At 65.8% G+C, this 57671-nt stretch carries 46 protein-coding genes and 4 pseudogenes; 28 read left to right on the top strand and 22 right to left on the bottom strand.

All coding sequences use genetic code 11. From position 1 onward, the window contains the following. Window positions 1-162 precede the first annotated feature (162 nt). Together ACFPN9_RS07075 and ACFPN9_RS07080 are read left to right on the top strand one after the other, a co-directional pair. Window positions 163-2847: a methyl-accepting chemotaxis protein gene (locus ACFPN9_RS07075; protein WP_377816071.1), complete on the top strand. Its 2685-nt coding sequence runs from the start codon at window positions 163-165 to the stop codon at window positions 2845-2847. A gap of 266 nt (window positions 2848-3113) precedes the next feature. Further along, window positions 3114-3428 (top strand): hypothetical protein, encoded by a 315-nt coding sequence (locus ACFPN9_RS07080; RefSeq protein WP_377816073.1) that lies wholly within the window; start codon window positions 3114-3116, stop codon window positions 3426-3428. Between the two features lie 216 nt (window positions 3429-3644). Here the strand turns inward: ACFPN9_RS07080 and ACFPN9_RS07085 are convergent, their stop codons facing one another. After that, window positions 3645-3884 (bottom strand): hypothetical protein, encoded by a 240-nt coding sequence (locus ACFPN9_RS07085; protein ID WP_377816075.1) that lies wholly within the window; start codon window positions 3882-3884, stop codon window positions 3645-3647. A gap of 392 nt (window positions 3885-4276) precedes the next feature. Between ACFPN9_RS07085 and ACFPN9_RS07090 the strand changes: the two are divergent. From ACFPN9_RS07090 to ACFPN9_RS07100, 3 genes and pseudogenes are all read left to right on the top strand, one after another. Then, a pseudogene (locus tag ACFPN9_RS07090) lies at window positions 4277-5141 on the top strand (tyrosine-type recombinase/integrase). A 15-nt stretch (window positions 5142-5156) separates the two neighbouring features. Continuing rightward, a pseudogene (locus ACFPN9_RS07095) lies at window positions 5157-5829 on the top strand (IS91 family transposase); the annotation flags it as partial. Between the two features lie 217 nt (window positions 5830-6046). After that, window positions 6047-6280, top strand: coding sequence for a DUF6894 family protein (locus ACFPN9_RS07100; protein ID WP_377816077.1), 234 nt, complete (start codon window positions 6047-6049; stop codon window positions 6278-6280). Between the two features lie 4 nt (window positions 6281-6284). On the opposite strand, the gene ACFPN9_RS07105 is transcribed toward ACFPN9_RS07100, so the two are convergent. From ACFPN9_RS07105 to ACFPN9_RS07120, 4 genes are all read right to left on the bottom strand, one after another. After that, window positions 6285-6530 (bottom strand): helix-turn-helix domain-containing protein, encoded by a 246-nt coding sequence (locus ACFPN9_RS07105; protein WP_377816150.1) that lies wholly within the window; start codon window positions 6528-6530, stop codon window positions 6285-6287. Continuing rightward, window positions 6476-7066, bottom strand: a complete 591-nt coding sequence (locus tag ACFPN9_RS07110; protein WP_377816079.1) for a Crp/Fnr family transcriptional regulator — start codon at window positions 7064-7066, stop codon at window positions 6476-6478. Before ACFPN9_RS07110 ends, ACFPN9_RS07105 begins: the two co-directional genes overlap by 55 nt. Before the next feature lie 62 nt (window positions 7067-7128). Further along, a complete protein-coding gene (locus tag ACFPN9_RS07115) occupies window positions 7129-7641 on the bottom strand; it encodes a YciE/YciF ferroxidase family protein (RefSeq protein WP_377816081.1) in 513 nt (170 codons plus the stop codon). A gap of 223 nt (window positions 7642-7864) precedes the next feature. Beyond that, a complete protein-coding gene (locus tag ACFPN9_RS07120) occupies window positions 7865-8179 on the bottom strand; it encodes a hypothetical protein (RefSeq protein WP_377816083.1) in 315 nt (104 codons plus the stop codon). A gap of 350 nt (window positions 8180-8529) precedes the next feature. Here ACFPN9_RS07120 and ACFPN9_RS07125 point away from each other — a divergent pair, with 350 nt between their 5' ends. After that, on the top strand, window positions 8530-8883 hold the full coding sequence (locus ACFPN9_RS07125) for a hypothetical protein (protein WP_377816085.1): 354 nt from the start codon (window positions 8530-8532) through the stop codon (window positions 8881-8883). Here the strand turns inward: ACFPN9_RS07125 and ACFPN9_RS07130 are convergent. Further along, a complete protein-coding gene (locus ACFPN9_RS07130; protein ID WP_377816087.1) occupies window positions 8876-9253 on the bottom strand; it encodes a response regulator in 378 nt (125 codons plus the stop codon). The genes ACFPN9_RS07125 and ACFPN9_RS07130 overlap by 8 nt on opposite strands. 709 nt (window positions 9254-9962) lie before the next feature. Between ACFPN9_RS07130 and ACFPN9_RS07135 the strand changes: the two genes are divergently transcribed. Beyond that, window positions 9963-12440 carry a methyl-accepting chemotaxis protein gene (locus ACFPN9_RS07135; RefSeq protein WP_377816089.1) on the top strand — a complete coding sequence of 826 codons (2478 nt, stop codon included), beginning with the start codon at window positions 9963-9965 and terminating at the stop codon, window positions 12438-12440. A gap of 460 nt (window positions 12441-12900) precedes the next feature. Here ACFPN9_RS07135 and chrA read toward each other — a convergent pair whose 3' ends face one another. The 3 genes from chrA to ACFPN9_RS07150 form a co-directional block, all read right to left on the bottom strand. Continuing rightward, window positions 12901-14301, bottom strand: coding sequence for a chromate efflux transporter (chrA, locus tag ACFPN9_RS07140; RefSeq protein ID WP_377816091.1), 1401 nt, complete (start codon window positions 14299-14301; stop codon window positions 12901-12903). Window positions 14302-14313: 12 nt separating this feature from the next. Further along, the gene (locus ACFPN9_RS07145; protein WP_377816093.1) at window positions 14314-15129 is read right to left on the bottom strand and encodes a chromate resistance protein ChrB domain-containing protein; all 816 of its coding nucleotides are present in this window, start codon (window positions 15127-15129) and stop codon (window positions 14314-14316) included. A gap of 298 nt (window positions 15130-15427) precedes the next feature. After that, the gene (locus ACFPN9_RS07150) at window positions 15428-17617 is read right to left on the bottom strand and encodes a methyl-accepting chemotaxis protein (protein ID WP_377816095.1); all 2190 of its coding nucleotides are present in this window, start codon (window positions 17615-17617) and stop codon (window positions 15428-15430) included. A gap of 490 nt (window positions 17618-18107) precedes the next feature. On the opposite strand from ACFPN9_RS07150, the gene ACFPN9_RS07155 reads away from it, so the two are divergent. Both ACFPN9_RS07155 and moaA read left to right on the top strand, forming a co-directional pair. After that, on the top strand, window positions 18108-19358 hold the full coding sequence (locus ACFPN9_RS07155; RefSeq protein WP_377816097.1) for a molybdopterin molybdotransferase MoeA: 1251 nt from the start codon (window positions 18108-18110) through the stop codon (window positions 19356-19358). Window positions 19359-19371: 13 nt separating this feature from the next. Then, window positions 19372-20400, top strand: coding sequence for a GTP 3',8-cyclase MoaA (moaA, locus tag ACFPN9_RS07160; protein WP_377816100.1), 1029 nt, complete (start codon window positions 19372-19374; stop codon window positions 20398-20400). Window positions 20401-20429: 29 nt separating this feature from the next. Here moaA and ACFPN9_RS07165 read toward each other — a convergent pair whose 3' ends face one another. Then, window positions 20430-21188 carry a cyclic nucleotide-binding domain-containing protein gene (locus tag ACFPN9_RS07165; RefSeq protein ID WP_377816102.1) on the bottom strand — a complete coding sequence of 253 codons (759 nt, stop codon included), beginning with the start codon at window positions 21186-21188 and terminating at the stop codon, window positions 20430-20432. 174 nt (window positions 21189-21362) lie between these two features. On the opposite strand from ACFPN9_RS07165, the gene ACFPN9_RS07170 reads away from it, so the two are divergent. From ACFPN9_RS07170 to ACFPN9_RS07240, 15 genes and pseudogenes are all read left to right on the top strand, one after another. After that, window positions 21363-24125, top strand: coding sequence for a nitrate/nitrite transporter (locus ACFPN9_RS07170; protein ID WP_377816104.1), 2763 nt, complete (start codon window positions 21363-21365; stop codon window positions 24123-24125). Between the two features lie 40 nt (window positions 24126-24165). Beyond that, the gene (locus ACFPN9_RS07175) at window positions 24166-27918 is read left to right on the top strand and encodes a nitrate reductase subunit alpha (protein WP_377816106.1); all 3753 of its coding nucleotides are present in this window, start codon (window positions 24166-24168) and stop codon (window positions 27916-27918) included. A gap of 14 nt (window positions 27919-27932) precedes the next feature. After that, entirely contained in the window at window positions 27933-29459 is a 1527-nt protein-coding gene (gene narH, locus ACFPN9_RS07180; RefSeq protein ID WP_377816109.1) for a nitrate reductase subunit beta, read from the top strand. Window position 29460: 1 nt separating this feature from the next. Beyond that, window positions 29461-30222 (top strand): nitrate reductase molybdenum cofactor assembly chaperone, encoded by a 762-nt coding sequence (gene narJ / locus ACFPN9_RS07185; protein ID WP_267520173.1) that lies wholly within the window; start codon window positions 29461-29463, stop codon window positions 30220-30222. 5 nt (window positions 30223-30227) lie between these two features. Then, window positions 30228-30959, top strand: a complete 732-nt coding sequence (gene narI, locus ACFPN9_RS07190) for a respiratory nitrate reductase subunit gamma (protein WP_377816112.1) — start codon at window positions 30228-30230, stop codon at window positions 30957-30959. Between the two features lie 4 nt (window positions 30960-30963). Continuing rightward, entirely contained in the window at window positions 30964-31812 is an 849-nt protein-coding gene (locus ACFPN9_RS07195) for a peptidylprolyl isomerase (RefSeq protein ID WP_377816114.1), read from the top strand. 9 nt (window positions 31813-31821) lie between these two features. Next, window positions 31822-32166, top strand: a complete 345-nt coding sequence (locus tag ACFPN9_RS07200) for a hypothetical protein (protein ID WP_377816117.1) — start codon at window positions 31822-31824, stop codon at window positions 32164-32166. Then, window positions 32153-32719 carry a hemerythrin domain-containing protein gene (locus ACFPN9_RS07205; RefSeq protein WP_377816121.1) on the top strand — a complete coding sequence of 189 codons (567 nt, stop codon included), beginning with the start codon at window positions 32153-32155 and terminating at the stop codon, window positions 32717-32719. Before ACFPN9_RS07200 ends, ACFPN9_RS07205 begins: the two co-directional genes overlap by 14 nt. Beyond that, window positions 32719-33300: pseudogene (locus tag ACFPN9_RS07210) on the top strand (carbonic anhydrase); the annotation flags it as partial. The gene ACFPN9_RS07205 and the pseudogene ACFPN9_RS07210, both read left to right, overlap by 1 nt. Before the next feature lie 211 nt (window positions 33301-33511). Further along, window positions 33512-34099 carry a DUF2478 domain-containing protein gene (locus tag ACFPN9_RS07215; protein WP_377816123.1) on the top strand — a complete coding sequence of 196 codons (588 nt, stop codon included), beginning with the start codon at window positions 33512-33514 and terminating at the stop codon, window positions 34097-34099. Window positions 34100-34228: 129 nt separating this feature from the next. Continuing rightward, on the top strand, window positions 34229-35398 hold the full coding sequence (locus ACFPN9_RS07220; RefSeq protein WP_377816125.1) for an efflux RND transporter periplasmic adaptor subunit: 1170 nt from the start codon (window positions 34229-34231) through the stop codon (window positions 35396-35398). Then, window positions 35395-36531, top strand: coding sequence for an ABC transporter permease (locus tag ACFPN9_RS07225; RefSeq protein WP_377816127.1), 1137 nt, complete (start codon window positions 35395-35397; stop codon window positions 36529-36531). The genes ACFPN9_RS07220 and ACFPN9_RS07225 overlap by 4 nt, the downstream gene beginning before the upstream one ends. 1 nt (window position 36532) lies before the next feature. Next, window positions 36533-37261, top strand: coding sequence for an ABC transporter ATP-binding protein (locus ACFPN9_RS07230; protein WP_067989040.1), 729 nt, complete (start codon window positions 36533-36535; stop codon window positions 37259-37261). A 310-nt stretch (window positions 37262-37571) separates the two neighbouring features. After that, window positions 37572-38117, top strand: a complete 546-nt coding sequence (locus ACFPN9_RS07235; protein WP_377816129.1) for a class I SAM-dependent methyltransferase — start codon at window positions 37572-37574, stop codon at window positions 38115-38117. Further along, window positions 38114-38845: pseudogene (locus ACFPN9_RS07240) on the top strand (nucleoside phosphorylase); the annotation flags it as partial. The gene ACFPN9_RS07235 and the pseudogene ACFPN9_RS07240, both read left to right, overlap by 4 nt. Before the next feature lie 152 nt (window positions 38846-38997). Here the strand turns inward: ACFPN9_RS07240 and ACFPN9_RS07245 are convergent. The 11 genes from ACFPN9_RS07245 to ACFPN9_RS07295 all read right to left on the bottom strand — a co-directional run bounded on the left by ACFPN9_RS07245 (window position 38998) and on the right by ACFPN9_RS07295 (window position 53968). Further along, complete coding sequence (locus tag ACFPN9_RS07245) at window positions 38998-39972, bottom strand: precorrin-2 dehydrogenase/sirohydrochlorin ferrochelatase family protein (protein WP_377816131.1); 975 nt, start codon at window positions 39970-39972, stop codon at window positions 38998-39000. Between the two features lie 102 nt (window positions 39973-40074). After that, on the bottom strand, window positions 40075-41661 hold the full coding sequence (locus ACFPN9_RS07250; RefSeq protein ID WP_377816133.1) for a sulfite reductase subunit alpha: 1587 nt from the start codon (window positions 41659-41661) through the stop codon (window positions 40075-40077). Then, a complete protein-coding gene (locus ACFPN9_RS07255; RefSeq protein WP_377816135.1) occupies window positions 41658-43451 on the bottom strand; it encodes a NirA family protein in 1794 nt (597 codons plus the stop codon). Before ACFPN9_RS07255 ends, ACFPN9_RS07250 begins: the two co-directional genes overlap by 4 nt. 162 nt (window positions 43452-43613) lie before the next feature. Further along, window positions 43614-44405, bottom strand: a complete 792-nt coding sequence (locus ACFPN9_RS07260) for an ABC transporter ATP-binding protein (protein WP_067989036.1) — start codon at window positions 44403-44405, stop codon at window positions 43614-43616. A 13-nt stretch (window positions 44406-44418) separates the two neighbouring features. After that, a complete protein-coding gene (gene ntrB, locus ACFPN9_RS07265; RefSeq protein ID WP_082732806.1) occupies window positions 44419-45327 on the bottom strand; it encodes a nitrate ABC transporter permease in 909 nt (302 codons plus the stop codon). A 34-nt stretch (window positions 45328-45361) separates the two neighbouring features. After that, window positions 45362-48034, bottom strand: a complete 2673-nt coding sequence (locus ACFPN9_RS07270; RefSeq protein WP_377816137.1) for a nitrate reductase — start codon at window positions 48032-48034, stop codon at window positions 45362-45364. A gap of 34 nt (window positions 48035-48068) precedes the next feature. Continuing rightward, window positions 48069-49283 carry an NAD(P)/FAD-dependent oxidoreductase gene (locus ACFPN9_RS07275; protein WP_377816139.1) on the bottom strand — a complete coding sequence of 405 codons (1215 nt, stop codon included), beginning with the start codon at window positions 49281-49283 and terminating at the stop codon, window positions 48069-48071. Window positions 49284-49287: 4 nt separating this feature from the next. Beyond that, window positions 49288-50607, bottom strand: a complete 1320-nt coding sequence (locus tag ACFPN9_RS07280) for a CmpA/NrtA family ABC transporter substrate-binding protein (RefSeq protein ID WP_067989034.1) — start codon at window positions 50605-50607, stop codon at window positions 49288-49290. A gap of 307 nt (window positions 50608-50914) precedes the next feature. Continuing rightward, on the bottom strand, window positions 50915-51964 hold the full coding sequence (locus ACFPN9_RS07285; RefSeq protein WP_067989033.1) for an ABC transporter substrate-binding protein: 1050 nt from the start codon (window positions 51962-51964) through the stop codon (window positions 50915-50917). After that, window positions 51961-52545, bottom strand: coding sequence for an ANTAR domain-containing response regulator (locus ACFPN9_RS07290; protein ID WP_067989032.1), 585 nt, complete (start codon window positions 52543-52545; stop codon window positions 51961-51963). Before ACFPN9_RS07290 ends, ACFPN9_RS07285 begins: the two co-directional genes overlap by 4 nt. 244 nt (window positions 52546-52789) lie before the next feature. Then, on the bottom strand, window positions 52790-53968 hold the full coding sequence (locus ACFPN9_RS07295) for an NnrS family protein (RefSeq protein ID WP_067989031.1): 1179 nt from the start codon (window positions 53966-53968) through the stop codon (window positions 52790-52792). A gap of 422 nt (window positions 53969-54390) precedes the next feature. On the opposite strand from ACFPN9_RS07295, the gene ACFPN9_RS07300 reads away from it, so the two are divergent. Further along, entirely contained in the window at window positions 54391-55089 is a 699-nt protein-coding gene (locus tag ACFPN9_RS07300) for a Crp/Fnr family transcriptional regulator (protein ID WP_377816143.1), read from the top strand. A gap of 4 nt (window positions 55090-55093) precedes the next feature. Here ACFPN9_RS07300 and ACFPN9_RS07305 read toward each other — a convergent pair whose 3' ends face one another. Beyond that, window positions 55094-55318 carry a DUF1858 domain-containing protein gene (locus tag ACFPN9_RS07305; RefSeq protein WP_377816145.1) on the bottom strand — a complete coding sequence of 75 codons (225 nt, stop codon included), beginning with the start codon at window positions 55316-55318 and terminating at the stop codon, window positions 55094-55096. 146 nt (window positions 55319-55464) lie between these two features. Between ACFPN9_RS07305 and ACFPN9_RS07310 the strand changes: the two genes are divergently transcribed. The 3 genes from ACFPN9_RS07310 (at window position 55465) to ACFPN9_RS07320 (ending at window position 57106) form a co-directional block, all read left to right on the top strand. After that, window positions 55465-56157 carry an NnrU family protein gene (locus ACFPN9_RS07310; protein ID WP_067989029.1) on the top strand — a complete coding sequence of 231 codons (693 nt, stop codon included), beginning with the start codon at window positions 55465-55467 and terminating at the stop codon, window positions 56155-56157. A gap of 18 nt (window positions 56158-56175) precedes the next feature. Then, window positions 56176-56553, top strand: coding sequence for a hypothetical protein (locus ACFPN9_RS07315; RefSeq protein ID WP_377816147.1), 378 nt, complete (start codon window positions 56176-56178; stop codon window positions 56551-56553). Between the two features lie 115 nt (window positions 56554-56668). Continuing rightward, window positions 56669-57106 carry a hypothetical protein gene (locus ACFPN9_RS07320; RefSeq protein WP_267520160.1) on the top strand — a complete coding sequence of 146 codons (438 nt, stop codon included), beginning with the start codon at window positions 56669-56671 and terminating at the stop codon, window positions 57104-57106. Window positions 57107-57671: the final 565 nt, after the last annotated feature.

Here is a 57671-nt window from a genome sequence, read left to right on the forward strand (position 1 = left end):
CCACCATCGCCTCCGCGACGGCCTTCCTCTACGCAGCCGCCGCCATGGTTCTTATCCGCCGCATCGCGCGAGCGTCATGAGTTCCGGGACGGACTCTTAGGTAGTATTTAATGTGTGCGTCGCACGATTCCAGCTGCCTATCCCGGCTGCGGAACCCCATCGATGAAAACGCTGGCTACCCGGATCGCGTCCCTCAGCGTGGGCGCGAAAATCGCCGCGATCATGGTCGTTTTGATGTTCCCCATCGGGCATTTTGCCTGGCTAATCGCACAGTCCGTTCAGAAGGATGTCGCCTTCTCATCGCTTGAGGTGGAGGGCGCCAAGGCGGTCAGGGACGTTTGGGCTGGATTGGCTGAAGCGGCCCGACCGGACAGCAGTCTCAACCCTACTGCTGTGGAAGCCGTGAAGCGGGCGGAGACCGTCTCGGGTCGGTTCTCTGCAACGGCAGCGGTAGAGGCGTTCCGGCAGGCGCTCGCCAATGCGCAAGACCGCGAGGCTGCCTTGGACCGCGGTCAGGTCGCCATCCAGAAGATCGCCGACGGTTCCAATCTGACTCTCGATCCCGAGGTCACGACCTACTACCTGATGGACGCTGCGACAGTCAGGCTTCCCGAGATCGTCGTGGCGCGGGCGCTGATGGAGCAGAGCTATCAGGCGTTCGTCGGTGTTGGCCGGGAGGTGTCGATGACCGAGTACGAGGCGTTCATTCAAGCCTCGACGCGCTTCGACATGGGACTTTCGGCTCTGCGCTCGTCAATCAAGTCAGCACAGGATAGTCGGCAGGACCTTGGCTCCAAACTGGGCGAGCAACTGGCAACCTTCAACGCTGCCGCAGACCGCCTGTCGTCGCTGACCACCACCCTTCGGAAGGTGATCGCCAGCAACCTTCCCAATCCGCTGAAGCCCGCCGAATTTGACGCCGCCGAGGCAGCTATCGCCGCAGGATCGGATGCTCTCTGGCAGGCCGTCGAGAGCAATCTCGTCAGCCTTCTCGATCAGCGCATCGAGGGTCTGAAATCAAAAGCATTCATCGAGTTTGCATTGGCGCTTCTCGGCGTGCTCGTGGCCATGGGCATCGCGCTGAGCTTCGTCAGGTCGATCCGCAATCCCATTGCGGACCTGATCAAAACGATGCGCCGGTTCCAGAAGAACGACTTCTCCGAGCCCGTTCCACATCTGAACCTCGCCAACGAGATCGGCGAGATCGCGCGCGCTCTGGATCGAGGCAAGCACGAGGCCGAGGCCAGCGCGCTCACGATCGCGGCGATGAACCAGTCGCCGACCATGCTGATGATCACCGATCCGAACGAGAACATCACCTTCCTCAGCGAGTCCTTGGTCGAGATGCTGATGAGAATGGAACCCGTTTTCCGTGCCGTGAAGGGCGACTTCGCTGTTGAGAAAATGGTCGGTCAGCATCTCGACTACTACCGCACCAACCCCAATCTCTCCAGGAAACTGCTGGTCGACAATGGCGATATCCGGAAGGTCCGCTACGACATTGGCGACGAGACCATCCTGGTCGACATGGCCTACATTCGCGCCGACGATGGCTCGACGATTGGCCACACGCTCGTCTGGCGCAACGTGACAGCCGAGCTCCTGGGTCAGGCCGAAGTCGCGGCCGTCGTTGGCGCCGCCCAGAACGGCGACTTCTCGGCGAGGCTTCCGCTCGACAATAAGGACGGGTTCGTTCGCGAAATCGCCGTCGGCCTCAACAACGTCTCGGCCCTGGTGGAGAAGGCCACGACAGAATTTGCGGAGGTCATGGACGCCGTTGCCGGAGCCGACCTGACCCATACGGTCCAAGGCGATTATCGTGGTGTGCTCGGGGCCCTCAAAAGCAGCATCAATGGGACCGTTCAGCGTCTGGCCGAGACTGTCCAGACCATACAGCTGACCTCTGCCGATGTCGGTCTGGCCGCCCGCGAGATCAACATGGGTGCGGATGATCTCTCCAAGCGCACCGAGGAGCAGGCCTCCTCGCTCGAGGAGACCGCCGCGACCACCGAAGAGCTCGCGGCCTCGGTGAAAGCCTCGGCCCAGGCCTCGCGCAATGCCGCGGCGATTGCCGACGAGGCGATGAAGGCGGCGCAGATCGGTGGCACCATTGCTGGCCAGGCTGTGGACGCCATGGCCCGCATCGAGGGCGCCTCGACCAAGATCTCCGACATCATCCGGGTGATCGACGACATCGCCTTCCAGACCAACCTGCTGGCGCTGAACGCGGCGGTGGAAGCGGCCCGCGCCGGCGATGACGGCAAGGGTTTTGCGGTTGTTGCCTCTGAGGTCCGCACGCTCGCCCAGCGTTCCAGCGAGGCGGCCAAGGACATCTCGGCGCTGATCTCGTCCTCGAACACGGAGGTCGGCGAGGGCGTGAAGCTGGTGCGTCAGGCGGGCGAGCAGCTCAGCCAGATCCTCACCGCCTCGAAGAAGGTCGCCGCCACCATCGCCGACATCTCGGCGGCTTCCGGCGAACAGGCCAACGGCATCGACGAGATGAGCCAGGCGGTCGCGCATCTCGACGAGATGACCCAGCAGAACGCGGCGCTGGCCGAGCAGAGCGCGGCCTCGGCCGGCTCGCTCTCCAACCGCATCGGACAGCTCAACGACCTCGTCGCGGCCTTTAAGACCGGGCACGATGGAGCTCCCTCCGGCCATGGCACGATGTCGGCTTCCGCCGAGCCCGCCCGCCTGCGTCAGCTCGCGGAAACGGCCTTCGCACGAGCCCCGGTCCGTACCGCGGCGCCGCGTCCTGCTCCGGCCAAAGCCGCCGCCCCCGCGCCGGCCCCAGCCAGGAAGGTCGCCAACAGCCGCGCCGGCGACTCAGGCTGGGCGGAATTTTAAAATCGCTGTGTGGCACCACGCACGCCGTTGCGGAACGTGATCGTTAGGACGTTATGCTCAACGCTTGGCTGCGACGATTATGCCCCATTGTCCTTTATGCCGACCATAGGCGCCTATGCTCTTGGGACGTCCAACGACGTTGGCTCGCCCGTCGAATGATCCTAATACCGGGCCGAGATTGCGATAGCTCAATGGCACAGAAGCGACATTCCGCTAGTCGGTCATAAATAGTGCGTCGTCAAATCGGATCAGTCGAGGAAATCTACGTGGATAAGGATACGATGATTAATCTGTGTCGGGACGCGCTGTGGCAAATCATCAACGAGCACAAGTCAAACGAAGCAAAAATGCGAGCCGATGTCATTCCACAAACCGCAGTCGCCTACTTTGCGTCAACACGAGTGGCTATGATCGCCATAGAAACCCTTCACGGTATAAATGCAATCAGCGGTGCGGATGCGACCCGCCTCATTAGCGAAACCGCGGCTGCAGTCACGACTGCGATGTCAATTGTCACAATAGACCAGATCGACCGGAAGGTTGGCTTTAGCGCTGAGAACTGCCGATCCGGTGGTTCGTAGGGCCGAGGTCTCGTCGGCTAAGATACACTGTACCGCGCACTTGCTGATAATGAGGCACTACCAAACAGCTAGCATACGCGTTGCGCCGATGGCACACTTAACTGCAGCCGTCGACCATGGCCACTTAAGCGAATGCTTTCGCGAAGCCCGGCACGGTTCACTTTGCCATCCAGCGTTAACCAGCGCGACGCTCAGTTCGCCATCGCAGCGCGCGTATCAGCTTGCGGTTTGACCGTCGCGCTTGAACTCAAAGATGGCCATTTTGGAAAGATCGCCGATCGATTTGTCCCGCTGGTCCATGAGGCGCGCTACAATGGCTGCCAAGCACTCCTTGGCAAAGCGCTCACCCATGGCTACGACCGCAGCGTCCCGGGCGAGCATTTCCCAAGCGCGGGCTTGGATAGCCTCCGCGACTAGAAGCTCGCGGGGATCAGTGAATGCATTGCGCAATGGCATGACGGCCTCCGAAAACAGTGGGCCTAATTACCTTACGGCAACCGCCGTCAGCAAGGCATTCGACACAGGTTTGATAGGACTTGCCACAGACGACAAAATCTCCTGCAGCTTTGCCGGCTCGGAGCTCCTACTCGTTCGGCCTTGTGTCAATGCTTTGCCCGTCTCTCTCCGCCGCCAGCATTCGGTCTCAGGCTTCGCTCATCAAGACAAAGAAGTCCGATCGGCCGGACTGCGCGAGAAATGGGCGACCGCGATTCCCGGCGAGATGAAGCGCCATGGCACTAAGCCACTCTCGCGGCAGGGCGCTGCGGCGTGGTCATCGCTGAGATTTCGCCTGTGAGGCGCTGCATCCGAGGATTTGGGGTCGTTTCCCCTGATCCTCGGAGGTATCCATGACCGACCCCGTCACCGTCACTCCGCTGCGCCAGCGGATGATCGAGGACATGACCATCCGCCGGTTTGGCGAGCACACGCAGCGCGACTATGTCCGGCAGGTGCGTGAGTTCACGGCCTTCCTTGGGTTGCCGCCGGACCGGGCCGAACCGGAAGATCTGCGGCGCTACCAGCTTCACCTGGCTTCGCTCGGCGCCAGCTATGCCCGGATGAACCTGGCCTGTACGGCCCTGCGGTTCTTCTTCCACGTCACGCTGGGCCGGACCGGCTTCGGTGACCGCATGGCGCGGATCCCGACGCCCGATCGCCTGCCGGTGGTTCTGGACACGCAGGAGGTGGCGCTGCTGCTGGCGCACGCGCGGAGCCTGAAGGACCGCGCCGCGCTGAGCATCGCCTATGGTTGCGGCCTGCGCGTCTCGGAGATCGCCAACCTCAAGGTCACCGACATCGACAGCGCCCGCATGCTGATCCGGGTCGAGCAGGGCAAGGGCCGCAAGGACCGCTATGTCATGCTCGCGCCCGACCTGCTCGACGTCCTGCGGCAGTGGTGGCGGGTGATGCGGCCACGTGGCTGGCTCTTCCCCGGCCAGCAGCCAGGCCAGCCGATCACGACGCGCCAGCTCAACCGGGCCTGCCATGCCGCAGCCGAGGCCGCCAGGCTCGATAAGCGGGGTCTCGATGCACACACTGCGGCACAGCTTCGCCACCCATCTGCTGGAGCGGAAGACCGATATCCGGGTGATCCAGGTCCTGCTCGGGCACAGGAAGCTCGACACCACCGCCGTCTACACCCGCGTCGCGCTGAAGACCCTGCGCGAGGTGACGAGCCCGCTCGCGCTGCTGGCGCCGCCGCCACCGCCATAAGGCGCCGCGTCGATCATGGCGCGGCCTTCGCTGGAGGTCGCGGACATCCTGAACCGGCATGGCGAGGCCTATCTCGCACGCCATCGGCTCAGCTGCGGCCAACTCAAGGTGATGGGTGCGATCCGGGCCTGCCGCACGGCTGCGCTCGGCGGCCATGTCATGGCCTGCGGCGACTGCGCTCACGCCACGATCGCCTACAACTCCTGCCGCAACCGGCACTGCCCACGCTGCCAGGGCGCAGCGGCGAAGGACTGGCTCGCGGATCGCCAGGCCGATCTCCTGCCCGTGCCCTACTATCATCTCGTCTTCACCCTGCCGGCGCCGATCGCGACTATGGCCTTCCAGAACAAGGCCGCCGTCTATGGTCTGCTGTTCAGGGCCGCGGCCGCGACGCTCGCCACCATCGCGAGCGATCCCCGGCATCTCGGCGCCCGCATCGGCTTCACCAGCGTCCTGCACACATGGGGATCGGCGATGACCCACCATCCCCATCTCCACATCATCGGGCCCGGCGGCGGCCTGTCGCCGGATGGCTCGCGCTGGATCGCGTGCAGGCCCGGCTTCTTTCTGCCCGTGCGCGTGCTCTCGCGGTTGTTCCGCAGGCTCTTCCTCGAAGGGCTCACAGCCCTGCACGCGGCGGGGCGGCTTACCTTCCATGGCAAACTCGCCGATCTGACGATCGCCGGCAGAAGCTCGGCGCGTCTGGTGCATCGTGAAGCCGGAGACGCCGTGATGATCGCCCTCGATCGTGCCGCCGCCCCGCCGAGGGGCCGATGAAGCGCATCGTCGTGACCCTGATGCCGGACGGCACGCCTTATGAGACGATTGAAATTTCCGGGGGCAGACAGGACCCGGGGGCAGGGGATCCTCGTTGAGACCTTCGGTGGCCTATAGAGACGCCCGCTATGCCCAAATTCTACTTCTCGGCGACCGAGGACGGCGACGACATCGAGCCGGACGAGGAAGCCCTAGAGTACGCGAGCTTGAAGCACGCCTGCCAGGCTGCCGAGGTGGCCCTGCGCGAGATGGCCTGGTATGCGACTGTTCCCAGGATCTGGATGTCCGTCATCGACGCGCGGCGGCGGCTTGTCTACCGCGTCCAGCATGATGTCGCGCAAGGAAGGATAAAGTCGCGCTGAAGGTCTAGTTCAGGGCTAGCCTAGGCCGGGCCGGAGGCTCGACTAGCCCCCTACTCGGCGTCATCCCGATCATCCGGAGCCGATCGACCGACAGGTGGCTCAGATCGAAGCGAGCGAACCGCCGTAAACGGTTCACGTCAGTGATCCGGACTTGGCCGCCATGGAATTCGAGTAGCCCCATCGGCTTCAATACGCTCAAGGTACGGTTCGTGTGGACGGGCGACAGGCCCAGCGCGTCGCCGACGACGATTTGCGTGACGGGGAACGTGAAGTCCCCGTCGACGGTACTCCGACTTGGTCGTGCCTAGCGTGCAGTATGCAGAACAGTCGCGCCATGCGCCCCTGTGCGTTTTGCCGCCCCATGCCGAACGCCATCTCGCGAACCATCGCCTCGTCGAGCAGGCTCAGAATCCACATTGCCCTCATGATCGTCGGGTGGTCGTCGACGAGGCGCATCAGCGTCCGGCACGGGATGATGGCCGCCTCGCAGCGGGATGCCGCGACGACGCTATGGCCGGATGATCGGATGTAGAGGGTGGAGACGTCGCAGGCGTCCCCTGGAAGCAAGAATGCCGAGATGTGCCTTCCGCCCTCCGGCGTCATCCGGCAGCGGTAAGCGAGCCCGGACACGATGATCCGGACGTTCTCCGAGGCGTCGGAGCCGTCGCAGACCGTCGACCCAGGCGGGAACGATGGCAGCAGCCGCAACTGCTTGTCGATTAAGGCCGCATCGAGGACCCCGAGGCCGCACTGGTTCTGCAGGCGGATCGTGAAGGGGCTACCCATGTGGCACCTCGTTGAAATGAAAAGGCCCGCCGAGGGAGCTCGGCGGGCCCGGTCCTGCCGTATCAGGCGGCCTTCGCCGGTTTCTGCACCGCCGCCTTGTTCGTGGTGCCGCTGATCTTGGTCAGCAGGTCGTCCGTCTGCGTCTCCTCGGCCAGCGTCGCCTCCAGCAGCTTCACGGCGTCCTTGTGACCGAGCTGCTGGGCCCAGGCCTTCAGGGTGCCGTAGCGGGTGATCTCGTAGTGCTCGACCGCCTGTGCGGAGGCGACAAGGCCCGCATCCAGCGCCGGGCTGTCGGCATATTCCTCCATGACCGACTTGCCCTCGTCGAGGATGCCGAGGATGGCCTCGCAGGTCTTTCCGCGAGGCGCCTTTCCGATCATCTCGAAGACCTCGCCCAGGCGCTCGATCTGCTCGGAGGTCTGCTCTTTGTGGGTCTCGAAGGCCTTTTTCAGTTCGGGCGACTGGGCCATCCTGGCCATCTTCGGTAGGGCCTTCAGGACCTGCTTCTCGGCGTAATAAACGTCCTTGAGCATGTCGTGGAAAAGGTCGTCGAGAGCTTTGGGCGTATTGGCCATGTGCGGGACTCCGTTTCAAGTGGAATGAATTGCCACTGCAACGTCCTGCTGGCGGAGTCGTTCCGCTCCCCTCTTTCTTCATCCGACTCACCGGACCTTCTTCGCACCAGCATCTGAGATTGAACAACGGGGTCGCGCCCGTCCTGGCTGGAACCTGTCTTCGTGCTCAGCGCCTACCAAGATGGCACCGGCCTCGCGGCCTGCCTGGTCGATATCTCGATCGTCAGTTGACGGACGCCCTGGCGACACGCGGCAAAGGCGACATCCGGGACTCAACGGCATTTCCGACGCTGCGGCTGAAAGCCAGCGCGCGGCAGGCGTTCAAGTTCGCGCGATAGGTCAATTCACGCGCCAAATGTGTCGAGGCCATCGCTCTGGCGGTCGCCAACGGCGTCATCATCTCGTCGGCGAGACACGTACACGTCTCCATGCGCCGCGCCGGCGGCTTCAGGGCCTCGCGTCCCAAGCACGGGTGCACGACGTCGTTGAACGTCGGTACTGTGCGCACCACGTAGCCGAGGGTTGCGTTCTCGCTCATGACAAAGGCTCCTGGGTTGCGCACCTTTTGCAGAACGCGATGTGCAGTGGTGTGGGGACGCTCCAGCCGGCGGCCGGGTGTGCGACGATGAGGCCATGCCGGCAGAGCTCGGTGATGGCGGCGACGAGATGCCGCTTGCGCTACCCCAGGACTATGGCCTCGAAAGTCGCGGGGGCCGCGACCAAGAGGCCCTCGCAGGGGTGTCGGGGAGGTTCGGACATCAGGGACTCCATCGCGATTTCGGACGGAGCAATTGTCCCGGAGGCGACAGCGCAATACCACATGCTTGATGCTTCATTAACCGGCTGCCGTTAAGTCAGCCGCGGTTGCCGCCTTACTTTGAGTCCCCCATGCCTCGCACTCCGCTCGACCCGGAAATTGAAGCTGGGCTTCGCTTGATGCCGGCACGCGAGGCGATCGAGACGGCGCTGAAGCTCACGGCATCGCTAGCCGCCGGGATAGCGTTCCTGGGGGTCGCGCATGAAGACGCCCATCCGATTAACCGCTCATTCGACGACATGCGGGAATGGCTGCGCCAAAAAGGCGATGTCGACGTGGTCTCTATCGACGAGCTTATCCAGCTGGTCGAGCGCGTTTGTTTCCAAATCTGGGCTCTGTCGGCATTCCAACCCGATCCGGTCAAGAGTCAGCTGCGCAAACTCGTCGAGCCCGTCTGCGGACCGCCGACGACCCTCGTCAAGTGACGCCGCGGTGCGGCAGGATTGCTTCCATCGCCGCCACGACGACGTCCGCTGTCGCGGGCTTCGCCAGCCATGTGCCGTGCGAGAAGACGGGGTCGACCGCCGAGCGGTCGCTACGGCCCGAGAAAACGATGAAAGGAACCGACCGCTCGCGCAGCGCCATCGCCAGTCGCAGACAGACGCCATCGAGCAGGTCCACGTCGAGCACCGCGATATTCGGCATTTGCCGCGCCAGTTCGGCCTCTGCCTCGGCGCATGACGTTGCCATGGCGATGCTCTCGTAACCCGAGTCGCGGAGCGATTGCTCCAGGTCCATCGCGATGATCGCCTGCGCTTCGGCGATCAGCACGTGACGCGCGCTCTTGTAGTTCATAGGTCCCCCCGAACCGATCAACGGCGGGACCTTAGTGCGGCGGGTTGCCGCAGCGCAATATGCGAATTTGCAGGGCTGGCTAGACGACGGCGCGGTGATAGAGCTCGGGTCGCTCTGGTCAATAATTCACGAAACCGCAAGCATATGTGCTGACGTTGGGCAAGGACTGCCTGTTGAGCCGCGGGCAGAAGCCGATCCGCGTCGGGCCGCCATGGAAGGGCGTGACGGCGTCGCGGAGGCGATGGGGCGACCGAAATGGTGACGGGGCACGGGATCAAGCCCGGGTCTTCAGGCGCTCGCTGAGTCGCACCAGGCGCTCGTGAGCCGCCTCCATCGCAGTGATGACGCCCGGCCCGTCGGCTTCCTCGGCCTAGCGGGCCTTCAGCAGGAATGCCGTCAGCGTGCCGAGCATACGGCTGGCGGCGACCGGGTCCTCCGGCGGGACCTGGGTGACATTGCGAGGACCGGACGCTCGGTCGACTGGGGCCTCGTCGCCGAGGTGACGGTCATACGCATCTGGTGCGAGCGTATGGCATCGCTGCTCAGCGCTATGTTTCCCTTGTCTCCGCAATCGTTCGACCCGTGTTCGAGCGATCACCCGCGGCGGCTCGGCTCGGCTGCGCGGGAGCGACTGCCTATCCAGTTTGTTTAACGATTTCGAAATCTGAACTGACGTATCGGAAGTCGTTGCTTGTTTTTGAGGCAGTTTATGACCCTAAGCCTTACTATTTCCCGTCGTTTTACGCTGCTCGCCTTTCTCAGCGGGATCATAGCAGTTGGTGCTGTAGCTTTCAGTTTGACGCGCGCTCGTGACGCGATGATCGCGCAGAAGCGTTCGGAAATCCGTTTTCTGGTCGAAGCGGCTGTAACCGTGATCGAAGGCCAGCGGTCGACACGGGCGGCGAGCGAAGCGCCAGAGCAGGTCAAGTCGCGATTGGCAGAGATGCTCCGCTCCTCTCGCTTTGACGGCGGCAACTACATCTACATCTTCGACACAAAGGGCCAGATGGTGATGCATCCCATGCTGCCGAAGTTGGAGGGGCAGTCGGCGCTGGGCGTCAAGGACACAACCGGTCGTCCTATCATTCAGGAGATGGTCGATCTGGCTAAATCCCAACGGGCAGGGTTTATCGCGTACTCGTGGAAGAAACCCGGGGATGACATCCCTTCCGAGAAAATTTCGTATGTTCAGGCGGTGCCGGAATGGGGCTGGGTGGTCGCGGCCGGCTTACATACCTCAGACATCCAATCGGCGTTCGGGGAGCTTTTGAACGCGGTTCTGATTGTGCTTCTGCCGCTCTTGCTTGGATACATGGCGGTCGCCGCTTGGCTGAACCTCAGCGTATCGCGGCCATTGCGGGCTCTGATCCAGACGATGTCGCAATTGGCGGCGGGCCACCTGGATGCCCAGGTCAAGGGTGGCTCTCGGCGGGACGAAGTGGGCGAAATTGCACGCGCGGTCGACCTCTTTCGGAGCGGCTTGCAAAAGCGTGCCGAGGCTGACCAGGAAAGTATGCGTCATGAAGCCATGAGCTCCGATGAAAAGAACCGGGCTACTCAGCGCGTGGTTGACGATGTCGCGGCCATCGTGGCCAGCGCAGAACGGGGCGACTTCTCGGCCAGGGCTTCAGTTCGCGTTTCGGAGCAGGGGCTGAACAGGCTCGTCGAGGGTATCAACGCAATCAATCAATCCGTCGAGGAAGCCACCGGTGAGTTTGCCGCTGCAATGGGTGCCATCTCCCAGGGCGATCTGACACACCGTATCAATGGCGTCTATTCGGGCCGGTTTGCGGAGCTCCAACGGGCGATCAACATGACCACTGAGCGGCTCCAGGAAATCGTCGGGGCGATCAGTTCGACATCCCACGCGATCCTGCTTGCCGCGCGAGAAATCAATATGGGCGCGGACGACCTGTCGAAGCGCACCGAGGATCAGGCCTCGTCGCTCGAAGAGACGGCGGCGACGACCGAGCAGCTCGCGGCCTCGGTCAAGGCCACCGCCCAAGCCTCGCGCCAGGCGGCGAGTGTTGCCACGGAGGCCATGCAGGCGGCGCAGACGGGCGGCGCCATCGCCGGCAAGGCGGTCGATGCGATGGCCCGCATCGAGAGCGCCTCGACCAAGATCTCCGACATCATCCGAGTGATCGACGACATCGCCTTCCAGACCAACCTTCTGGCGCTGAACGCAGCGGTGGAAGCCGCGCGTGCCGGCGATGCCGGCAAGGGCTTCGCGGTCGTGGCCTCTGAAGTCCGCACGCTCGCCCAGCGTTCGAGCGAAGCCGCCAAGGACATCTCGGCGCTGATCTCCTCCTCCAACACCGAGGTTGGCGAGGGCGTGAAGCTGGTGCGTCAGGCCGGCGAACAGCTAAGCCAGATCCTCGCAGCCTCCGAGAAGGTTGCCGCCACCATCGCGGAGATTTCCGCCGCGTCGGGCGAACAGGCCAGCGGCATCGACGAGATGAGCCAGGCGGTCGCCCATCTCGACGAGATGACCCAGCAGAACGCGGCGCTCTCCGAGCAGAGCGCGGCCTCGGCCGGCTCCCTCGCCAGCAAGATCGGACAGCTCAACGATCTCGTCACCGCCTTCAAGACCGGGCCCGACGACGGCCGGGCCGCGGCGGCGCCTGCCCCCGCCAGCGAGCCCGTCCGTCTGCGCCAGCTCGCGGAAGCCGTCTTCATCCAGACCAGGGCGTCGGCTCCCCGCGCTGCCGTACCGGTCGCCGCTCCCGCCAAGATCATGACCGAAGCGTTCGACTTCGACCGTGCGGTTCGCGCGCATTCGGACTGGAAGATGAAGCTGGGCGCCTATATCCGGCGGCCTGACCAGTCCTTGCGCGCCATCGAGGTCGCGCGCGACGACGTATGCGAGCTCGGGTGCTGGATCCATGGGCCCGGGCGCAACCTGGCAGGGGCGAAAGAGTATGCCGAGCTGAAGAGCGCCCACGCCGCATTTCACCGGACGGCTGCTGATATCGTCCGTCGCGCCGATGCCGGAGAGACGGTGACAGAAGACATCGCCCTTTCCGCGACGAGCCCCTACAGCGACGCTTCAGGCCAAGTCATGAAGGCGATCGTCGCGATGAAGCGCAGGGCTTCGGACCCACAAGCTGTGGGCCTCGGTGCAGCCCCTGTGCATCTCAAGGTGGCCAACAGTAGCTCTCGCGCTTCGGGCTGGGATGAGTTCTGAATAGGCCTACGACGAAGCGCAATTGAAGGCCCTGCCTTCACCGGCAAGGCCTTTCCTGTGCCGCCGATGCCGAGCCTTGGCTTAGAACCAGCCGCGACAGGGCTCCCTCCAACGGGACCTTCAGCCCAATGGGCTGGAGCCGAAGGGCGGTGCGCTATGTCCAAACCTCGAACATTCATCGCCCTGCTCCGATCGCCAGCACAGAGCGTCGTCCTTCCTCTGACAGCGCAGGTCCCGCCGGCGTCGCATGGCATACTCCGTGAGGGCGCCACTCGGGTGGAAGCTGTATCGCCAATGGACGCCGTCGCTGAACTCCTTGCCGAAGATCAGCTTCTGGATGGCACCGCCGCGGATTCGCTTGAACCCGTCAATCCCCGGAGTCATCTCGGCGCTGACGAGTGATGCCATACCGATGGCGCAGAGCGCCAGGAAGGCCGCGGCCAGTTTCCGTTGGCGCATGTCACGCTCCAGCGACGTTGACGATCAGGACGCCGGCAAGCGCAGAGGCCGCAAGCGTCGGGATCATGCCGACCTTGAAGCGCAGCATCGCGATCATGGCGGCGGCCGAAAGTACGGCGGCGCGCCAATCCAGCGACGACAGGAGCGGGAGATCTGGTGCAAGGCCAAGAAACTCGACCGAGCGGACCTGCCGGAAGACGACGTGGAGCGCGAACCAGAGCGCCAGGTTCATCACGACGCCAACGACCGCCGCGGTGATCGCCGTCAGCGCGGCCGAGAGGGCCCTGTTGCCGCGCAGCGCCTCGACGTAAGGCGCTCCAAGGAATATCCAGAAGAGGCACGGTGCGAATGTGACCCAGAGCGTCAGTAGCGCGCCGAGGCCCCCGGCCAGCAGCGGCTCGAGGCTGCCCGGCGTGCGGTATGCGGCGAGGAAGCCGACGAACTGGAGGACGAGGATCAGCGGCTCCGGCGTCGTCTCGGCCAGGCCCAGACCGTCGATCATTTCGCCGGGTGCCAGCCAGCCGAAGGTCTCGACGGCTGCCTGGGCGACATAGGCCAGCACCGCATAGGCGCCGCCAAAGGTGACGACCGCCATCGTGCTGAAGAAGCCGCCGATCTGCGTCCAGACGCTCGCGCCGCCCGTGATGAGCCAGAGCGCCAGCACGGGCCCGAGCCAGATCGGCAGCCAGATCGCGCAGGTCTTGATGGCCTTGGCGCCCGACGGGGTGGTGTGGCCGAGCTCTCCCCGCTCGAACATCAGGTCGACGACACCCTTGAACTCGGGTGCGGCGGCCTTGCCCCCATGACCGCCACCGGCGAAGGTGGTCGGTGCGTAGCGCTGGCCCAGCCAGCCGACGACGGCGGCCGCAAGGATGATGATCGGGAACGGGATCTTGAACAAGTAGATGCCGATGAAGGCCGCGATCGCAATACCGATCATGGCGCGGTTCTTCAGGGCTCGCCGGCTGATCCGCAGGCCCGCTTCGACGACTACGGCCAGCACGGCCGCCTTGACGCCGAAGAAGACGGCGTCGACCAGCGGTACATGGCGATAGAGGACGTAAAGCAGGCTAAGGCCTAGCATCACCAGCGCGCCGGGGACGATGAAGAGCAGACCGGCCACGAGGCCGCCGATCGTGCGATGCATCAGCCAGCCGATATAGATCGCAAGCTGCTGGGCTTCGGGGCCCGGAAGCAGCATGCAGTAGTTCAGGGCGTGCAGGAACCGCTGCTCGCCGATCCAGCGGCGGTCCTCGACCAACTCCTTGTGCATCAGGGCGATCTGGCCGGCGGGGCCGCCGAAGGAAAGGCAGCCGATCCTGGCCCAGACCCTGACGGCCTGGGCGAAGCTTGGTGTGGAAGGGCCGGTGATGGCGGTGTCGGTCGGGGTTGCGAGGGTCATGGCTGCCTTCGCTCAAGCCTTCGGCCCGGACGGCCAGTTGTGGGTCTCCTCCGTTGCGTCCCGGCACCAGCGGTAGAAGGCATCGTAGAGCAGCATGCCGGCATCGAGCTGTTCGAGGTCGTCCCGGTACATGCGCGAGAGGCCGAGCGACGCCGCCAGAAACCCGGGGGCCTCGGGCGCGAGATCCGGACGGGCTGTGTCGGCTGCGCGCACGATCGCCGCCAGCCGATCGAGCGCGGGTGAGGACAGCCCGAACTCCTCGATCATGACGTCGAAGGTGCAGCGCTCGCCCCGGTGGCTCCAGAAGATTCCGTCGATGTCGAAGGGCGTGGCGCCGAACCTGTCGGCGACATCGGGCACCTCTGCGGCCGTGACAAACAGGAACACGGCCCTAGGGTCGATGAAGCGGCGGATCAGCCAGGGGCAGGCAATACGGTCGACCTTCGGTCGCGACCGCGTGACCCACAGCGTGCGCCTCTGGACGTCGCGTGGAGGCAGCTTGACTGTCGATGCCAGTAGCCCGCCGGCGTCGCGCCATGCCTCGAAGCCGCCTTCGAGATTCTCCGCCTCAACGCCCTCATGCCGGAGCCAGGCGGCAACGCCCTCGCTCAGCTTCTGGCCGCGTTGGCAGACCACGACGACGCTTTGACCTGCGTAGTCACGAGCCCAGTCCGCGACGTTCTTGTGTGAACGATGATCGGCAGCGGGCAGGATGCGCGTATCGAGCGCGACATCATCGGGGATGCGGACGTCGACGACGGTCGGCGCGCCCGGCAAGCCGACGAGCCGGGTCAATTGGGCAGTGGTGACCTGGATGTTGGAAGACATGAGCGTCCATCCCTGAAACGAGGAAAGTGGACGCGAACATTGGGCTGACGCCTCACGGGGTCGTCGCGAAGAACCCCTTGGGTTGATCATGAACCACAAGGGGTGCTCGCTTGCAACTGGATCGTGGCGCGCCTGCCTACCTCGCGATCAACGGCCAGAGGCTGAGCGCCGTCACGGCCAGCGCGGCTGCGACCTCCAGCCAGAAGGCGCCTGGACCTGCGAGAGCATTTCGTCTCCTCCGGTCTTGACCTGGAAGGGCGGCAGCCTGCTTCGCTTGCCGCGCGCGAAACCAGAATCCTCAGGCAGCTCTCACAAGCCTTGGCTGCGCCGCTGCGCGATCGCGCGTCCGGAAGCCGTCCACCATCTGGTTCAGCCGGTCGATCTGCTCGGACAGGGACATCGCCGATGCGGCGCTCTCCTCCGACAGGGCCGCGTTCTGCTGGGTCATCTCGTCCATCTGCGCCACGACCTGCGCCATGGCGTCGATGCCGTTCGACTGCTCGCCGGAGGCTGAGGCGATCTGCGTGATCTGCCCCGAGAGGTCGCTCGCCGAGGCGACGATGTTGCTCAGCACCTCGCCGGTGGAGCGCACCAGCGCCACCCCTTGCGTGACCTCCGCGCCCGAGCTGGCGATCAGCAGCTTGATGTCGCGCGCCGCCTCGCCCGAGCGCTGCGCCAGCGTGCGGACCTCCGAGGCCACGACGGCGAAGCCCTTGCCGGCATCGCCGGCCCGCGCCGCCTCGACGGCAGCGTTCAGCGCCAGCAGATTGGTCTGGAAGGCGATGCCGTCGATGACCGAGGTGATCTCCGCGATCTTGCCGCTCGACTGCTCGATGCGCGCCATGGCGTCGACCGCCTCGGCGACAACCGCGCCGCCCCGCTCGGCAACCGATGTCGTCTGCTGCGCCAGCGCCACGCTGCGACGCGAGGCCGTCGCGCTGTGCTTGACCGACGCCGCGAGCTGCTCGGTCGTCGCGGCCGTCTCCTCCAGCGAAGCGGCCTGCTGTTCGGTGCGCTGCGAGAGGTCGTTGGCGCCGGTGGTGATCTCGCGGGCCGACAGGCCGATCTGGGCTGCCGTCGCCTGGATCGTGGCGACGGTCGCGCCCAGCTTGTGGACGGTGCCGTTGATCGCGCGACGCAGTTCGCCCAGCCGGCCCTCGTAAGCCGTCTCGACCTCCTGCGTGAGATCGCCCTCGGCGACCGCGTCCAGCACGGTCGCGAACTCGTCCGTCGCCCGGTCGATCACCTGGTTGATCAGGTTGACGCTCTCGACGAGCGTCTGCAGATCGGGCCCGACCGCGCCGGCCGCGACGCGGCCGCTGAAATCGCCCCTCGCGGCGCGCTCGACGACGGCGCCGACCTGGGCGACGACCTGGGCCATCGCCTCGGCCCGTGCTCCGCGTTCGGCCGCGGTCAGCCGTTCATCGGCCTCGAGGGCGCGAACGCGATCGGCGTTCTCCCTGAACACGCCGATCGCCACCGCCATCGCCCCGATCTCGTCCTTGCGGTCCTGATGCGGCACGGCGACATCGAGACGACCCGCGGTCAGGGCTTTCATCACGCCGGTCAGCTGCTCGATCGAGCGGACGCTGCGGCGCGAGATCAGCGCCACCAGCGGCACCAGAACCAGCAGCAGGAGCAGCGCCTTGCCGGCGAGGCTGAGCTCGAAGGCGACCAGAGCCGCATATCGCGGCCCGCGATCGGACAGGGTCACGACGGTGAGCGGGTCGGCGCCCGTGATGGGAAGCGACAGGCCCGACACCTCGAATGCACGCCCGCTCAGGTTCATCGTGGCGGTGGCGTCCGCCGCCAGGGCCCCGTCGGGGATGGCGAAGGACGTCAGGTCGGGCAGCGTCGCGGCATTGACCTTGCCCTTGTAGATCAGCACGGCCTCGGCGCCGGTCAGCCGCTTGATCTCGGCCGCGGTATCGGCCCTGAAGCGCGAGCCGAGTTTCAGCGTGCCGAGGCGCTGCCCGCCGAGATTGATCGGCTGGACCGATTCGGTCGCCACCTCGCCCGACGAGGCCGAGACCGCAAGGCCGCTGGCCGACTGGCCTCCGATCGCGCGGCTGACCAACGGGTCCTTGCTCTTGTCGTCGCCGGCGCTGTTGGGGTTGTGGCCCCGCATGATCACGACGCCCTTCGCATCGGTGACTTCCAGCGTGCCGATGACGGGGTCGAGCTGCTTGATCTGGCCGAAGAGACGCACGAAGGTCTCGCGCAGCCTGGCCTTGTCGCCGCTCTGCACGGCCGCCACGACCTCGGGATGTGTCGCGTAGATCGAGGCGTAGGTTTCGACCCGATGGCCGATCTTGGCCAGCACGTCCTGGGCACGACCGCGCGCCGCCAGGGCGTCCTTCGACATGTCGAGATCGGCATCGGCCCTGAGTGCGAAATGCGACAGCACGAGAAGCACGGCGCAGCACGCCACGCACAACGCGACGACCAGGCCTGCCGCCTTGGCGCCCAAAGACTGGAATTTCGGCACTTTTTTCTCCCCAGATCGTTGCGCGATCAATTACGATAAGAGGGTTAAAAATGCTTACGCAGCGTAATGGTATGCCTATTTTCTGGGCACACGTAGGGCGCGTATGAGCTGCGCTTGCGCGCGGATGCGATCGCGCCTTTTTGGTGCCGGCGAAACGAGGCCTCTGAACATCGCGACGACCATCTTTACGCGCACAGTCGCTCAGCACGGGCCACTGCCGGACAAGGTTGTCGGTGATGACGATACGGGCGCGACCCCCGCGGTAACGCGTACGATAAAGATGCAGCTCTCCTGTTTGACCTCGGTCAAAGACTTGCAAAACGAACTTGAAGATTGTGGCCTTAGGCCCAGCTGCCTCTGCGGTCGTTCAACGATCTTGACCTTTGTCTAAGTGCAAGGGTGGTTCAGGTGCGGCTGGATCATACGGCCCTGGGTCGGACCTCCAGTCACCGTCCGTCAATGAACCCAACCCCCTTGAAAGGGAGACCCCATGGACGCGGTCGTCGACCAGTTCTCCCGCAACACGCTCATGTCCATCGCTGAGGCCTGCGCCGCCGCGATTGCTTGCGCCAGGACGGTTTCGCGGGGCGAATCCGTTAGGCTGGTCGAGTCCGCTGGACGGATTCTTGCCGAGACCTTCGTGGCGTGCATGGCTTCACCTCCCTTCACTCAATCGGCGATGGACGGCTATGCCTTGGTCGCGGCTTCAGGCATGTCTGAAGGCACGCGACTCAAGATCGTGGATCGTGTGCCCGCCGGGCGCAGCGGCCGGCGTTTATCGGCTGGCGAAGCCGCCCGCATTTTCACGGGCGCTCCGATGCCGGAGGGCGCGGACGCCGTCGTGATGCAGGAGCATGTCGAACGAGACGATACATCGATCGTACTGACGCGCCGAATGACTGCCGGCGACAACGTCCGTCATCAGGGCGAGGATATCGAGCCGCTCGAACCGCTCCTGAAGCCGGGCATCAGGCTTGATCCTCGCCATGTCGCCATGCTCGCCGCTCAGGGAGAAGAAACCGTCGCCGTCAGGTCCAGGCTGCGCATAGCCGTTTTTTCCACAGGTGATGAGTTGCAGGATGTGGGCGCCATGCTGAGGGGCGCGGCGGTCTATGACTCGAACCGCCCCATGCTGCTGTCGCTGATCGGCCAAGCGGGGCACGACGCGATCGACGGCGGCCGGGCAGCGGATTCGCGTTCGGAGATCGCAGAACGGCTGCAGATGCTCTCGGAGCGTTCTGATCTCGTGATCAGCACGGGAGGGGCGTCGGTCGGCGAAGAGGACCATAGCCTTGCGGCCCTAAGACATGCCGGAGGAAGCGGCCGGGTGCTGAAGATTGCCCTCAAGCCAGCCAAACCGGCGATCGTGGGCAGAATCGGACCGGCTGCGTATCTCGGGCTCCCCGGCAATCCGGTTGCAAGCCTCGTGTCCTGGCTCATCCTGGGACAAGCCATGGTGGGGGCTCTGCAGGGACGGCTTCATCGTCCGCACATTGGCTATCCGTTGCCCATCGCGGCGGGGTTTGCGCGGCGCCCCGGTCGTACGGAGTTTGTGCCTGCGCGGCTCGTGTCCAACAAGGGACAGGAGGTCAGGGCGGAGATCATCGGCAAGGGCGGTGCAGCACAGCTTCGCCCACTCGCCCTCGCAGACGGGCTCGCCGAGATCGCCGCCGAATGCGAGGACCTTCGTCCTGGCGATCTGATCCGGTTTCACCCGTTCTCTGGTGCTTTTCAAGGCTGAGGATCCCCAAGCCATGTGGTTTGACCCAATCGCGCCGCTGGCGCGGCCTGTGCTGACCGACCCATTCGGCCGCGACATCTCCTATCTGCGCATCTCGGTGACCGATCGCTGCGATTTCCGCTGCGTCTACTGCATGTCCGAGGACATGACCTTCCTGCCCAAGCGCGACCTGCTGACGCTGGAGGAGATCGACCGCCTCGCCACCGCCTTCATCGCGCGCGGCACGCGCAAGTTGCGCCTTACCGGCGGCGAGCCGCTGGTGCGGCGCGACGTGATGAGCTTGTTCCGCTCGCTCTCGCGCCACCTGACCTCGGGCGCGCTCGAAGAGCTGACGCTGACCACGAACGGCTCGCTGCTCGACCGCTACGCGCAGGAGCTGGCCGATTACGGCGTGCGGCGGATCAACGTTTCGCTCGACACGCTCGACCCCGACAAATTTCGCCAGATCACGCGCTGGGGCGATCTCGACAAGGTGCTCGGCGGCATCGAGGCGGCGCGCAAGGCCGGGATGCGGGTCAAGATCAACGCTGTCGCGCTGAAGGGCGTCAACGAGGACGAGATCGAGAGCCTGATGATTTGGGCGCATGGTCTCGGCATGGACCTGACCCTGATCGAGGTGATGCCGCTGGGCGAAATAGAGCCCGGGCGCATCGACCAGTTCCTGCCGCTCTCGGTGGTGCGGGCGCGGCTCCTAGACAAATACAACCTCGTTGAGGATCCCTACCGGACCGGCGGGCCGGCCCGCTATGTCCGCGTCCAGGAGACGGGCGGGCTGATCGGCTTCATCACGCCGATGACGCATAATTTCTGCGAGAGCTGCAACCGCGTGCGACTGACCTGCACGGGCACGCTTTATATGTGCCTCGGCCAGGAGGACGCCGCCGATCTGCGCGCGCCGCTGCGCGCCTCCGCCGACGACGCGCTGCTGCACAGGGCGATGGAAGAGGCGATCGCCCGCAAGCCCAAGGGCCACGACTTCGTCATCGACCGCCGCCGCGAAAAGCCTGCCGTCGGGCGCCATATGAGCGTCACCGGTGGCTGAAGACCGACCAGGCCGGTCAGGGCCGATCGTCAGCTGACCGTGCCGTCGATGGTGGGGGATGGATGGGCGAGACCGTTCAAGGCAACCATGTCGCTGATCTCGACGACCCGTCCCGAGACCTTCACGCCGTAGGGGACCAGGGCCGCGATTGAGCGGGACAGAACCTCGGGCGCCATTCCTAGGCGCGAGGCCAGGACCTTCTTGTCGAATGGCAACTCGAAGCGTCCCGTCCCACCGCTCTCGCCATGATGCGTCAGAACCCAGTTCGCGAGGCGCTCCAGGCTCGATCTCAGTTTCTGGTTCTTCAGCTCTCTGACGACGCCGCGATAGGCACCAGCCAGTTCAAGTGCGAGCGCGCGGGAGAATGCGGCGTCTTCGCCGAACGAGCGTCGCACCGCCTCAGCCGGGATCAGCAAGACGCGCGATGGAAGCAGCGCACGGGCCGATTTCAGATAGACGCGATCAAGTATGACGGCGGCCACGATGAAGCTGTGGCCGGGTCCGATCACCGAGATCGTCGTCTCGCGATCGCGGTAGGCCGAGTACATCTCGATTTGGCCATCGATGATGACGTGCAGGAAATCGGCTGGATCGCCTTCCCGAGCCAGTTCCACATGGGCGGGAAACCGCTGCAGAAACGAAGCGCGGAGCATTGATTCGACATGCGTCGAGGCGACGCCGACGAACAGCGGAAGCGTTCGCATTTCCTCGATTTCGTCGTGACGCATGATCCCCCCTCGCACGCACTCTATAGCCGTCAACGCAATTATTTTCTTGATTTTTGTCAAGCGCAATCATGCGAAGTTCCGTCGCAATTCTTGAGGATCGGCGGGCTCTGGAATGATAAATATATGTGACAATCTTGAAAGACTATAGACCGTCTCCATGCTTGATTTGCATCAAAGAGAATAGACTCTGTGAGAACGACACCTGCCCCGTCTTGATTGAGCGCGGGGGTAGACATGAGCGGTGTAGCGGTCTCACCATCGGAGCAGGGCCGGGCGCTCTGGCTTTCGACCATTGCTTTCACAGTCTGCTTCGCTGTCTGGACGATCTTCGCGATCATCGGCATCCAGATCAAAAAGGACCTCGGGCTTTCCGAGACCCAGTTCGGCCTGTTGGTCGGCACTCCGATCCTGACCGGCTCGCTCATTCGCCTGCTTCTGGGCATCTGGTCCGACCAGTATGGCGGCCGGGTCGTCTACACAATCACCATGCTGTCCGCGGCCGTGATGACCGGACTGCTCACCTTCGCCTATGACTACACGACGTTCCTGATCGCAGCTCTTGGCGTCGGCATCGCCGGCGGATCCTTCTCGGTCGGCGTCGCCTATGTGGTAAAGTGGTATCCCAAGGAGAAGCAGGGCACGGCGCTCGGCATCTTCGGCGCCGGCAATGTCGGTGCGGCTGTCACCAAATTCGCAGCCCCCGTCATCATGATCGCCTATGGCTGGAAGACGGTGGCTCTGGTTTGGGCCATCGCGCTCGCGATCACCGCCGTGATCTTCTTCCTGTTCACCAAGGACGATCCCGACCTCGCCCGGCGCCGCGCCTCCGGTCAGAAGCCCGAGCCGCTCTCGGCGATGATGGAACCCCTGAAGAACATCCAGGTCTGGCGCTTCTCGCTCTACTACTTCTTCGTCTTCGGCGGCTTCGTCGCATTGGCGCTGTGGCTGCCGCGCTACCTGATCGGCGTCTACGGCCTCGACATCGCCACCGCCGGCATGGTCGGCGCGATGTACTCGATCCCGGCCTCGATTTTCCGCGCCTATGGCGGGCATCTCTCGGACAAATACGGCGCCCGCACGGTGATGTACTGGACCTTCCTGGTCGCGGTCGTCTGCACCTTCATCCTCGCCTACCCACCGACGCAGTACGTGGTCGAGGGCATCCGCGGCCCTATCGCGTTCTCCACGCGAATGGGCCTGCTGGGCTTCATGGCTGTCGCCTTCGTGCTGGGCTTCTTCATGAGCCTGGGCAAGGCCGCGGTCTACAAGCACATCCCGGTCTACTATCCCGACCGGGTCGGTGCGGTCGGCGGCGTTGTCGGCCTCGTTGGTGGCCTCGGCGGCTTCGTCCTGCCGATCGCCTTCGGTGCGCTGAACGATCTCACGGGCGTCTGGCAGAGCTGCTTCTGGCTGATGTTCGTGATCGCCGCAGTCTCGCTGATCTGGATGCATCTGGCCGTCCGCCAGATGGAAAAGGCCGCGGCGGTGGCTGGCGTACCGGTTCAGAACCTGCCGGAACTGCCTGAGATGCAGCCCATCCACGGCGTGGCCCAGGCGGGTGCACTCGCCGCCACGGGCGCGATCCAGGACTGGCGTCCCGAGAACAAGGCGTTCTGGGACCAGACGGGCAAGGCCATCGCCCGGCGGAACCTCTGGATCTCGGTGCCGTGCCTGCTCTTGTCCTTCGCGGTCTGGATGGTCTGGTCGGTCGTCGTCGCCAAGCTGCCGAGCGTCGGCTTCGCCTTCACCAACGAACAGCTCTTCTGGCTTGCCTCGCTGCCGGGGCTGTCGGGGGCCACGCTGCGCATCTTCTACAGCTTCATGCCCGCGATCTTCGGAGGCCGCCTCTGGACGACGCTGGCGACCTGGTCGCTTTTGATCCCCGCGCTCGGCATGGGCTTCGCCGTTCAGAACCCGGAGACGCCCTACTGGATCTTCCTCGGCCTGGCGCTGCTCTGCGGCTTTGGCGGAGGCAACTTCGCCTCGTCGATGGCCAACATCTCCTTCTTCTTCCCCAAGGCGGAGAAGGGCAACGCGCTGGCCATTAATGCGGGCCTGGGCAACCTCGGCGTCAGTGTCGTCCAGTTCGTGGTGCCGCTGGCGATCACCGCCGGCGTCTTTGGGGCGCTCGGAGGGGCACCGCAGACGGCGACCGTGGCGGGAGTCACCTCGACGCTCTGGCTGCAGAACGCCGGCTTCGTCTTCGTGCCCTTCATCGTCGCCTCGGCTTTCGCGGCCTGGTTCGGCATGAACGACATTGCGACGATGAAGGCTTCCTTCGCCGATCAGGCGGTGATCTTCAGGCGCACCCATAACTGGATCATGTGCTGGCTCTACACCGGCACCTTCGGCTCCTTCATCGGCTTTTCGGCGGCTTTTCCCTTGCTGTCGAAGATCCTCTTTCCCGAGATCAACGCCCTGCAATACGCCTTCCTCGGTCCGCTCGTCGGAGCGCTGGCCCGGGCTGCTGCAGGCAAGCCGTGCGATCGCATCGGCGGCGGGCGGATCACCTTTTGGGTGTTCATCGCGATGAGCCTCGGGGTCGGCGGCGTGCTGTACGCCATCGGCATGAAGGGCGACGCGAGCGCCTTCCCTGTGTTCTTCGCGAGCTTCCTGTTCCTCTTCGCGGCGACCGGGGTCGGCAACGCCTCCACCTTCCAGATGATCCCGGCGATCATGCGGCTCGAGGTGGCGCGCCTCGAGCCCCAGATGAGCCAGCCCGAACGCGTTAAGCAGTCGGACAAGGAAGCCGCTGCCATCATCGGCTTCACCTCGGCGATCGCCGCCTACGGCGCCTTCTTCATCCCGAAGAGCTTCGGCACCTCGATCGCGATGACGGGAGGGGCCGAGGCCGCGCTCTACGGCTTCCTCGGCTTCTACCTCAGCTGCATCGCCATCACCTGGTGGTTCTACACCCGCCGCAGCGGCCTCCTCTTCGACACCGAGCACGGCCTGTCAGCTGCGTCTGCCAGGCCCTTCCCGACACCGGCTGAATGATCTTCGCCCTCCGATTCCGACTTCCCTCGAGGGGACCGCAATGAGCCACTTTCTCGACCGACTGACCTTCTTCAACAAGGTCTCTGAGCCCTTCTCAAACGGCCATGGCGTCATGACCAGCGAAGACCGGAGCTGGGAGGACGGCTACCGGAAGCGCTGGCAGCACGACAAGATCGTGCGCTCCACCCACGGCGCCAACTGCACCGGCTCCTGCTCCTGGAAGATCTACGTCAAGGGCGGCATCGTCACCTGGGAAACCCAGCAGACGGACTACCCCCGCACGCGGCCCGATCTGCCCAATCACGAGCCGCGCGGCTGCTCGCGCGGGGCGTCCTATAGCTGGTACCTCTACTCCGGCAACCGGGTGAAATACCCGCTCATCCGGGCCCGGCTGCTCAAGCTGTGGCGCGAGGCGCGCAAGACTCTGCCGCCGGTCGCAGCCTGGAGGAGCATCGTCGAGAACCCGGAGAAGCGCGCCGCCTATACCAGCAAGCGCGGCCATGGCGGCTTCGTGCGGGCCGGCTGGGATGAAGCGACCGAGATCATCGCCACCGCCAACGCCTATACGGCCAAGACCTACGGACCCGACCGGGTTTTCGGCTTCTCGCCGATCCCGGCCATGTCGATGGTCTCCTATGCGGCGGGCTCGCGCTACCTGTCGCTGATGGGCGGCGTCTGCATGTCCTTCTATGACTGGTACTGCGACCTGCCGCCGGCCTCGCCACAGACCTGGGGCGAGCAGACCGACGTTCCGGAATCGGCCGACTGGTACAATGCCGGCTTCATCATTCTGTGGGGCTCCAACGTCCCCCAGACCCGCACGCCGGACGCGCATTTCTATACGGAGGCCCGCTACAAGGGCATGAAGAGCGCGGTGATCTGCCCCGACTACTCGGAAGCCGCCAAGTTCGGCGACATCTGGCTGAGCGTGAAGCAGGGCACGGATTCGGCGCTGGCGATGGCGATGGGCCACGTCATCCTGAAGGAATACCATATCGACCGGCAGGTGCCGTATTTCCGGGACTATGTCCGCCAGTACAGCGACATGCCGATGTTGGTGAAGCTGGTGAAGCAAGGCGACAACCTCGTCCCTGACCGCTTCATCCGGGCGTCGGATTTCGATGCCGGCCTCGGCGAGGCCAACAACCCCGAATGGAAGACCGTCGCCTTCGACGAGACCACCGGCAAGATCGTCGCGCCCGGCGGCACGATCGGCTTCCGCTGGGGCGAGAGCGGCAAATGGAACCTCGAGGAGAAGGACGCCTCGGGCGCACCGACCCGGCTGCGGCTGTCGCTGGCCGAGATCAGGGATGATCTCGCCGAAATCGCCTTTCCCTATTTCGGCAACATCGAGCACGAGCACTTCGCCTCGACCGACCATGGCAGCGTGCTGAAGCGTCTGGTCCCGGTGAAGCGCCTGGCGCTCGCGGAAGGCGAGACGCTCGTCGCCTCTGTCCACGACCTCTTCCTCGCCAACTACGGCGTCGACTGCGGCTATGGCGGGGACAATGTCGCGTCCTCGCTCGATGACGACACACCCTACACTCCGGCTTGGGCCGAAAAGATTACCGGCGTCTCGCGTGACAAGATCATCCAGGTCGCCCGCGAATTCGCGACCAACGCCGAGAAGACCAAGGGGCGCTCGATGATCATCATCGGGGCCGCCATGAACCACTGGTACCACGCCGACATGAACTACCGCGGCGTGATGAACATGCTCATCATGTGTGGCTGCGTGGGTCAGTCCGGGGGCGGCTGGGCGCATTATGTCGGGCAGGAGAAGCTGCGCCCGCAGGCCGGCTGGGCGCCGCTCGCCTTCGCCCTCGACTGGGGTCGTCCACCACGCCAGCAGAACTCGACCTCGGCCTTTTATGCCCACACCGACCAGTGGCGCTACGAGACCGTGCGGATCGCCGATCTCGTCTCTCCCACGGCGCCCGCGGGCCCCTGGGACGGCACGCTGATCGACTACAACATCCGCGCCGAGCGGATGGGCTGGCTGCCCTCGGCGCCACAACTCCAGACCAACCCACTCCAGGTCGGCAGGGATGCCGCCGATGCCGGAATGGAGGCGAAGGATTACGTCGCGAAGTCGCTGAAGGACGGATCGCTGAAGCTGTCCTGCGAGGATCCAGACAACCCGGTCAACTGGCCGCGCAACCTCTTCGTCTGGCGCTCGAACCTGCTGGGTTCGTCGGGCAAGGGCCATGAGTACTTCCTCAAGCACCTGCTCGGCACCACCCATGGCGTGCTCGGCAAGGATCTCGGACCCGAGGGGAGGGCCCGCTCGACCGAAGCGGTCTGGCATGACCACGCGCCGGAGGGAAAGCTCGACCTCCTGGTCACGCTCGACTTCCGCATGTCGACCACCTGCGTCTACTCCGACATCGTCCTGCCGACCGCGACCTGGTACGAGAAGAACGACCTCAACACCTCCGACATGCATCCCTTCATCCATCCGCTGACCGGCGCGGTGGACCCGGCCTGGGAGGCGCGCTCGGACTGGGAAATCTACAAGGGCCTGGCCAAGGCCTTCTCCAAGGTCGCGCCCGAAGTGCTCGGCGTCGAGAAGGACGTGGTCCTCAACCCGATCAAGCACGACAGCCCCAACGAGATCGCCCAGGCTTTCGAACCAAAGGACTGGAAGAAGGGCGAGTGCGAGCCGATCCCTGGCAAGACGATGCCGGTGGTAACGGTGGTCGAGCGCGACTACCCCAACCTCTATGCCCGCTTCACTGCGCTAGGCCCGCTGATGGACACGATCGGCAACGGCATCAAGGGCATGGCCTGGAAGACCGGCCATGAGGTCGAACACCTCAAGGCTCTAAACGGCGTCCATCTCGAGGGGGCCAACAAGGGGCTCGCCAGGATCGTCACCGACATCGACGCCGCCGAGATGATCCTGATGCTGGCGCCGGAGACCAATGGCGAGGTCGCGGTCAAGGCCTGGGCCGCTCTCGGCAAGGCGACGGGCCGCGAACACACCCATCTGGCGCTGCCCAAGGAAGACGAGAAGATCCGCTTCCGCGACGTCGTCGCCCAGCCGCGCAAGATCATCTCGGCGCCGACCTGGTCGGGGCTCGAGAGCGAGAAGGTCTGCTACAACGCCGGCTACACCAACGTCCACGAGCTGATCCCGTGGCGCACGCTGACCGGCCGCCAGCAGCTCTACCAGGACCATCTCTGGATGCGCGCTTTCGGCGCTGGCTTGTGCGTCTACCGCCCGCCGCTCGACCTGCGCGCCACTGCGCCGGTGATCGATCAGAAGCCGAACGGCGAGAAGCAGATCGTCCTCAACTTCATCACGCCGCACCAGAAATGGGGCATCCACTCCACCTACACCGACAACCTGATGATGCTGACGCTGTCACGCGGCGGGCCGATCGTCTGGCTCAGCGAAACCGACGCCAAGCGTGCGGGCATCGTCGACAATGACTGGGTCGAGGCCTTCAACAGCAACGGCGCGCTCGTCGCCCGCGCCGTGGTCTCGCAGCGCATGAAGGACGGCACGCTCTTCATGTACCACGCGCAGGAGAAGATCGTGAACGTGCCGGGCTCGGAGATGACCGGCAATCGCGGCGGCATCCACAACTCGGTCACGCGCATCGTCATCAACCCGACGCACATGATCGGGGGCTACGCGCAGCTCGCCTACGACTTCAACTACTACGGCACGATCGGCACCAACCGCGACGAGTTCGTGGTGATCCGCAAGCTCAAGACCGTCGACTGGCTCGAACGGCCTCATGCCGACGCGTTGCGCGCCCCCGTCACCGCCCAAGCCGCAGAGTGAAAAGGATCACGACGATGAAAATCCGCGCTCAGATCGGCATGGTGCTGAATCTCGACAAATGCATCGGCTGCCACACCTGCTCGGTGACCTGCAAGAACGTTTGGACGAACCGGGAGGGCATGGAATACGCCTGGTTCAACAACGTCGAGACCAAGCCCGGCATCGGCTACCCCAAGGACTGGGAAAACCAGGACAAGTGGAAGGGCGGTTGGCGCCGGAAGGCGAACGGCAAGATCGAACCGAAGATCGGCGGCAAATGGCGGATCCTGGCGAACATCTTCGCCAATCCGAACATGCCCGAGATCGACGACTACTACGAGCCGTTCACCTTCGATTACGAGCATCTCCAGAAGGCGCCCGAGCTGGAAGCCTTTCCCACGGCGCGCCCGCGTTCGCTGATCACCGGCGAGCGCATGGAAAAAATCGAATGGGGCCCGAACTGGGAGGAGATCCTCGGCGGCGAATTCGCCAAGCGCTCCAAGGACGCCAATTTCGACGGCGTCCAGAAGGAGATGTACGGCCAGTTCGAAAACACCTTCATGATGTACCTGCCGAGGCTGTGCGAGCACTGCCTCAACCCGACCTGCGCCGCCGCCTGCCCCTCGGGCGCGATCTACAAGCGCGAGGAGGACGGCATCGTCCTGATCGATCAGGACAAGTGCCGCGGGTGGCGCATGTGCGTCTCCGGCTGCCCCTACAAGAAGATCTATTTCAACTGGTCATCGGGCAAATCCGAGAAGTGCATCTTCTGCTACCCCCGCATTGAGGCCGGCCAACCGACCGTGTGCTCGGAAACCTGCGTGGGGCGCATCCGCTATCTCGGCGTGATGCTCTATGACGCCGACCGCATTGAGGAGGCGGCCTCGACCGCGTCCGACCAGGACCTCTACGCGGCGCAGCTCAAGATCTTCATGGATCCCAACGATCCCGCGGTGATCGCCCAGGCCCGCGCCGACGGCATCTCCGAAGCCTGGTTGGAGGCAGCGCGCCAGTCGCCGATCTGGAAGATGGCGATGGAGTGGAAGGTCGCCTTCCCGCTGCATCCGGAATACCGCACCCTGCCGATGGTCTGGTACGTGCCGCCGCTCTCCCCTATCACGGCGGCGGCGGAAGCCGGAAAGATGGGCGTCGACGGCGGCATGCCCGACGTCAAGTCGCTGCGCATTCCGCTCAAATACCTCGCCAATCTGCTGACCGCCGGCGACGAGGCCCCGGTCGCGACCGGGCTGGAGCGGATGCTGGCGATGCGCGCCTACATGCGCGCCAAGACGGTCGACGGCGTCCTCGACGAGGCCATCGCCCGGCGCGTCGGCCTCACCGGCGTACAGATCGAGCAGATGTACCACATCATGGCAATCGCCAATTACGAGGACCGCTTCGTCATCCCGACGACCCACCGCGAGGTGACGCAGGACGCCTACGAGTTGCGCGGCCAGTGCGGCTTCTCCTTCGGCGATGGCTGCCTGCCCAGCGACGACAAAGTCAACCTCTTCGGCGGCATCAAGCTCAAGAACGACAAGCCCAAGATGGGAGCGCTCTGAGATGAAGACGCTGAAGGTCCTCTCCGCCCTCCTGTCCTACCCGACCGAGGAACTCCTCGCCGCCCGCGACGAGCTGATCGGCGTGCTCGAGCGCGAGGCCGTGCTGCCGCGTGCGGAGCGCCGTGCCTTGGCGCTCCTGATCGACGACATCGCCGCCGGCGACCTGATGGACATGCAGGAGCGCTATATCCTGCTGTTCGACCGGACGCGGGCGCTCTCGCTGCATCTCTTCGAGCATGTCCATGGCGAGAGCCGCGACCGCGGTCAGGCCATGGTCGATCTGATCAAGGTCTACGAGGACGGCGGCTACACGCCGACGGTGACGGAACTCCCGGACTTCCTGCCGCTCTTCCTCGAATTCGCCGCGACACGGACGGCCGCCGAGGCGATCGAACTGATCGGCCAGCCGGGTCATGTCTTTGCAGCGCTGCGCGAGCGCCTGCGCAAGCGCAGCTCGCCCTATGAGGCGGTCTTCTCCGCGCTCGCCCGGCTGAGCCAGGCCCGGCCTGACGCGGCGATGATCGAACGGCTGCTGGCCGAGCCCGATCCGGAGCCCGACGATCTCGAAGCGCTGGATGCGGCCTGGGCCGAGGAGGAGGTTCTGTTTGGCCCCGGCGCCGCCGCCGAGGACTGCGGCAAGGACACGCTGTCGGCCAAGCTGCGCCAGGCGCGCCGGCCCGCACCCGGGCTCGAGCCCGTTCCGAGAGCCGGCCCCCGTATGACCGTCACCCATTCCGGCATCACGACCCGCACGGGAGCCTGAAGACCATGCGCGACACGATCTTTCACATTCTTTTCGTCTGGTATCCTTACGTCTGCCTGTCGGCCTTCATCTTCGGCTCGATCATCCGGTTCGACCGCGAGCAGTACACCTGGAAGGCGTCGTCCAGCCAGATGCTGCGCAAGAAGCAGCTCTCGCTGGGCTCCAACCTCTTCCACATCGGCATTCTCTTCCTGCTGATGGGGCACACGGTCGGGCTTCTGACGCCCACCGCGCTTTACACGCTGGTGATCACGCCCGAGCAGAAGCAGTTCATCGCGATCGTGGCCGGTGGCGTCGCGGGGGTGGTCTGCTTCGTCGGCCTGTCGCTGCTCCTGCACCGGCGGCTGTTCGATGCGCGCATCCGCCAGACCTCGACCTATATGGACCTCGGCGTTTTGGGGATCCTCTGGGTCCAGCTCGTGCTCGGCCTGGTGACGCTGCCCTATTCCTTCAGCCACCACGACGCCTCGGTCATGCTGGTGCTGTCGCATTGGGCGCAGGGCATCCTGACGGTCCAGCCGGTCGATGCACAGACCCTTCAGGGCCTGAACTGGCCCTATCTGGTCCATCTCGTGCTCGGCATGACGATCTTCCTGATCTTCCCGTTCTCGCGGCTGGTCCACATCTGGTCCGCCCCGATCTGGTATCTCGGTCGCAAGGGCTACCAAGTCGTCCGGACACGCCGCGTGCTGACGGCTGGACCGTCGGCCCGCTCCCCCAACCAGCCGGCGGAGTGAGATCATGACCGACGCCACAGCCTCCGCCTGCGCCGTCAAGCCGGCCGTCTCGCACAAGCCGAAGACCGTCAGCGTCAATGGCGTCGCCATCGCCCGCGCCGCCATCGCGCAGGAGACGCAAAACCATCCCGCCGCAAAGCCGATCGAGGCCTGGCAGGCTGCCGCCCATGCCCTGGTCGTGCGTGAACTGCTGCTGCAGGAGGCGCGCCGGCTCGGATTGTCTCCCGCGCCGGCGCAGGACGGGGAGGGCAGGCGAGAGACCGAGGAGGAGGCGCTGATCCGCCAGCTCGTTGAAGACGAGGTGGTGACGCCACAGGCCGACGAGGCCAGCTGCCGGCGGTATTTCGATGCCAACCGCATCCGCTTCCAGTCTCCTGCGATCATCGAGGCGCGCCACATCCTGCTGCCGGCGGCGCCGGGCGACGCGCCGGCCCGGATGGAGGCGAGCCGCCAGGCAGCGCTTCTGATCCTGCAGATCCAGCAGGATCCCAGCTGCTTCGCCGCGCTGGCGGCGGCCGTTTCCGCCTGTCCCTCGGGCCAGACCGGCGGACATCTCGGCCAGATCGGCCCGGGGCAAACGGTGCCGGAGTTCGAAACCGCGCTGGGCCGGCTTCCGATCGGCTCCGTCGGTGAGGATCCCGTCGAGACCCGCTACGGCTTCCACATCGTCTGGGTCGAGCGCCGCATTCCCGGCCAGCCGCTGCCCTTCGAAGCCGTTCGGCCGCGGATCGCCGCCTGGCTCGACGAAAAGGTCCGCCGCATGGCGATCCAGCAGTACATCACGATCCTCGCCGGACGCGCCGAGATCACCGGCGTCGAGATCGCGGCGAGCCAGTCCCCCCTCGTTCAATAGGAGCCTGCCATGCAGCTCGGAGCCCTTCTGACGCGGCTGTCGGACGAAAACGACGCGGCCGAGGCGCTCGATGCATTGGGCGACGTCGTGCTGCTCGCGCAGATCCAGGAAATGGGCGAGCAGCATGACGAGACGCCGGGCGAGTACGTCGCCAACGCCTCGCGCCGCTACGCGGCGCAGGCCGGCGACGAGGACTGGTTGGCGCTGATGACCGCTATCGAGCGCGCCGATGATCCCGCCAGGGTCGTGCTCGGCAAGATGCTGCGCTGGGCTCTGGCGAGCGACGCGGCTCCCGCTCCGGCGACGAGCGGCGGCTGCTCATGCGGGTCCGGGGGCTGCGATGACCATCGATGAAGCGGCTGCCGCTGGTGGAGAGGGCGCTGGCAAGACCTTCGCCCACCCGATTCCGGCTGCGCTTCTCGATACGCCGCTGGACTACATCCTGGTCGATCATGCCCGACAGCGCAGCCTTTGTGACGCCTTTCGCCGCTTCACTCGGCAGGGATATATCGATCGCGCCGAAGCCGATGCCGTCGTCACATACCTTCGCCGCGACGTGAATCTGCACCACCGGGACGAGGAGGAGGACCTCTTTCCTTCCCTGCTTCGCCGCGCGCCGCTGGAAGACGATCTGGGAGCGACGCTGGCGCGGCTCGTCGCTGATCATCGCCAACTCCGCACCATGATCGAGGCGATTATCACAGTTCTGACCAAGCGGGCTGGCCCAGGGCCCATCAGGCTGGGGTCCGCCGCACGCAAGCTCCTGATGGCCTATGCGGCCAGCGAGCATCACCACTTGGCGGCCGAAAACGGGATCGTGCTGGCAATCGCGCGCGTTCGGCTCACGCGGGGCGATCTCGTGACGATGAGCGCCACCATGAAAGATCGACATGGGATGGGCGCCTGATGTCGCGCACGCTCGATCATCTCTTCGATCGCAACGTCACCTGGGCCCAGTCCAAGACCCGGGCCGATCCCCATTTCTTCCGGCGCATGGCCGAGCAGCAGACGCCGCGCTATCTCTGGATCGGCTGCTCCGACAGCCGCATCACGGCCAACGACGTCCTCGGCCTCGATCCCGGCGAGGTCTTCGTCCATCGCAACATCGCGAATGTCGTCCACACCAGCGACATGAACATCCTCTCAGTGATCGAATATGCCGTCGAGCAATTGAGGGTCGAGCACATCATCGTCTGCGGCCACTATGGCTGCGGCGGCGTTCAGCGGGCGCTGGTGACGGAACGCGGCTCCATGCTGGACCACTGGCTCCAGCCGATCTCGATGCTCCACCGCAAGCACCGTGAGACCTTCGCGCTCATCCCGGATGAGGCATGCCGCCTCGACCGGATGTGCGAGATCAACGTCGAGATGCAGGTACGCCGGCTCGCACAGACACCGATCGTCGAGAATGCATGGGCGCGCGGCCAGGAACTGAACCTCCATGGCTGGATCTACGCGATCGAGGACGGCCTGCTGCGTGACCTCGGTCCTCATCTATCGTCGGTCGAGCAACGCGATGCGCTGCCCTCGATCGATCATCGCGTCCTTCATCCCGTCGAAGCCGTGAGTGCGCTGAGGCGCCAGGCCCTCGACGCCTTCGCAAACCTTGCCGCGGTCGAGCACGCGGATGCGCCCTGCTGCAGGGCGACCGGTCTCCACCCTCCCGGTCATGGCTGAACCAGAGACAAGAGCGACCCCGATGTCAGATGTCATCACCATCACCGCCCTAATCTATACCGACAGCGATGCGGCGGACCGCGCCCTGCGCGAAGTCGCCATGACGCTGATGGAGCGAGGCTTCAGGCTTGCCGGCCTGGTCCAGCACAACACGGCGCGCCCGGGACGATCGCGCTGCGATATGATCCTGGAGGAGCTCGCGAGCGGCGAACTGATTGGGATTTCGCAGGATCGCGGCCCGCTGGCTCGCGGCTGCGCGCTTGATGTCGGTCAACTGCTGGGTGCGATGCAGATCGTGCGGGCGGCGCTCGACACGGGGCCAGACCTTGTCATCTTGAACAAGTTCGGCAAGACCGAAGCAGAGGGCGCGGGGTTCCGCCCCCTGATCGCCGAGGCGATCGAGGCTGGCCTACCGCTTCTGATCGCCGTGCCCTGGCGCAACATCGAGAGCTGGCGCCTCTTCGCCGGCACGATGGCGCGAGAGATCGACCTTGATCAACTGACGGCCAATGGGGCCAGCTTGTCCGATGCGCTCGGCCTCGGACACGGCTCAGCCGAGGTGGGGGAGGCTGCGATCCAGCCGATTCTGGCGCTCTCGACGCGCCACTGACGATCGGGACCAAAGGGCATCTATCCCGTCCGTCATTGACGCTTCGCAATGCAGGTGAGGCTGCCGTGATGGAAGCTGGCTGAACGAGGCCTTGCGGCTCGTCGCGCCCTTCCGAGATCGGATCTGTTCATGTCCAGGCGTATCGCGCTGTCGGCCGTTCTGATTCTCGTCGCAATGGCGATGGCCGGCATCGTCTATGTCCGTAAGCTGAGCCCCGTACCCGTCGACGTCGCGCGGGTCGAGCGCGATGTCGAAATTCGGGTCTTCGGACTGGGCAGCGTCGAAGCGCAGGTGCTGTCCCGGATCGGCTTCCAGGTTGCGGGCAGGATCGTGAAGCTCGCCGCCGACCAGGGCGAGATCGTCCCGGCAGGCACGGTGCTCGCCACCCTCGAGGACAGCTCGCAGCGCGCCCGTGTCTCCAAGGCGGAGGTCGCGAAGCTCCAGGCGCAGGCGGCTCTCGCCAAGGCGCAGGCACTGTTGCAGCGGTCGGAGGCCAACCTCCAGCAACGAGTGCTGGTTAACCAGCGCCGCCAGTCGCTCGTCGATCGCGGCAGCGTCTCGCGCGAGCAGGCCGACGAAGCCCAGACCAACGAGACGCTCGCCCAGGCCGATCTCGCCGTCGCCAAGGCGGAGGTCCGCGTGGCCGAAGCGGCCCGTGACGACGTCGCCGCGGCGCTGACGATCGAACAGGTGCTGCTCGACCAGCACCGCCTCGTCGCGCCCTATCGCGCGCGCATTCTGTCGCGCCTCAAGGAGGCCGGTGCCGTTGCCGGTGTCGGTGAGGTCGTCTTCACGATCATCGAACCCCATTCGGTCTGGGTGCGCGCCTTCATCGACGAGGCCGTATCCGGCGGACTCGCGATCGGGCAGAAGGCGCTGGTCCGGCTGCGCTCCGAGATGAACACCGTCGTCGAGGCGCAGATCGTCCGGATCGACCAGGAGAACGACCGCGTCACCGAGGAGCGCCGCATCTATGTGCGCTGCCTGACCTGTGAGCCGGAACATCAGGGCCGCTATCTCGGCGAGCAGGCCGAGATCGAGATCATCAAGCGGGTCGTCCCGGAGGGTCTGTTCGTTCCCTTACGTGCCGTGAGCGGCTTCGATGGTCGTGCGGGCATGATCTGGACCGTCGAGGACGGCAAGCTCCACCGGCGTCTCGTCGCTCTCGGAGACCGGCTGCTCGACGGCCGCGTGCTGATCGCCGGGGGCCTTCCCGCCGGCGCGCGTGCGGTGGTTTCTGTGCCCGCGGAGGGATTCACGGTCGGGCGCAGGGCGGTGGCCTCCGAGAGCCCCCGATGAACCTCGCCTGGCGCGATGTCCAGCATGGGCTTGGACGGTTCATCCTCACCTGCGTCGGCCTTAGCCTGCTGCTGGGCGTCGTCATGGGCATGGTCGGCATCTATCGCGGGCTGGTCGCCGAGGCGCTCGGTCTGGTTCGCAGTGCCGCGGCCGACGCCTGGGTCGTCGAAGCGGGCAAGCGTGGCCCTTTCGCCGAGAGCTCGCGTCTGCCGCGCGACACGCGCGATGCCATCGCCGTCCATGCCGGCGTGGCGGCGGCCGGCGCGGTCGTCTACCAGACCGTCGAGTTTCCCTACCGCGGCACGAACCTGCGCGTCTTCATCGTCGGCGCCCAGATCGGGCGGCCCGGCAGCGAAGTCGCAATCGAGGAAGGCCGCGCCATCCTGAAGTCGCGCTCCGAAGTGGTGGCCGATCGCAAGACCGGCCTCGCACTGGGCGAACGCATCCGCATCGGCCGCGATGACTTCACCGTCGTCGGCCTGACCGCGAACGCCACCAGCTCGGGCGGCGATCCCGTCCTGATGATGACCCTGCGCGATGCCCAGATCGTCCAGTGGCAGTTCGATCCATCGGCGGTCAGGCGGGAGACGGCCCGCGAGGCGCCGGCTGGCGGGTCGAGCGACCTGGTCAGCGCCATCATCGTGCGCATGCGCCCCGATGCGTCGCCCGAGGGCGTTATCGGCTCGATCGCGCGCTGGAAACATCTCACTGCCATGACGGCCGCCCAGCAGGAGGAGATTCTGACGCGCTCGGTGATCGAGCGCGCAAGGCGGCAGCTGGGCCTGTTCGCGGTGATCCTGCTGGTCGTCTCGACGGTGGTGATCGGACTGATCGTCTACACGATGACCATGGACAAGAAGAAGGCGATCGCGACGCTCAAGCTCATCGGTGCGCCCGATCGCGTCATCGTCTCGCTGATCCTGCAGCAGGCGCTGGCGATGGGGCTGGTGGGCTTCGCCATCGGCGCGACCCTGATCCGCCTGGCCAAGGACTACTTCCCGCGACGCGTGGTGCTGGAGACCTCCGACACGGCGATCCTGCTCGGCATCATCATCATGGTTTGTCTCATCGCCAGCGTCTTCGGGGTGCGCTCGGCGCTGAAGATCGATCCTGCGTCGGCGCTCGGAGGCTGATATGACTGCCGCGCCAACACCTGCCGTCGCGCCGAGACCCGTCGTCGAAATCGCACAGCTATCGAAGACCTTCGGCGTCGGCCCGACGAAGGTGCCAGCACTGATCGACATCGATCTGACGATCGGGACCGGCGAGGTCGTCGGCCTGATCGGCCCCTCAGGATCGGGCAAGAGCACGCTGCTCAACTGCATCGGCTGCATCACAGAGCCCGATTCCGGCGCCATCCGTCTCGATGGCCGCGCGATCTTCGACGGCAAATGGCTGATCGGCGATCTCAGGCGGCTGAGGCTCGAGACGATCGGGTTCATCTTCCAGTTCCACAACCTGCTGCCGTTCCTCTCGGCCTGGGAGAACGTGGCGATCGTTCGCGCCCTGATGGGCGAGAGCCCCGAGCGGGCCAAGGCCCGCGCCATGGAACTGCTCGGCTATCTGCAGGTCGACCACCGCGCCGACGCGCTGCCCTCCAAGCTGTCGGGCGGCGAGGCCCAGCGCGTCGCGATCGCACGCGCGCTCGCCAACGAGCCGCGGATTATCCTCGCCGACGAGCCGACCGCAGCGCTCGATTCGGAACGAGCCGCCATCGTCATCGATCTGATGAAGCAGGTCGCGATCGAACGAGACGCTGCGGTCATCGTCGTGACGCATGACGAGAAAATCTTCTCGCGCCTCGACCGCATGGTCCATCTGCGCGATGGCCGCATCGTCGAGGTGGTTTCATCGCGAGCGTGATGACGTCGCTCGCACCGCTCCTAATGGATGCGACATCGGGTGGTCGTGCATAGTGAGCGCCAGCATTGCCGCGCGGCCGATCGGTTCTATCAACGCCCTCGGGCTCTGTGCGTAGATCGCCCGCGCGGCTGACGGCGTCTCACGAAGCGGCCAGCCGGATCGATTAATCCGGCTGGCCACCCTATGGTCTCCGCAAGACAGGGAGCCGGCGATGACCAGCCCACGACGAAGCCACTGGGACGACGTCTACACGACCAAGCCGGCCGACACGGTCAGTTGGTTCCAGGACGACCCGACGCCGTCACTCGACATGATCGCGCAGACCGGTCTGAGCACGGACGATCCCATCGTCGACATAGGTGGCGGCGCCTCGGTGCTGATCGACCGGTTGCTGGATCGCGGCCATTCGGCCGTGACCGTGCTCGACATCGCCGACGCCGGCCTCGCCGTCGCACGTAAACGCCTGGGCGAGCGCGCCGCGCTTGTGAGTTGGATCGCGCAGGACGTCACCGCCTGGCAGCCTCCGAAGGACGCCTTCTCGATCTGGCATGATCGCGCCGTGTTCCACTTCCTCGTCGAGGACGCCGACCGGGTCGCCTATGTTCGCACGCTTGATCGAGGCGTCAGCGTCGGCGGCTACGTCATCCTCGCGCCCTTCGCACTCAGCGGCCCCGAACGATGCAGCGGGCTCCCCGTCAGGCGCTACTCGGCGGAACTGCTGCAGGCGGAACTTGGCCCGCGCTATCGCCTGATCGACCAGAAGTTGCAGACGCACGTGACGCCGGTTGGGAATCGTCAGGACTTCATCTGGTGTCTGTTCAGAAAGACGCCGACGTCGGCGGCAGCGGAACCATGACCGAACCCCGCGACCGCTCGGCGCCCATTCTGGCCAACAAGCACTACGCCGAAGAATCCGCCTTCCAGCCGGGAAACCTGCTGCGCGAAGCGCGTCGCCAGAAAGGGCTGGCCGCGAGCGAGGTGCCGGCGATCTGCGTGCTCGACCCCGACGGCGATCTCGTCCGACGCTTGCGCCGGGACGGACGCGCAACGGCTGATCGAGACTGGGCCTGCTATCACAGCGAGCTCGATCGCTTCGTCGAAGGCGACGTCGATTTTGGAATCGTCGGCTGCGTCGTTGGCGCCTCCTATGCCGTGCTGGTGGCGGAACAGCTCTTCGCCGCCGGCTGCAGGCTCCTGATCAGCATGACCTCGTCCGGGCAACTGCAGCCGGTCCGGCAGCCTCCTTATTTCATCCTGATCGAACAGGCCCTGCGCGACGAAGGCACGAGCTACCACTACCTTTCGCCATCGGACTTCGCCCAGGCCGACACCGGTGTAATAGCGGCGCTGGAGGGCGCCTTCGATGAATTGCGCGAGCCAGTGCTGCGCGGCGCGACCTGGACGACCGACGCGCCTTTCCGGGAGACGGAGCGCGCCATTGCCGCCATGACCGCACGCGGCCTGCTCGCCGTCGAGATGGAAGCCGCCGCGCTCTATGCCTTCGCGCAGGCATGCGGCAAGCGAGTCGTCTGCTTCGCCCACGTCACCAACCAAATGGGCCAGGAAGGCGATTTCGAGAAGGGCGAGGCCAACGGCACCGTGGATGCGCTGGCCGTGATAGTCGCGGCCGCGCGTCGACTAAAACGACGCCTCGTTAAGCTAAGAGGTCCAGGCACCGCGAGGCTCAGGTCGGCGCGCTCTTTTGTCAGCCATTCGCGCAGACCGGCACCGGGCAGCTACGATAGGTGGCCTATCGGTGCTCTGTCGTCGCTTGCCGATCCGATCGCATCGCAGGTTCTCCTGGAGCGAAGGTGGACGATTCTGAGTGAGGTTCCCGAGGCGAGACGGCTAAGCGACCTAGCGGCTTGAGCGTCGTTCAACACAGCAACGCGAGTTGCTTCGCGACGCCCAAGTTCCAACACCGGTTCGGTGATCGCTCTATCATGCACGATCATATCTGCCGCCTGCAGGGTGCGCACCTCCGACAGCGTCAATTCCCCCGGATCAGCGGGATCCACCGTCAGGACAACGACTGAAGTGACGGCGTCACGTTCCTTGTGTGGTAAGTCAGCGTGGATCTCATTGACGACCGCCTCAAGCCGGGCAATTGAGCCTTCCGTGCCCCGACCCGCCAGCACGAGGTCGACGAACCGTTCCCAAAATGCCCGGCGTTCGATTCGGCCTGGAAGCCTCTCCGCCAGATGCGCCCGAAATCGCTTGGCGGCCCGTGCCCAAGAGCCGATCTCGCAAGGGAGGATCGCCTCGATGCGTCGCCTCAGGGCCTGGCCAAGGATAGGAGAGGCGCCGTCAGTCGAGATGCCGATGACCACTGGAGACCGGTTGACAATCGTCCCGAACTGGAAATCGCAGGCTTCGGGAGTATCGATGACATTGACCAGCGCTCCCGCGGACCGGGCCTGCCTACGAAACTGCTCGATCTCGGCCTGTTCTCCCGAGGGCTCGAGCAGAGCGACCGCGACATCCGCGAAATCGGCAGTGCACCACGCGCGACGATGAAACGTGATCCGGCTGCTGGCCTGCGCCGCCAAGGCCAGCATGCCGTCACTCGGCGCAGGAGCGAAAACGGCAACCTCGGCTCCAGCCGCAGCCAGCAACCGCACCTTCCAGAGAGCACCATTGCCGCTGCCGACGACGACGGCGCGCTTTGACTCGAGATTGAGAAAGATCGGGAGCTTCGCCAGCTTATCCATGACCAGCCCACTGTCCGGAGCACCAGTCCAAGCGCGCCTTCCATCGGGCATTCTCGGGGTTGTTCGCCCTCGCTTCTCTCATCAGATCCTCTCCAGGCCGCATCAGTACACGTCGGCCTGATAGCGGCCGGATTTCTTCAGCCCGGCGAGATAAGCCTGGGCCGCCTCCGCGGAGCGCCCGCCATGGGCGAGGACGATGTCGACCAACGCCAACTCGACGTCCTTGGCCATGCGCTTGGCGTCACCGCAGACATAGAAATGCGCGCCCTGTTCGAGCCAGTCGAAGAGTTCGGCGCCGCGCTCGCGCATGCGGTCCTGAACATAGATCTTCTCGTCGCCGTCGCGTGACCAGGCGAGGGTGAGGTTGGTCAACAGACCCACTTCTTTCATCGCGCTCAGCTCGTCCTCGTAGAAGAAGTCCGTGGCGCGGCGCTGATGGCCGAAGAACAGCCAGTTGCGTCCCGGCGCCTTGGTCGCCCAGCGATCATGCAGGAAGGCGCGGAACGGCGCGATGCCGGTTCCCGGGCCGCACATGATGATCGGCGTGTCAGGATTTGAAGGGAGGCCGAAGCCATGCGCGCGCTGGACATAGACCGGTACCGCCTCGCCCGGCTGGACGCGCTCGGCGAGGAAGGTCGAGGCCACGCCCCAGCGCGGACGCGTGCCGATCCGGTAACGCACGGCGTCGACCGTTAGCGAGACGCGGCCCGGCGTGGCGTTGTGGGAGGAGGAGATCGAGTAGAGCCGCGGCTGCAGCGGATCGAGCGCCTCGACGAAGGCCTCCGGCGAGAGCCGCGCCTGGGCGAATTTGTGGAGCGTGCCGAGCACGTCGAGCCGGTCGAGATCACCATCGGGATCCTCGCCTACCGCCAGCCGCCTCGCCTTGACGCGGGTCTCGCCGCCGGTGACGTAGGAGATGAGCTGGAACAGGGCGTCAGGCGCGGGGCCGAGTGCACGCTGTGCGATCAGCGCCTCCCGCAACGGGACGCCGCCGACATCGGCGTCGGGCCGCGCGCCGAGCAGCGCGATGACGGCGTCGGCCAGCCGCGGATCGTTCTGCGCGATGACGCCGAAGGCATCCCCCACCACATAGTCGAGCCCGCAGCCCGAGAGATCAAACTCGACATGCCAGGTTTCCTTCTGTGAGCCCTCGCCATTGAGCTTGCGGCGGGAGAGGAAGGTGGCGAGTGCCGGGTTCTCGCGGCAGCGGCCGAGAGAGCCGAGCGTCGCAGGCGCGGGCGTCGCCGCAGCGGCGGCCGGCGCCGCCTCGCCCGCCTCCTCCAGCAGCGCCTTGACCTGCCGAAGCGTGTCCTTGCCGCCCGGCGCGCAGAGATTGAGCCGTGCCTCGGCGCCCGAGGCGATCGCCGCCGAATAGGTCTCGCAGAGATAGCCGCACTGGCCGCAATCCTGCTGGGCCATGGCGGCAAAGAGCCGGCGGGGGAGAGGCTTGCCTTGCGCGAGCTGCATCCGCTCGGGCAGCGCCATCGAGGGATCATGCCAGGGCGCACCGTCATCCTCGGCCTGGCCCATCACAGCGGCGTTCTGCGCCGGAGACAGCGCGGTGACGCCGACGTTGTCGAGCGAGAGCAGCCCCGCGAAGAAGCCGTTGAGCCAGGAGCGCTGTTCCTCGCTGAACGGCGCGGTCTTCGGCAGGACCTGGACGATGGGGCTGGCAGTCTGGACGGTCATGCAGCATCCCCCGTCTGCGTGACGAGCGCATTCAGCGCGGCGATCTCGTGGCGGCGGGCGAAGGCGACGAAGCTCTCATCGGGCGCGGCGCGATGGAGCTGCCAGGTGCGCAGGATCGCCTCGACAAGAGCCGGCGCCTCCTCCGCCTTCACATTCGTGCGGAATTCCCGGCCGATGCCACCCTCGACGCCGAAGCCGCCACCGACGAAGACGTGGTAGCCCGGCACCGTGTCGCCCTCGTCGCCGACCGGGACCTTGGCGCCGATCAAGCCGAGATCGCCGATATAGTGCTGGGCGCAGGAGTTGTGGCAGCCGGTAAGGTGGATGTTCACCGGCTGGTCGAGCGTGATCCGCGGCTCGCAATGCGCCGCGATCGCGAGCGCATCCTCCTTGGTGTAGGCGCCGGCGAATTTGCACCCCGTCGCGCCGGTGCAGGCGATCAGTCCGGCTCGCAGGATCGACGTCTCGGCCGAGAGCCCCGCCGCCTGGAGATGGGCCAGCACATCCTCGACCTTAGCGTCGGGCACGCCGGATATCAGCAGGTTCTGCCAGACGGTGAGGCGGATGTCGCCGTCGCCGCATTGGCGCGCGACGGCGGCGATGACGCGCATCTGCGCGACCGTGAGCTTGCCCACGGGCAGCGCCACGCCGACCCAGTTGAGGCCCGGCTGGAGCTGACGGTGCACGCCGACATGGGCGAGCCGGTCATAGACCGGGCGTGGCGCCACGAAGGCGGTCTCGACGCGGATCAGCCGCCGGCCCATCCTCTCCTCGACGGCGGCGAGGAAGCGCTCGAAGCCCCATGCGTCGAGTACATATTTCAGCCGCGAGCGATTGCGGTCGGTGCGGTCGCCGTTGGCGATGAAAACGCGCAGGATCGCGTCCGACACGGCGATCGCATCCGCGGGCGCGACGACGACGCCGGTGTCGCGGGCCAGATCCTTGTGGCCGGTGATGCCGCCGAGCGCGAGGCGATACCAGATCCCGGGCGCCACGGGCTGTCCCTCGAAGCTGGCGCCGTCCAGCACCTCGACAGCCTGGAAGCCGATGTCGTTGGTGTCCTCCAGCGTCGCGATCGAGCCGGCGCCGTCGAAGGCGACGTTGAACTTGCGCGGCAGGCCGTAGAGCGAGCGGTCGTTGAGGATGTGGTGGTGCCAGGCCCGAGCATGGGGGCGCGTGTCGAGCAGTTCGAGCGGGTCGATGCCGGCGGTGGCCGAACCGGTGACGTTACGGATGTTGTCGGCGCCGGAGCCCTTCGCCGTCAGGCCGAGATCGACGAGGCCTTCGAGGAAGGCTGGCCCGTTCTCGGCCCTGATCTCGCGGACCTGGAGATTGGCGCGGGTGGTGACATGGCTGTAGCCGCCGCCCAGGCGCTCGGCGAGATCGGCGACGCCCTCGAACTGCCAAGAGGTCAGGATGCCGTTGGGGATGCGCAGGCGGCACATATAGCTGTTCTGGGCAGGCGCCACATAGAACAGCCCATGATAGCGCCAGCGGAAATTGTCGTCCGGCTTGGGATAGATGCCGGCCCCCGCCTGCTGCTTGAAGCGGGCATAGGCATCGAAGGGATGCTCGGCCGCCTTCCATTTCTCCTGTTCGGCGAGCTTGCCGCCGGCCGCGACGGTCCTGGCCTGCGCCTCCAGATGCTCGCGATCGGGGCCTGACGGGGCGGCCGTCGGCGTCGCCCCGCCACCGAGCGGGCCCAGGCCCCGCGCCGTGCGGGCGGACTGCATGCCGGACATGAAGCCTTCGAGATAGCGCTTCTGCTCGGGAGTGAAGTCGTCGCTCATGGCTTTGCTTTTCCGGGTCGTGGGGTGATCCCGTCTCCCCACACTGAGCCGCCATCCCGGGCTTGCCCCGGGATCCATCGCAGGGCTCGACGGCGCTCTCTGATGGGTCCCGGAGCTGCGCTTCGCTGCGTCCGGGATGACGCGGAGGGTGGCATCAAGGGCTCACGCCGCCTCGACGAAGCGGTGGCGCTCGTAGAGGAATTTCAGCACCGCCTCGCGCGCGGCGATGTAGGTGCGGTCGGAGACCAGATCGAGCCGCTTGCGCGGGCGGGCGAGCCGGACGTCGAGCACCTCGCCGATACGGGCGGAGGGTCCGTTGGTCATCATCACGATGCGGTCCGAGAGCAGCACCGCCTCGTCCACGTCATGGGTGATCATGATCATCGTGTTTCCGAGCGTGGCGTGGATCTGCATGATCGAATCCTGCAGATGGGCGCGGGTGAGCGCGTCGAGCGCCCCAAAAGGCTCGTCGAGCAGCAGGATCTTCGGTTCCATCGCGAGGCCGCGCGCGATGCCGACGCGCTGCTTCATGCCGCCGGAAATCTCGGCGGGGCGCTTGTCCTTCGCGTGTCCCATCTGCACGAGGTCGAGATTGTGCATGATCCAGTCATGCCGCTCGGCCTTCGACTTGCGGCCGCCGAAGACCTTGTTCACCGCCAGCGCGACGTTGTCGTAGACGGTCAGCCAGGGCAGCAGCGAGTGGTTCTGGAACACTACGGCGCGCTCCGGGCCTGGGTCGCGGACCTCCCGGCCTTCGAGCAGGACCGCGCCGCTCGTGATCGGCGTCAGCCCGGCGATGATGTTGAGCAGGGTCGACTTTCCGCAGCCGGAATGGCCGATGACCGAGACGTATTCGCCCTTCTCGATCTCGAGGCTGATGTCCTTGAGGACGGGGGTCGAGGTCGCGCCGCGCTGGAAGGTTTTGTCGACATGGTCGATCTTGAGATAGCTCATCGGTCGATCCTCCTCAGTTCACGAGCGTGCCGCGGGTGACGATCGCGCCCACGAAGGCGACCAGGCGGTCGAGCAGGAAGCCGACTACGCCAATATAGACGAGCGCCACGATGATGTCGGAGAGGCGCGAGGAGTTCCACGCGTCCCAGATGAAGAAGCCGATGCCGACGCCGCCGGTCAGCATTTCGGCCGCGACGATGGCAAGCCAGGACAGGCCGACGCCGATGCGAAGCCCGGTGAAGATGTAGGGCGCCGCCGAGGGCACCATGATCTTGAAGAAGAACTCGACCTGATTCAGCCGCAGCACCTGTGCGACATTGCGGTAGTCCTGCGGGATGTTGCGGATGCCGACCGCGGTGTTGATGATCACCGGCCAGATCGCGGTGATGAAGATCACGAAGATCGCCGAGGGCTGGCTGTCGCGGAAGGCCGCCAGCGAAAGCGGCAGCCAGGCCAATGGCGGCACGGTGCGCAGCACCTGGAAGACCGGATCGAGCCCCCGCATCGCCCAGACCGACTGGCCGACGAGCGCGCCGAGCAGCACGCCGACGATCGCTGCCAGGCTGAAGCCGATGGCGACGCGCTGGAGAGAGACCAGGATGCGCCAACCCAGCCCGATATCCTGCGATCCGGCCCAGTAGAACGGCTCGACGATCAGGTCCTTCGCCTCCTCCCAGATCTTGGTCGGCGGCGGCAGCGAGGATTGCGGGCCTGAGGCGGCGATCTGCCAGAACAGCGCGATCAGCGCGACCGTCACCAGCGGCGGCAGCACATTGACCAGGATCGCCCTGAGCCAGGGCAAAAGCCTCGACGACAGCGGCTTGCGCGCGGGCGCCGGCAGCGGCACCACGCCGGGCTTGGCGCCGGGGAGCGCGACCACCGTCGCTCCCGTCTCCACTTCCTTCAGGACGGCCCGACCCATCAGATTCTCCTCTGGCTGTCGCATCGCAGGGGTTTCATGCCGCGACCGTGGCGCGCGCCTGCGCGCCGATGCGGCGGATTTCGGGGAGGCAGGACCCGCAATTGGTCCCCGCCTTGAGCTGACGGCCGATCTCATCGGGGCTCGCCGCGCCACCCGCGAAGGCGGCGCGGATCGCCGCGAGGCCGACGCCGAAACAGGCGCAGACGGTCGGGCCGGGATCGGACGCGCCGTCGAGGCTGCGGCCGGCCAGGAGCGCGAGGCGATTGTCCGGCAGCGCAGCTGGGTCGGCGAAGGCGCGTTTCACGCTGTCCCAGAGCGGCAAGCCGCCGAAGGGGGCAAGGAACAGGGCCGCGAGCAGCCGGCCATCGCGGATGACGGCGCAGCGATAGGCGCCACCGGCCATGTCGACCAACTCGGTCAGGTCCGCCTCTTCGAAGCGGGCCCTGACGGCGGCCATCCATTCGGCCGGTCCGGCATCCGTTGCGAAGAGCCGAGCCTCTCCGCCCTCGACCGCCAGCCTTGACCACCAACTGCCCTCGGGGAGCAGGAAGGCGTCCCGCGACAGCACGAAGCCCTGCGCGGCATAGGTCACCTGCTCGATCGAGGAGGGCGTCGCCTTCATCTCCGGCTGGCCGGACCAGGGATCGCACATCGCCTGAACGGCCGCGCCGATGCGGGCATGCGAGGCGGTCTCTGCCGACCAGTGGATCGGTGCGAAGAGCGAGCCGCGCGTCATGCCAGGATCGAGCGCGACCTTCAGCACGACGCTGCCATGGTCGTTGGCGATACGGGCGAAACCGGCCTCGGTCAGACCGTAGCGGCGCGCATCTTCGGGATGGATCTGCACCGATGGTTCGGCGCAGTGGGCGCTGAGCCGGGGGCTGAGGCCGGTCCGCGTCAACGTGTGCCAGTGATCGCGCAGGCGCCCCGTATTGAGCAGCAGCGGCAGGGCTTCGCTCGCAGCACTGGCAAGCGCCGGCGCGGCGAGCGGCACCATCCGGGCGCGGCCATTCGCCGTGAAGAAGCCGCCCTCGGCGAAGAGGCGCGGCGTGCCGAGCGGCCGCGCGGCGGGAGCAGGCCACTGCACCGGCTGGAGCGCGTCATAGGCGTGCTTCGTCAGACCGGCATGGGCGCCGATATCGAAGTCGCGGCGGCCCTCGTTCTCGAAGGCCGAGAGCGCGGCGTGCTCGGCATAGATCGCGGCCGGGCCGGCATGGGCGAAGGCGTCGGCGAAGCCCAGACGCTGCGCGACCTGCGCGATGATCCACCAATCCGGCTTCACCTCGCTGGGCAGCGACAGGAAGGCGCGCTGGCGCGAGATGCGGCGCTCTGAATTGGTGACGGTGCCGTCCTTCTCTCCCCAGGCGGCGGCCGGCAGGATGAGATGCGGGCGGGCCGCCAGCGTGTCGTTGGAGAGCACGTTCTCCGAGACGACGAAGAGGTCGAGGCTGCCGAGCGCCGCCCGCACCCGGTCGGCCCGCGGCAGCGAGACCGCCGGGTTGGTCGCCATGACCCAGAGGGCGCGGATGCGCCCGGCCTCGACCGCCTCCATCATCGCGACGGCCTTCAGGCCCTCGGACTGCGCCATCCGGGGCGCCTTCCAGAAACGCTGGACGCGGTCGATCTCGGTCGGGGCATAGCCCATATGGGCGGCCAGCATGTTGGCAAGGCCGCCGACCTCGCGCCCGCCCATGGCGTTGGGCTGGCCGGTCAGCGAGAAAGGTCCGCAGCCCGGCTTGCCGATGCGGCCTGTCGCGAGGTGGCAGTGCAGGATCGCCGCGACCTTGTCGGTGCCTTGCGCCGACTGGTTGACGCCCTGACTCCAGGCGGTGACGACGGCGGGCGTTTCGCTCCACAGCGCGTAGAAGGCGGCGATCTCGGTCGCATCCAGCCCGGTCCCGCGCGCGACCGCCTCCAGCGACGGCGCGATCTCGCGGGCATTGGTGAGGGCGGCCTCATAGCCCTCGACATGACGGGCGAGGTAGTCCGCGTCGGTCAGGCCGCGATCGGCGAGATGGACCAGGAGACCGGCAAAGAGCAGCGTGTCGGAGCCGGGCGCCAGCCTCAGCACCTGATCCACATCCTCGCTCGTGGCGGTCGCACGCGGGTCGATGACGACGATGCGGGCGCCGCGCTGCGCCCGGTTCTGCTGCATCCGGCGGAACAGGACCGGGTGGCACCAGGCCGCGTTCGACCCGACGAGGACGATCAGATCGGCGGAGTCGAGATCCTCATAGCTGCCCGGCACCGTATCGGAGCCGAACACTCGGCGCTGGCCGGCGACGGTCGAGGCCATGCAGAGCCGCGAATTGGTGTCGACATGGGGCGAGCCGATGAAGCCCTTCATCAGCTTGTTGGCGAGGTAATAGTCCTCGGTGAGGAGCTGCCCGGATAAATAGAAGGCGACGGCGTCCGGCCCATGCGTGGCGATGACGCTTTTGAGCCCGTCGGCGACCGCATCCAGCGCCGCCTCCCAGCCGATACGCTCGTAGCTGCCGGATGCAGTGCGGCGCAGCGGATGCAGCACGCGCGAGCCGAGGCCGAGCGTTTCGCCCAGCGCGGCTCCCTTGGAGCAGAGCCGGCCGAGATTGGCGGGGTGGGACGGATCGCCCGCGATCGCCGCACCGCCGCGCCCATCCGGCGTTGCGAGAACGCCGCAGCCGACGCCGCAATAGGGGCAGGTCGTGCGGATGGCTGCGGGGGGCATGGGCGGCCCGGGCTGATCGACGTCGCGGCGCATCTCAAGCCGCCTCCGCCAGGCAGTATGGCTCACCGAAGGGCAGTTCGCTGCGGATCGCCGAAATGTCCTGCCCCGAGCGGATCAGCCGGAGGTAGAACAGCGCGCCCTGCGTGTCCCCGACGAGGACGCAGCCGATGAGCCGGCCGTCGCGGATGACGAACTTCCGGTAGAGGCCAGTCGCGCGGTCGCGCAGCACGATGGTCTGCGCGCCCTCGTGCGCTTCGAACGCCCCGGCCGAGAAGACGCCGATGCCGCTGACCTTGAGATTGGTGGCCAGCAGCGAGCCGCGATAGCTTGCCGGCTCGCCCGCAAGACGCCGCGCCAGTACCCGGGCCTGTTCATAGGCCGGCTCGACCAGCCCGTAGACGCTGCCGTCATGCTGGGCGCATTCGCCGATGGCGAAGATGGCAGGGTCAGAGGTCGTCATCGCGTCGTCCACGAGGATGCCCCGGTCGATGCTGAGCCCGGCGGTTTCGGCGAGTGCGGTATTGGGCCGAACGCCGATGGCGATGACGACGATATCGGCGGGCAGCACGGTGCCGTCCTGGAGTTCGACAGCCTCGACATGATCGCGCCCGATGAAGGCTCGCGTGGCTGCGCCCAGCTTCAGATCGATGCCGCGCAGCGCGACGGCCTCGGCCAGCAAGGCCGCGCCCTCGGCGTCGAGCTGGCGCTCCATCAGCCGGTCGACCAGATGAAGCAGCGTTACGCGCGCGCCGCTGCGCGACAGCCCATAAGCCGCCTCGATGCCGAGCAGGCCGCCGCCGATGACGACGATGCGCGCGCCGTGGTGGGCTGCCTCGCGCAGGGTCCGCACATCGGCCATGTCGCGGAAGGTCATCATGCCCGGCAGGTCGATGCCCGGTAGATGCGGTCTGACCGGCTTCGAGCCGGTGGCCAGAACGAGCTGGCCATAGGGCAGCGTTGCGCCGTCCACGAGGGTCACGGTTTTGGCGGCGCGGTCGATGGCGGTGACGCTGCGTCCGTAGAACGTCGAAACGCCACGCGCCTGCCACCAGGCGGCAGGCTTCAGCTCGATCTCGCTCTCGGTGATCTCACCGGCCAGCAGCGGGGAGAGCAGGACGCGGTTATAGGCCAGCCGCGGCTCCTCCCCGATCACCGCGATGGCATGGCGGCCGAGCGCGCGCCGGCCGAGTTCCTCGACCAGCCGCGTCGCTGCCATGCCCTTCCCGACGATGACGAGGGGCTCGGCCATCGGCTCAGGCGATCCGCTTGATCTTGAGGGCCTTGAGGTAGTCCATCGGCGCGGCGGGATCGAACTTCACCCCGTCGAAGAAGGTCTCGACGCCGCGGGAATCGGCGGTCGGCGCGCCGGCGACGCCGAGCGTCTTGGCCGCCTCGCGCCAGAGGTCGGCGCGGTTGGTCTTGTCGACCAGCGCCTTGATGTCGATCGTCGGCTCGAACTTGCCCCAGCGGATGTTCTCGGTGACGAACCAGGTGTCGAGGCTCTTCCAGGGGTAGGAGGTCGAGCCGCCTTCGCCCCAGAACTTCATCTGGAGATTCGTGCCCTTCACCTCACGGCCATTGCCGTAATTGATGTCGCCGAGCAGGCGCTTGTTGATGTCGTTGACGGGGACGTTGAACCACTGGCGCTTGCCGACGATTTCCGAGAGCTCCTGTCGGTTTTCGCGCTTGTCGGCCCATTGCTGGGCTTCCATCACCGCCATCAGGATGGCCTGCGTCGCCTTGGGATTGGCGTCGACGAAATCGGCGCGCATGCCCAGGATCTTCTCGGGGTGACGCGACCAGAGTTCGCCGGTGGTGAGCGCCGTGTAGCCGATGTTTTGGTTGACGAGCTGCTCGTTCCAGGGCTCGCCGACGCAGAAGCAGTCCATCGTGCCGACCTTCATGTTCGCCACCATCTGCGGCGGCGGCACGACGATGACCTTGATGTCGGTGTCCGGGTCGATGCCGCCGGCCGCGAGCCAGTAGCGGATCCAGAGGTCATGGGTGCCGCCCGGGAAGGTCATCGCGGCGGTGAGTTCCTTGCCGGCCGCCTTCTTGCGCTCGAAGGCCTGCTTCAGCGGCGAGGCATCCTTCTGGACGTTGAGGTCCTTGTATTCGTTGGACACCGAGATGCCCTGGCCGTCCTCATTGAGGTTCAAAAGCGTGTACATCGGCAGCGGCTGGTTGTTCTGCATCACCTTCCCGGTGGAATAGAGATGCGTTTTCGGGCGCAGGATGTGGCCGCCATCGATGCCGTTGTTCTTGAAGCCGAGCGCCATGTTGTCGCGCGTCGCGCCCCAGCTCGCCTGCTTGGCGATGTCCATGTCGGGCAGGCCGTATTTCGCGTAGAGGCCCTTTTCCTTGGCAATAATCAGGGGAGCGGCATCCGTCAGGGCGATGTAGCCGAGACGCGTGCCCTTGACCTCCGGTCCCGCGCCCTGCGCGAAGGCGCCCGAGGGCAATGCGAGCCGGGCGGCGCTCAGCAGCGCGGCGGTGCCCGACAGCTTCAGCAGCCGGCGGCGGCCGACATTCACGGATGCGGGCTTCTTGCTTATCTCGACTGTGTTCGTCATCGATCGCCTCTCGGTTTGCGAAGGAAGGCCCGCCTGCCGCCGAACACGAAAAACGCCGCGCGAATGCACCCGTGGGCACGTTCGACAGCGGCGTTGCTGTGCAATTCCGGTTCGGAGGATGACGCGGGCAGCGTTGGCCGCGTTGTTTTTACTCAATCAAACTTCGTGCCAACCTGACGCAGCGCGATTGGAGGCCGTATTTACAAGAGCTTGTGGCGCCTCAGGCGGTGATGGTGACCAACCGTCGCGCCATGCGGCGCCGCGCAAATGATGCGCATCGGCCCAACAACTGGGCAGAGGGAGCGTTTCAGCCCGCTCCAACAGGAAAGAGATCGGGTCGGAAGACCTGCCGCGCCAGAGCCCGCATCTCCTCGTCGGGAACGGCCTGGCCCGCCATGGCCATTCCGTCGAGGATCCTGTCCGCATGGGCCGGCTCCGGCCGCAGCGCCGCGCGGTCGAACCGCACGAAGCGCTCGATCTGCCGCGGCGGCCGGCCAGCCCCCTGCCGGATCTCGAAGCGCAGGATCGGTTCGAGGACGTCCACCGGCAGCGCGAGCCGGTCCGGCGCAGAGAGGTGATGGGCGAAGCGCGGGACGTTCGCGGGGTCGGTTGCCCAGTCGCTCGCCTTCAGGATGGCGCGGCCAAGCTTCGCGACCGCCGCCGCGCGGCGTTCGGCATCATCCGCCCGCCAGACCAGCACCTTGTCAGGCCAGTCGCGGCGGATGTCGACATTCGCCAGCACCATGGCGCCGATGCCGCGGGCCACGGCGGCCGAATTCCAGGGCGCGCTGGCGCAGAAACCGTCGATCCGGCCGCTGGCGAGAGCCTCGACCGTCTGCGGCGGCGGCACGACCTCGAAGCGGATATGCTCGCCCAGCACGAGCCCCGCCTTGCCGAGCCATTCGCACAGCAGATAGGTGTGGCTGGAATAGCCGAAGACCGCCGCGAAGGTCAGCGGCGGCAGTCCGGCGGCGCTGCGGCGTGCCACCAGCGCGGCGAGTGCCCGCGCCGAAACGTCGGGGTCGGCGAGGTCCCCTTCCGCCAGCCGGGTCAGTTCTTCGAAGCGCCGGAGCGAGACGGTGACGGCGAAGCCGTCGAGATTGAGCGCCATCGGGATCGCCATCGGAGCGCGCACCCCACCAATCCCCAGCGTGGAGGCGAGCGCCATGGGCGCCAGCACATGGGCAGCGTCGAACAGGCGAACATTGAGCTTGTCGCGCAGATTCGACCAAGAAACCTCGCGCACCAGTTCGAGGTTGAGCCCCTCTGTCTCGGCGAAGCCTTCATCCTTCGCGAGGACGACGAGAGCGCAGTCGACGAGCGGCATGAAGCCCACCCGCAAATGCAGCGTGCTCATTTCAGCACCTCCGCTGCCGTGATGATGGATCGGGCGATATCGACGAGCTTGCGCTTTTCGTTCATCGCGGATTTGCGCAACAGGGCATAGGCCTCATCCTCGGACAGGTTCTTCATGCGCATGACGATGCCCTTGGCGCGATCGACGAGCTTGCGCTCCTCGAGCTGGGAGCGGGCCTCGTCGAGTTCCTCGCGCAGCTTTCTGAAGGCATTGAAGCGGCTGATGCAGGTCTGCAGGATCGGCTGCATGCGCTCCTTCTTAAGCCCGTCGACGATATAGGCGGAGACGCCCGCCTCGACCGCGGCCTCGATCGAGGCGGAGTCCGACTGGTCGACGAACATGGTGATCGGCCGCCGGATATGGCGGCTGACCAGGAACATATCTGCGAGGGCGTCGCGGCTGGGATCCTCGAGATCGATGACGACGACGTCGGGGTCGTGTTGCTCGATGGCAGCGACCAGCCCGGTTGTCGCGGAAACGCGCACGAGCTCGCGATAGCCAGCCTCGCGGAGCCCTTCTTCGATGATCGCAGCCCGCACCTCGTTGGCGTCGACGATCAGGATCCTGAGGTTGGGCACCATGCCGCTGCGCACTGGGTTTGGGCTGAGATCAGATCCATTCACGAACCATGCCATTCGATGAGCGGTGTCTGCCAGTCGTCCATGATCTGGGCTGCGACACGTGCAGCGGCCATCGCTCAAGGTAGAATGCGCAGGCCCAGAGCCGCTTTGCCCTCCCCGTTTATTTGCAGTCGATGGCGCGGCAGTGCTCGGCGTTGTGGCTGGGTTGTGGGGCAACAGGCGAAGGTGCCGTGGACGCCCAGGCCTATGCGCTCTGCCGCGGCCCAGTGAAGACACGCCAGTAGGAGGCCGCAAACAACGCGAATGCTCCCATCCAACCAAGCCAAGCAAGCGAAAGCAGGGCCGGCAAAGAGGGATAGAGCGCTGCGCAAATGCGCAGGACCGCAGCGCCGATGAGGAGGAGGTAGACGGCTTCGACCCATCGCGAAGCGACCAGCGCGCGGCCTGTGTGACCGAGGCTGGCGCGCGACATGATGGCGAGCACCATCAGGCCCGACGCGCCGACGGTCCAGGCATGGTTGCCTGCGGATACTGACAGCTGGCCGAAGGCGGCAGTCGCGGCGAGGAAGAAGCCGAGCGGGATGAAGGCGTAGGCGAGGTGCAAGACCAAGACGAGGCGGTCGCGCCAGGTCCGGTGCCCCACCCATCGCATCAGCCTGATGGTCTGGAGCCCTCCAGCAACGATCAGAAGCACGCCCGTCGTGGCACCCTCCGGGGCGGCCGTCCAGAGCAGCAAGGCAAGCCCGCTGGCGACCAGGGCGGCCATATCCAGTTTGCCGAACGGCGAGGGCAGGCGTCCTGGATTTTCCCTCGCGAGCCAGTTGCGCGTGAAACTCGGGACGACGCGCCCACCAACCAGCGTGATCAGGAAGATCGTGGCGGCGATGCCCAGACGGACGCCGACATCGGCGAAGCCCTCGCGAGCCGCCTCGACATGGAAGACGACATTACCAGCCAGCATCAATGCGACGACGAGGATGACTTTGAGATTGCGCCAGTTTCTGCCGGCGACGATTTCGCGCGTCGCGGCGGCCGCAAGGAGGGCGAGGAAGGCGAGATCCACGATGGCCGCGAAAGTCAGGGACGTCGCTGCCGAGGTGGCGATCGCCACACGTCCGGCCACCCAGACCACGACGAGGACGATGAGGGGCCGGCCCTGGAGCGGAAGCCGTCCCGTCCAGTTGGGGATGGCGGTCAGCAGGAAGCCTGCCACCACAGCCGGCAGAAAGCCGAAGATCATTTCGTGGGCGTGCCAATCCCGTGGCGTCATCGCCGTCGGGATCGTGATCTGCCCGTGATAGAAGGGCAGCCAGGCGAGCATGGCGGCGGTGGCAAACAGTGAGCCAAACAGGAAGAAGGGCCGAAAGCCATAAGACCAGAGCGGGTGGCCGCCTTCGTCGCGTAGCCGGGGAATGGGAGCCATGGGGCAATCCTCAACAAGTCTGGCGCCGAGCGTCCCGCAGCAGCCGGTCTGTAGGCGACACGAGTGCAGTGGAGCTTCAGGCTGCACCGCGGCCGAAGCGGCGACCTCAAACCCGATCACGGGCGTTGCCCCCTGGCGGCCTCGGGAGCGAGGAACTCTCCATAGCGCCGCCCGCAAAGTGACAGTTTGTCCAAGCGCAAACTCTACGGCGGACAGCTTGCCGATGGCGGCTCTGGCCCGGTTGCGCTAGCACGGCAAACGCAACGGGCTTCAGTCGCATCGCGCCCGGCGATGTACCCTAAGTAACCGAAGCCACAGGACATCAGCCAGGCATCGGCACTTCCAGACCTTGCGGAGCGGCGAGATGGCCAACGCTGGCGGTACCGAGCCGGAGACCGGCGCCGACGAAGAGGAATGCAGCTATGAGCGCGCTTGATCGGTCCATCCTCGACGCGGTCCCCGCCTTCGCGGCGCTGACGGGCAAGGAGATCGACATCGTTCTCGCGCAGGCAAGGTCACTGCGATACCCGAAGGGCACCACGGTCTTCGAACAGGGGGGAGCGGCGGACAGCTTCTTCGTGCTGCTCCACGGCCATCTCCAGGTCGTGAAGCTCACCCCTGCCGGCCAGCAGGTCGTTATCCGCTATGTCGTGCCAGGGGAAATGTTCGGCATCGCCGTCCAGATCGGACGTCAGAGCTATCCGGCCACGGCCCAAGCGGTAATGGACAGTCTCGCGCTCGTCTGGCCGTCCTCAGCCTGGCCGACCCTCGTCGCCCGCTGCCCTGCCCTAGCGGAGAGCGCGTTGCACATAGTTGGCACGCGATTGGACGAGGCCCATGTCCGGGTGGTCGAGTTGGCCACCGAAGAGGTCGAACGCCGCGTGGCGCACGCCCTTTTGCGGCTTCTCAAGCAAGCGGGCCGAAAGGTCGATGACGGCATTGAAGTGGCATTCCCGATCACACGAGAGGACGTCGCACAGATGACCGGCACGACGTTGCACACGGTCAGCAGGATCCTGAGCCGCTGGGAGGCGCGTGGGCTTGTCGAAAGTGAACGCCAGCGCATCGTGGTGCGCGATCCGCACGGGCTCTTCGCCATCGCCGAAACCGCCAAGGCGTAAACGCTCATCTCATTTCCCGCTCGCCACAGGCTCGCCCGGCCGCCGCCTCAAGGGCTTGAACGAAAGAGGCGAGGTTGTGTCGGTGGTCCCGGCAGGCGTCCCGCACCGAATGGAAACGGCCGATCGGGCATCCCACACAGAGAAATCGGTGTCGGAGGAAAACTCGGATCGTCTCGGGCCACTGACGCATGACGTCGTCGACCAGCGTTTCGGGCTGGATGCTCGGCACGGTGATATCCCCTGCTGGCTCCCACCGTAAGCTGTCCGCGACGCTCGTCTTTGCGCCGGGACAAGGACCTGTCGTCCGGATCGCCTAGGGTGAACCCGTCCAAGTCGCCGGCATCGCGTGGCCGACGCTACAAGGGGCGGGTTGCCATGCCTTCGTTTCTGACCGCGCTGTCGGCCTTCCTGCTGTTCCATCTCTTGCCGGCCGCCCCGGCGATCCGCGGTCGACTCGTCGAGATGATGGGGCGCAGCGGCTACCTCACGACCTATTCCATCCTCTCGCTCGTTCTGCTGGCCTGGGTCGTTGTGGCGGCGCGCCAAGCTGACGACGTCATCCTGTGGAATACCGGACGCTGGCATTATCTGACGCCCTTCGTCGTGATGCCCTTCGCGCTCTTCCTCATCATCGCTGGAGTGATCCAGCCCAATCCGCTCTCACTGAGCCTGCGGAGCGGCGCCGACATTCCCGCGATCGCAGCCGTCACGCGCCATCCGGTGCTGTGGGGGCTGTTGCTGTGGGCTCTCGCGCATCTGCCGCCGAATGGCCGGCTGATACCGGTCCTGCTCTTCGGTGCGATGGCGGCGCTCGCCGCCATGGGCTTCCACCGGCTCGACACCAAGGCGAGGCGAAGGATGGGGCCGGAGCGCTGGTCCGAGGCGGCGGGCCGGACCTCAATCCTGCCCTTTGCCGCCATGCTGGCCGGCCGGGCCGTGCCCGGTGCCGGCCGGGTGCTCGCCGTCCAGGCAGCCGCAGCTGCCGTCATCTACACCTGGTTCGTCCTCTACGGCCACGCCTGGCTCATCGGCCCGAGCCTGCGACATGGCCTTGACGCGTATCTCTGACCGATGGATCGCCCCGCCATGTCCGCTCTCGCCGAGTCTGCCAGTTTGATCGCTCGCATCTCCAATGTCCTGACCGAGATCGACCTCAGCTGTGAGTGCCGAAGCCGGGTTCGCGACGCGATCGCCCGCTTCGAGACGCTTGAGGACACCCGCCAAGCCCATCATGCGCTGGCCCAAGCCCGTAACCACCGGCACCGTATCGGCGCACTCATGGCACTGCTCGCCGACCTCGACGAGATCGGCTGGAACGAAGCCGATTCCTCGATTTACCTGGAACTGTCCGATCTGTTCGAGGACATCGCCACCGCGGCACGCGAGGGGGCGGCGGCGACGCGCCAGCTCGATCGTCGGACGCTGCTGCGTCGAAAGTGCGCAGAGCAACCCTCTGTCGAATGATGAGGCGTTCGACGGGATGCCTTGCCTCTGGTCGGCGACCCGCAGTGCCGTGAGCTACTCCGGATGACCAGCTTTGATCTTCTCAAAGCGGCATCTACACGCGTAGATTGCCTCCATGAACGAGTCGGCATTTCACCCGGAGGATGTGGCGCGGTCTGCGATCGACCGTCGGCTGGCGCTTTGCGGCTGGGTGGTCCAGTCCCGTGCGGACATGAATCTCGGCGCCGGCTTGGGTGTTGCGATCCGCGAATTCCAGACGGCGTCCGGTCCCGTCGACTACGCGCTCTTCGTCGGCCGGCGCCTTTGCGGCGCCATCGAGGCGAAGTCGGCGGGCGTGACCCTCTCGGGCTTCTCCGACCAGGCCGCGCGCTACATCGCCGACCTCCCGCGAAACCTCATGCGCGAGGAAGGCCAGGTGCGGTTCGAATACGTGGGTTCGGGCAGCGAAACCCTGTTCCGCGACCACGCTGATGCGAACCCGGCCTCTCGCAGCATCTTCTCCTTCCGCTCCATGTCCCGTTCGCTGCGGGCGTACCCGAAACAGCGGGGATAGTTGGCATCTATTTATCTCCACGCAGAACATTTCGCGACACGCCGAGACGTTGGGCAATCTTGGCCGAGCCCTTGCCCCTGCTGGTCGCGGCAAGGAGATACATGGCGGCTAGCACCACTCCAAGATGAGCGTTCTGTCACGAGGTTCGGCAGGCGCTCGCTGGGATACACGATGTCGCTGAAGGTCGTGTCGGGGGTCGACAGCGCGTGATGCAAATCGAGGTTCCGACCTTGCTAGAACGGTCGGCCAAGGCCCACAATCGCCTCCTCCGCAGGGCGGCGAGCCGGCCAGCAATCTCACCTGTGATGGTTGCGCATCTTGCGAGATTGAAGGGCGTCCCGCTGACACAGCATGATCCCGATCTACCATCTTGAAGGCGATGTCTCTCCGCAGGGCACTGGTCGGCACGCCTAGTGCTTCGACGACGGCGACCTCACAGCCATCCAGGCTCGCCCTCCTCAGACGCCGCCGAAACGACGGCCAAGCCAGAATATTTGTAGTTGAGACACCGCAATATCCCTTGCAGCTTTGTGTCGAAGGCAGCAGCGTCAGCCCATACGCTACC

It is taken from the genome of Allobosea massiliensis (assembly GCF_042655245.1).
Classification (GTDB): Bacteria; Pseudomonadota; Alphaproteobacteria; order Rhizobiales; family Beijerinckiaceae; genus Allobosea; species Allobosea massiliensis.

Bases quoted from the DNA above. Each gene is read 5' to 3' on its own strand.
- ACFPN9_RS07085 (WP_377816075.1), bottom strand. From the start codon at position 3,884: ATGCCATTGCGCAATGCATTCACTGATCCCCGCGAGCTTCTAGTCGCG.
- ACFPN9_RS07235 (WP_377816129.1), top strand. From the start codon at position 37,572: ATGATCGCGCAGACCGGTCTGAGCACGGACGATCCCATCGTCGACATA.
- ACFPN9_RS07250 (WP_377816133.1), bottom strand. From the start codon at position 41,661: ATGACCGTCCAGACTGCCAGCCCCATCGTCCAGGTCCTGCCGAAGACC.
- ACFPN9_RS07275 (WP_377816139.1), bottom strand. From the start codon at position 49,283: ATGGCCGAGCCCCTCGTCATCGTCGGGAAGGGCATGGCAGCGACGCGG.
- ACFPN9_RS07125 (WP_377816085.1), top strand. From the start codon at position 8,530: ATGCCTCGCACTCCGCTCGACCCGGAAATTGAAGCTGGGCTTCGCTTG.
- ACFPN9_RS07130 (WP_377816087.1), bottom strand. From the start codon at position 9,253: ATGAACTACAAGAGCGCGCGTCACGTGCTGATCGCCGAAGCGCAGGCG.
- moaA (WP_377816100.1), top strand. From the start codon at position 19,372: ATGTGGTTTGACCCAATCGCGCCGCTGGCGCGGCCTGTGCTGACCGAC.
- ACFPN9_RS07260 (WP_067989036.1), bottom strand. From the start codon at position 44,405: ATGAGCTATCTCAAGATCGACCATGTCGACAAAACCTTCCAGCGCGGC.
- ACFPN9_RS07155 (WP_377816097.1), top strand. From the start codon at position 18,108: ATGGACGCGGTCGTCGACCAGTTCTCCCGCAACACGCTCATGTCCATC.
- narI (WP_377816112.1), top strand. From the start codon at position 30,228: ATGCGCGACACGATCTTTCACATTCTTTTCGTCTGGTATCCTTACGTC.
- ACFPN9_RS07245 (WP_377816131.1), bottom strand. From the start codon at position 39,972: ATGGATAAGCTGGCGAAGCTCCCGATCTTTCTCAATCTCGAGTCAAAG.
- ACFPN9_RS07285 (WP_067989033.1), bottom strand. From the start codon at position 51,964: ATGAGCACGCTGCATTTGCGGGTGGGCTTCATGCCGCTCGTCGACTGC.
- chrA (WP_377816091.1), bottom strand. From the start codon at position 14,301: ATGACCCTCGCAACCCCGACCGACACCGCCATCACCGGCCCTTCCACA.
- ACFPN9_RS07100 (WP_377816077.1), top strand. From the start codon at position 6,047: ATGCCCAAATTCTACTTCTCGGCGACCGAGGACGGCGACGACATCGAG.
- ACFPN9_RS07110 (WP_377816079.1), bottom strand. From the start codon at position 7,066: ATGGGTAGCCCCTTCACGATCCGCCTGCAGAACCAGTGCGGCCTCGGG.
- ACFPN9_RS07205 (WP_377816121.1), top strand. From the start codon at position 32,153: ATGACCATCGATGAAGCGGCTGCCGCTGGTGGAGAGGGCGCTGGCAAG.
- ACFPN9_RS07315 (WP_377816147.1), top strand. From the start codon at position 56,176: ATGTCCGCTCTCGCCGAGTCTGCCAGTTTGATCGCTCGCATCTCCAAT.
- ACFPN9_RS07310 (WP_067989029.1), top strand. From the start codon at position 55,465: ATGCCTTCGTTTCTGACCGCGCTGTCGGCCTTCCTGCTGTTCCATCTC.
- ACFPN9_RS07225 (WP_377816127.1), top strand. From the start codon at position 35,395: ATGAACCTCGCCTGGCGCGATGTCCAGCATGGGCTTGGACGGTTCATC.
- ACFPN9_RS07220 (WP_377816125.1), top strand. From the start codon at position 34,229: ATGTCCAGGCGTATCGCGCTGTCGGCCGTTCTGATTCTCGTCGCAATG.
- ACFPN9_RS07195 (WP_377816114.1), top strand. From the start codon at position 30,964: ATGACCGACGCCACAGCCTCCGCCTGCGCCGTCAAGCCGGCCGTCTCG.
- ACFPN9_RS07115 (WP_377816081.1), bottom strand. From the start codon at position 7,641: ATGGCCAATACGCCCAAAGCTCTCGACGACCTTTTCCACGACATGCTC.
- ACFPN9_RS07255 (WP_377816135.1), bottom strand. From the start codon at position 43,451: ATGAGCGACGACTTCACTCCCGAGCAGAAGCGCTATCTCGAAGGCTTC.
- ACFPN9_RS07280 (WP_067989034.1), bottom strand. From the start codon at position 50,607: ATGACGAACACAGTCGAGATAAGCAAGAAGCCCGCATCCGTGAATGTC.
- ACFPN9_RS07290 (WP_067989032.1), bottom strand. From the start codon at position 52,545: ATGGTGCCCAACCTCAGGATCCTGATCGTCGACGCCAACGAGGTGCGG.
- ACFPN9_RS07200 (WP_377816117.1), top strand. From the start codon at position 31,822: ATGCAGCTCGGAGCCCTTCTGACGCGGCTGTCGGACGAAAACGACGCG.
- ACFPN9_RS07270 (WP_377816137.1), bottom strand. From the start codon at position 48,034: ATGCCCCCCGCAGCCATCCGCACGACCTGCCCCTATTGCGGCGTCGGC.
- ACFPN9_RS07230 (WP_067989040.1), top strand. From the start codon at position 36,533: ATGACTGCCGCGCCAACACCTGCCGTCGCGCCGAGACCCGTCGTCGAA.
- ACFPN9_RS07075 (WP_377816071.1), top strand. From the start codon at position 163: ATGAAAACGCTGGCTACCCGGATCGCGTCCCTCAGCGTGGGCGCGAAA.
- ACFPN9_RS07215 (WP_377816123.1), top strand. From the start codon at position 33,512: ATGTCAGATGTCATCACCATCACCGCCCTAATCTATACCGACAGCGAT.
- narH (WP_377816109.1), top strand. From the start codon at position 27,933: ATGAAAATCCGCGCTCAGATCGGCATGGTGCTGAATCTCGACAAATGC.
- ACFPN9_RS07170 (WP_377816104.1), top strand. From the start codon at position 21,363: ATGAGCGGTGTAGCGGTCTCACCATCGGAGCAGGGCCGGGCGCTCTGG.
- ACFPN9_RS07135 (WP_377816089.1), top strand. From the start codon at position 9,963: ATGACCCTAAGCCTTACTATTTCCCGTCGTTTTACGCTGCTCGCCTTT.
- ntrB (WP_082732806.1), bottom strand. From the start codon at position 45,327: ATGGGTCGGGCCGTCCTGAAGGAAGTGGAGACGGGAGCGACGGTGGTC.
- ACFPN9_RS07295 (WP_067989031.1), bottom strand. From the start codon at position 53,968: ATGGCTCCCATTCCCCGGCTACGCGACGAAGGCGGCCACCCGCTCTGG.
- ACFPN9_RS07145 (WP_377816093.1), bottom strand. From the start codon at position 15,129: ATGTCTTCCAACATCCAGGTCACCACTGCCCAATTGACCCGGCTCGTC.
- ACFPN9_RS07300 (WP_377816143.1), top strand. From the start codon at position 54,391: ATGAGCGCGCTTGATCGGTCCATCCTCGACGCGGTCCCCGCCTTCGCG.
- ACFPN9_RS07175 (WP_377816106.1), top strand. From the start codon at position 24,166: ATGAGCCACTTTCTCGACCGACTGACCTTCTTCAACAAGGTCTCTGAG.
- ACFPN9_RS07320 (WP_267520160.1), top strand. From the start codon at position 56,669: ATGAACGAGTCGGCATTTCACCCGGAGGATGTGGCGCGGTCTGCGATC.
- narJ (WP_267520173.1), top strand. From the start codon at position 29,461: ATGAAGACGCTGAAGGTCCTCTCCGCCCTCCTGTCCTACCCGACCGAG.
- ACFPN9_RS07120 (WP_377816083.1), bottom strand. From the start codon at position 8,179: ATGAGCGAGAACGCAACCCTCGGCTACGTGGTGCGCACAGTACCGACG.